33 protein-coding genes are annotated in these 47,130 nt (G+C 70.1%); 19 read left to right on the plus strand and 14 right to left on the minus strand.

All coding sequences use genetic code 11. The features are described 5' to 3' along the window. Positions 1–252: 252 nt before the first annotated feature. Positions 253–1,191 (plus strand): hypothetical protein, encoded by a 939-nt coding sequence (locus tag FJV41_RS18185; protein WP_141643773.1) that lies wholly within the window; start codon positions 253–255, stop codon positions 1,189–1,191. A 67-nt stretch (positions 1,192–1,258) separates the two neighbouring features. On the opposite strand, the gene FJV41_RS18190 is transcribed toward FJV41_RS18185, so the two are convergent. From FJV41_RS18190 to FJV41_RS52330, 9 genes are read right to left on the minus strand one after another with little or no spacing between them, the layout of a single operon-like run. Then, entirely contained in the window at positions 1,259–2,305 is a 1,047-nt protein-coding gene (locus FJV41_RS18190; RefSeq protein WP_141643774.1) for an AAA family ATPase, read from the minus strand. Beyond that, complete coding sequence (locus tag FJV41_RS18195; protein WP_141643775.1) at positions 2,302–5,574, minus strand: DUF8586 domain-containing protein; 3,273 nt, start codon at positions 5,572–5,574, stop codon at positions 2,302–2,304. Before FJV41_RS18195 ends, FJV41_RS18190 begins: the two co-directional genes overlap by 4 nt. Then, complete coding sequence (locus tag FJV41_RS18200; protein ID WP_141643776.1) at positions 5,574–5,840, minus strand: hypothetical protein; 267 nt, start codon at positions 5,838–5,840, stop codon at positions 5,574–5,576. The genes FJV41_RS18195 and FJV41_RS18200 overlap by 1 nt, the downstream gene beginning before the upstream one ends. Further along, complete coding sequence (locus tag FJV41_RS18205; protein WP_141643777.1) at positions 5,833–7,950, minus strand: AAA family ATPase; 2,118 nt, start codon at positions 7,948–7,950, stop codon at positions 5,833–5,835. Before FJV41_RS18205 ends, FJV41_RS18200 begins: the two co-directional genes overlap by 8 nt. Beyond that, positions 7,947–8,513: a hypothetical protein gene (locus FJV41_RS18210; RefSeq protein WP_141643778.1), complete on the minus strand. Its 567-nt coding sequence runs from the start codon at positions 8,511–8,513 to the stop codon at positions 7,947–7,949. Before FJV41_RS18210 ends, FJV41_RS18205 begins: the two co-directional genes overlap by 4 nt. Then, positions 8,510–9,595 (minus strand): hypothetical protein, encoded by a 1,086-nt coding sequence (locus FJV41_RS18215; RefSeq protein WP_141643779.1) that lies wholly within the window; start codon positions 9,593–9,595, stop codon positions 8,510–8,512. The genes FJV41_RS18210 and FJV41_RS18215 overlap by 4 nt, the downstream gene beginning before the upstream one ends. Next, the gene (locus FJV41_RS18220) at positions 9,592–10,200 is read right to left on the minus strand and encodes a 4Fe-4S single cluster domain-containing protein (protein ID WP_141643780.1); all 609 of its coding nucleotides are present in this window, start codon (positions 10,198–10,200) and stop codon (positions 9,592–9,594) included. The genes FJV41_RS18215 and FJV41_RS18220 overlap by 4 nt, the downstream gene beginning before the upstream one ends. 42 nt (positions 10,201–10,242) lie before the next feature. Then, positions 10,243–11,037 (minus strand): DUF4126 domain-containing protein, encoded by a 795-nt coding sequence (locus tag FJV41_RS18225; protein ID WP_141643781.1) that lies wholly within the window; start codon positions 11,035–11,037, stop codon positions 10,243–10,245. Positions 11,038–11,040: 3 nt separating this feature from the next. After that, positions 11,041–11,757 (minus strand): hypothetical protein, encoded by a 717-nt coding sequence (locus FJV41_RS52330; RefSeq protein ID WP_174455157.1) that lies wholly within the window; start codon positions 11,755–11,757, stop codon positions 11,041–11,043. A 109-nt stretch (positions 11,758–11,866) separates the two neighbouring features. Here FJV41_RS52330 and FJV41_RS52335 point away from each other — a divergent pair, with 109 nt between their 5' ends. Both FJV41_RS52335 and FJV41_RS18240 read left to right on the plus strand, forming a co-directional pair. Then, a complete protein-coding gene (locus FJV41_RS52335; RefSeq protein WP_181790741.1) occupies positions 11,867–12,457 on the plus strand; it encodes a GNAT family N-acetyltransferase in 591 nt (196 codons plus the stop codon). A gap of 128 nt (positions 12,458–12,585) precedes the next feature. After that, the gene (locus FJV41_RS18240) at positions 12,586–14,373 is read left to right on the plus strand and encodes a sigma 54-interacting transcriptional regulator (RefSeq protein ID WP_181790743.1); all 1,788 of its coding nucleotides are present in this window, start codon (positions 12,586–12,588) and stop codon (positions 14,371–14,373) included. Positions 14,374–14,385: 12 nt separating this feature from the next. On the opposite strand, the gene FJV41_RS18245 is transcribed toward FJV41_RS18240, so the two are convergent. Next, positions 14,386–15,789: a hypothetical protein gene (locus tag FJV41_RS18245; protein WP_141643784.1), complete on the minus strand. Its 1,404-nt coding sequence runs from the start codon at positions 15,787–15,789 to the stop codon at positions 14,386–14,388. A gap of 480 nt (positions 15,790–16,269) precedes the next feature. Between FJV41_RS18245 and FJV41_RS18250 the strand changes: the two genes are divergently transcribed. Continuing rightward, positions 16,270–17,088 (plus strand): ThiF family adenylyltransferase, encoded by an 819-nt coding sequence (locus tag FJV41_RS18250; protein WP_141643785.1) that lies wholly within the window; start codon positions 16,270–16,272, stop codon positions 17,086–17,088. A gap of 30 nt (positions 17,089–17,118) precedes the next feature. On the opposite strand, the gene FJV41_RS18255 is transcribed toward FJV41_RS18250, so the two are convergent. Both FJV41_RS18255 and FJV41_RS18260 read right to left on the minus strand, forming a co-directional pair. Further along, positions 17,119–17,565: a DofA protein gene (locus tag FJV41_RS18255; RefSeq protein WP_141643786.1), complete on the minus strand. Its 447-nt coding sequence runs from the start codon at positions 17,563–17,565 to the stop codon at positions 17,119–17,121. A gap of 265 nt (positions 17,566–17,830) precedes the next feature. Continuing rightward, positions 17,831–20,215 (minus strand): penicillin acylase family protein, encoded by a 2,385-nt coding sequence (locus FJV41_RS18260; protein WP_306440890.1) that lies wholly within the window; start codon positions 20,213–20,215, stop codon positions 17,831–17,833. Positions 20,216–20,507: 292 nt separating this feature from the next. Between FJV41_RS18260 and pssA the strand changes: the two genes are divergently transcribed. The 13 genes from pssA (at position 20,508) to FJV41_RS18325 (ending at position 40,861) form a co-directional block, all read left to right on the plus strand. Further along, entirely contained in the window at positions 20,508–21,152 is a 645-nt protein-coding gene (gene pssA, locus FJV41_RS18265) for a CDP-diacylglycerol--serine O-phosphatidyltransferase (protein ID WP_141643788.1), read from the plus strand. A 158-nt stretch (positions 21,153–21,310) separates the two neighbouring features. Beyond that, positions 21,311–24,265 (plus strand): choice-of-anchor D domain-containing protein, encoded by a 2,955-nt coding sequence (locus FJV41_RS18270; protein WP_141643789.1) that lies wholly within the window; start codon positions 21,311–21,313, stop codon positions 24,263–24,265. Positions 24,266–24,447: 182 nt separating this feature from the next. Then, positions 24,448–24,792 carry a hypothetical protein gene (locus tag FJV41_RS18275; protein WP_217440163.1) on the plus strand — a complete coding sequence of 115 codons (345 nt, stop codon included), beginning with the start codon at positions 24,448–24,450 and terminating at the stop codon, positions 24,790–24,792. A 139-nt stretch (positions 24,793–24,931) separates the two neighbouring features. Continuing rightward, positions 24,932–27,433, plus strand: a complete 2,502-nt coding sequence (locus FJV41_RS18280) for a serine/threonine-protein kinase (RefSeq protein WP_141643791.1) — start codon at positions 24,932–24,934, stop codon at positions 27,431–27,433. Positions 27,434–27,453: 20 nt separating this feature from the next. Next, positions 27,454–30,228 (plus strand): serine/threonine protein kinase, encoded by a 2,775-nt coding sequence (locus FJV41_RS53730; protein ID WP_246137269.1) that lies wholly within the window; start codon positions 27,454–27,456, stop codon positions 30,226–30,228. 273 nt (positions 30,229–30,501) lie between these two features. Continuing rightward, positions 30,502–31,026 carry a MerR family transcriptional regulator gene (locus tag FJV41_RS18290; RefSeq protein ID WP_141643792.1) on the plus strand — a complete coding sequence of 175 codons (525 nt, stop codon included), beginning with the start codon at positions 30,502–30,504 and terminating at the stop codon, positions 31,024–31,026. A gap of 55 nt (positions 31,027–31,081) precedes the next feature. Continuing rightward, entirely contained in the window at positions 31,082–31,576 is a 495-nt protein-coding gene (locus FJV41_RS18295) for a sigma factor-like helix-turn-helix DNA-binding protein (protein ID WP_141643793.1), read from the plus strand. Positions 31,577–31,675: 99 nt separating this feature from the next. Further along, a complete protein-coding gene (gene purH, locus FJV41_RS18300; protein WP_141643794.1) occupies positions 31,676–33,220 on the plus strand; it encodes a bifunctional phosphoribosylaminoimidazolecarboxamide formyltransferase/IMP cyclohydrolase in 1,545 nt (514 codons plus the stop codon). 3 nt (positions 33,221–33,223) lie between these two features. Continuing rightward, entirely contained in the window at positions 33,224–36,088 is a 2,865-nt protein-coding gene (locus tag FJV41_RS18305) for a tetratricopeptide repeat protein (protein ID WP_141643795.1), read from the plus strand. 1 nt (position 36,089) lies between these two features. Further along, positions 36,090–37,355, plus strand: a complete 1,266-nt coding sequence (gene purD / locus FJV41_RS18310; RefSeq protein WP_141643796.1) for a phosphoribosylamine--glycine ligase — start codon at positions 36,090–36,092, stop codon at positions 37,353–37,355. Next, a complete protein-coding gene (lptF, locus tag FJV41_RS18315) occupies positions 37,352–38,458 on the plus strand; it encodes an LPS export ABC transporter permease LptF (protein ID WP_141643797.1) in 1,107 nt (368 codons plus the stop codon). The genes purD and lptF overlap by 4 nt, the downstream gene beginning before the upstream one ends. Then, a complete protein-coding gene (locus FJV41_RS18320; protein ID WP_141643798.1) occupies positions 38,455–39,573 on the plus strand; it encodes an LptF/LptG family permease in 1,119 nt (372 codons plus the stop codon). The genes lptF and FJV41_RS18320 overlap by 4 nt, the downstream gene beginning before the upstream one ends. A 13-nt stretch (positions 39,574–39,586) precedes the next feature. Further along, complete coding sequence (locus FJV41_RS18325; RefSeq protein ID WP_141643799.1) at positions 39,587–40,861, plus strand: O-antigen ligase family protein; 1,275 nt, start codon at positions 39,587–39,589, stop codon at positions 40,859–40,861. A gap of 27 nt (positions 40,862–40,888) precedes the next feature. Here the strand turns inward: FJV41_RS18325 and FJV41_RS18330 are convergent, their stop codons facing one another. Then, positions 40,889–42,004, minus strand: coding sequence for a glycosyltransferase family 4 protein (locus FJV41_RS18330; RefSeq protein WP_141643800.1), 1,116 nt, complete (start codon positions 42,002–42,004; stop codon positions 40,889–40,891). Positions 42,005–42,088: 84 nt separating this feature from the next. Between FJV41_RS18330 and FJV41_RS18335 the strand changes: the two genes are divergently transcribed. Beyond that, positions 42,089–43,231, plus strand: coding sequence for a glycosyltransferase (locus FJV41_RS18335; protein ID WP_141643801.1), 1,143 nt, complete (start codon positions 42,089–42,091; stop codon positions 43,229–43,231). Between the two features lie 218 nt (positions 43,232–43,449). Continuing rightward, positions 43,450–44,844: an undecaprenyl-phosphate glucose phosphotransferase gene (locus FJV41_RS18340; protein WP_141643802.1), complete on the plus strand. Its 1,395-nt coding sequence runs from the start codon at positions 43,450–43,452 to the stop codon at positions 44,842–44,844. A gap of 94 nt (positions 44,845–44,938) precedes the next feature. Here FJV41_RS18340 and FJV41_RS18345 read toward each other — a convergent pair whose 3' ends face one another. Then, positions 44,939–46,873: a serine protease gene (locus tag FJV41_RS18345; protein WP_141643803.1), complete on the minus strand. Its 1,935-nt coding sequence runs from the start codon at positions 46,871–46,873 to the stop codon at positions 44,939–44,941. Positions 46,874–47,130: the final 257 nt, after the last annotated feature.

Raw genomic sequence — 47,130 nt, forward strand, 5'->3', positions numbered from 1 at the left:
GTGGGGGTGTGGGGGTGTTCCGGAACTGGAGCCCTCTCCGCTGGAGTCGCAGCCGTTCCAGGTATCCACCCTGGCCTGTTCACCCGAGGGAGCGCGGCGGGTGAAGGTCGTCGTGCCGCCCGGGACGCCCCAGTCGCCGACGTTCACCTCCATGCCCACGGGCATCCGGGATGTGCAGGGTCCGCGGGCTCGGCTCTCTCCCAGTTCGCCTCCTACGGTACGTTCGTCACGTTCTTCCGCACCTGGCAGGTGATGGACCCGCCGAGGCTCCAGGTGGAGCTGTGGCGCACGGATGGCTCGGCCGAGGGGACGACGCAGCTCGTGAACCTCGGCGTCCTGAGTACCCTGTCGCCGAGCTACGTGCGGACCTCCAGCGCGCATCTGTTCTTCCTGTCCAGCCCGGAGCACGGCACCGCGCTGTGGCGCACGAATGGGACGTCCGGCGGTACGGTCTTCGTCAAGCGACTGGATGCCAACGTGGTACCCGTGGTCGATGTCGGAATCACCGAGGACGGGAGCACGGGACTCTTCACGCTCCGGGACGGGGTGAACACGGAGGTGTGGAAGTCGGACGGCACGGCCTCGGGCACGGTGCGGCTGGAGTCTTTCGGTCGTGAGATGCGGATGCTCGGCTCGCTGGGCGCGCACGTGTACCTGACGAACGCGGACCCGGTGACGCAGCGGATGGGGCTGTATCGCGTCGCGCAGGCGGGCGGAGGGAAGGCCACCGTCACCGTCCTGGAGAACCCCTACGCGGACCAGGAGGCTGCGTTCCCGTCTCTCCAGTCGTTCACCCGCTCGGGAGGAAAGCTGTACTTCGCCGTGGCCATCAGCACTCCGGGGCCCGCGTATCGCGTGGTGAAGTTGTGGGTGACGGATGGCACAGCCACGCAGACGCGCTCGATGCCTGGCTCGCTGAGCGTCTCCGACGAGTTCTCTTCGTCCGTCCATCCCATCGACGGCGGCGGGGTCATCTTCGCGGGAGCGGATTCGGCGGGCTCCTACACGAACCCCTGGGTGAGCTACGGCACCAACGCCACCACGGCGGAGGTGACGGCGACTCCGTCATTGGTGACGTCGTCGCCCGAACGCTTCGCTCGCGTCGGCGGCAGCATCTACTTCACCGCGATGGATGACACGGGCTGGTACCAGCTCTGGGCCGCGCCCGCCAACGTGTCCTGTACTCCGTAGCGACTGCTCGTGACACGGGGACCTGGACGCATGGCTCCAGGTCCTCGTGACGTTCAGCGGACGCGCATCACGTCAGGCCGAGCAGTCGAGGCACCTTCTCTTCGAGCAGGTCGATCTCCTCCCGCGTCTCTCCCAGGTAGGAGAGGAGCTGGAGGTCCTGCCGCTCCACCGCGCCGCCGTGGAAGATCCACGCGCGCGTGCGCAGCAGCCGGTAGAGCTTCACCAGCTTGCGGTCGCTGATGAACACGCCGTCCTCGCGCGTCAGCGTCTGCACCACGCGGCGGAACTCGCGCAGCAGCTCGTCGCGGAAGAACAGGTCACGGTCCTTCAGCTCTCTCCCGTCCGGCCCCATCTCCTTGCGCCCCATCATCAGCGTCAGGTAGCGGTGCGCCTTCAGGAGGTCTTCCAACGTCGCGTGTCCTTCCGCCCACGGCTTCTGGTTCAGCTCGCGGTGTGTCTGGGACTCCAGGCCGGAGTCGAGCAGCTCCAGGAAGTAGCGGTCCTGCACCGGGCGACACGCGGCCTTCAGGCAGAAGCGGTCCTTGAGCGCGCCCAGCTCCGCGTGCTCGGGCAGCTCGTTCGTCGCCGCGAAGAGCACCTTGAGCTTCACCGGCTGCGGCGCGCCGTCCTGATAGAACTTGCGCTCGTTGATGACCGTCAGCAGCGCATTGAGGATGGCCGAGCTCGCCTTGAACACCTCGTCCAGGAACACCAGCTTCGCGGTGGGCAGCTTGCCGCCCTCGCGCCGGATGTAGCGGCCCTGGCGCAGGAGGTTGATGTCGATGGGGCCCAGGACTTCGGACGGCTCGGTGAAGCGCGTCAGCAGGTATTCGAAGTAGTCCTCGTTGGGGATGCGCAGCGCTTCGCGGAACTTGAGGACCAGGTCCGACTTCGCCGTGCCCGGGGGGCCCACCAGGAGCAGCGGCTCCTGCGCCACCGCCGCCACGGTCATCAGGTCCACCAGCGTCTGCTTGCCCACGAAGTGTCGCCCCAGTCCCTGTCGGAACCGGTTGAGCCGCTCGCGCAGCCCCTGCGCCTCGCGTGACAGCGCGTCGAACGTCAGCGCGGAGATGGGGTCGGCGACGGGCTCCTCCCGTCGGGGAACACTGCTCATGTACGGTCCTCCAACTCCTGATGGATGCGTCGCCGCACCAAGAACTCATCCTCGTCCAACCAGCTTCGTGCCCGCTCGCTCGCGCCCTGCGCCACTTCCACATGACCCAGCACCAGCGCGTCCGCCAGCTCCACCACGGACAGACAGAAGTGGCTGTTGGTATTGAAGCTGTCCGTCACCGTGGCGAGCCCCTCCGACAGTCTCGCCAGTCCCGGCAGCGCGACGTTCGTCGGCGTATGCGCCAGTGCTCCCGCCAGACTTCGCGTCAGGGACATCCGCTCAGGGGGGGAGCCCTTCGCGGCGGCCAGCGCATCGAAGGCCATGTTGAACACCGGCAGCGCTTCGTCCACATGCCCGAGCATCGCCATTCCCGACGCGACACCCAGTCGCGCCGCCACGGGCGCCTTGGCCCGGGTGAGCAGACCTCGCGTCGCCGCCACCATCTCGCCCGTCTCGCGAGACAGGCCGACGCGACGCAGGCCGCGCAGGCTGGCCTCCAGGATGCCCGCGCCCCACGCGGGGGACTCCGGCGCAAGTCCGGCCAACACCAGCCGCAGCCGCCCCGCCAGTGACGTCGCGCGGTCCGCCCGGCCGAACAGCGCCGCCAGGGTAAGCGCGTCACCCAGGAGTTGGGCCTGGGACTCTCCCGGGAGCCCCTCCATCGCTGAGACGAGTTCATCCAGCAGCGGCAGCGCCCGCGCAGGGGCCAGCCGAGGCAACGTCTCCAGCAAGCCGCCGATGAGGCGCAGTCGCTCGGGTGCGGGCAGGCGGGCTCCCGTGGCGCGCCTCACCAACTGGACCACCTCGTGTGTCACCGTGGCCGCGTCGCGGATGTCTCGCAGCGCCGCGAACTCCTCGCCTCGCAGGTCGCGTGTCCCGCGTCCGAAGGCCCGGGCGGGGTCCAACCGTTCGCTGGGCTCCAACAGCGCGGAGGCCTGTCGCAGCCGGTCCACCTTGTAGCGCTGGAAGGTGGCCAGCGCGTTGAGCTCCGCGGAGATGTCCGTGGGCAGCGGAGTCTCCAGCGGCTCGCCCTCCAGCGCTTGCGCCACGCGTGCGCCATAGGCCCGCGACAGGAACCCATGGATGGGCTCCTTCGTGTCGAGCGCCGCCGTGGCCGAGGCCACCAGCGCCCGCGCGCGGTCCGCCTGTCCCAGCCTCGCGAGGCCACAGGCGAAGACGAGGCGGACATAGGCCTGGGTCAATTCGGCGGGCGCCTCCACGGAGGAGCGCCGACGCGCGGTGCGCTCGAAGCGGTCCAGCAGCGCGTCCAGTTGTGCCGCGAGCCGAGGCAGGGCCGACGCATCCGTGCCGCCCCGCAGGAAGCGCGGGACATCGCGCGAGAGGGAGAGCCCCCGCTGGAGCATCTCCAGCAGTCGGTCCCCCGTCCTCGCGAGGCTCAGCGGGTCGCCCCCCGCGAGCGTGTCCAGCGCGGCGCGCGAGAGCCACAGCGTGCGCACGTCGAGCGCGGTGTCGTGGCGATCCAACCAGCGCTGCAGCGCGGGCATATCCCCCGGTGGCGTCCGTGGAGACGTCAGCGCACCCAGGACGAGCCCGCTGGCGAAGCTGCGCACGTCGTCCTCGGAGGGCGTGGCGCGGGCCAGAAGTTCGGCCCGCGAGGCACCCGCGCGGGACTCCGCCTCCGCCCAGCGCACGGCCAGCTCCGTGGCTTCCGCGCCCGAGGTGTTCCAGAGCGCGCGTGTCCAGCACAGCGCCGCGTCGCGCCCTCGGCCGAGCTGACCATTCAGCTCCGCCATGTGAACCCAAAGCGCCTGTCGCTCGGGAGCATCGGCGGGAACATCCAGTTCGAGGAAGGACTTCTCCGCGACCGTGAGGGCTTCCTCGGCGGCACCGAGCTGCGCGGGTGTGAGTGGCTCCAGGAGGGTCCCCACGCCTCGGGACGACGAGCGCTTCGTCGTCGCTGGCTGCGCCGGCTCGACGGGCTCCGGCACGGGCGCCTGCCCTCGTCGCGTGCGGCGGGTGCTTCGTGTCGACGTGTTCGGGTCCTCGCTCTCCCCGGTGGGAGCGGGGCCCGCCGCACCGGGCATCCACTCGCCGTCCGCGGATTCGATGGCGCCGAAATCGAACGTGGCCCCCTTCACCCACGGCTCAAGGGCCGCGGCGGCGGTGTCCACCACGTAGTCCACCCAGGACTCGAGTGGCTGGAAGGCCTGCTCGGGGATTCGCTCCGCGCGGAAGCCGCCGGCGCCCGTGGGGTGCAACCAGGTGACGGTGTCCGGTACGGGTGCGAGGAGCGCGCGCAGCCGGTCTCTGCGCACGGGCGGCTCCAGCAGGCCGTCACAGGGCAGATAGAGGTCCGCGAGCTGGGGTAGCGGCGAATAGGCCATGGCGGACAGGCCCAGCTCCGGTGGCCGCTCGCGGCCATGCCGTGCTCGCAGGATGATGCACGGCGCGTCGGCGGGCCCGGTCACCGCGAAGCGAAGCTGCGCGAGCAAGGCTTCCGGCAACGTGTGGACCAGCGACTCGACCTGCGCCACGGCGTTCTCGCGCAGCACCCAGAGACTCGCGGCCTCCGTGCGCGCGGCCCGAGTGAGCCTCATGTGGACGGAGAGCCGGCCCGGCGCGGCCGAGGGCGTCCAGTCCTCCGCGGGCTCGGGGAGCCGCAGGTCCGTGAGCTGATACAGGTCCGTCCACGGCCCGTCCGGCGCCGTCAGCCACGGGCCTTCGCCGGGAATGAGCAGCACGGTGCCAGGCGCGGGCAGGAGCGTGCGCGCGAGCGGATGCACGTGGCCCAGCTCCACCCAGACGGAAGTCTGCCCAGGCACCGCGGGCACGAAGGCTCGCAGGCCCCCCGCGCGGTCCATCGCTCCGGTGAGCGTGAAGTAGGGCGGGGCGGAGGCGCGCAGCAGGGCGCGCTGACCCTTCTTCTTCTCGGCGAAGCAGACCTCCTGGCGGTCACACCCGAGGCGCAGCAGCTCGCCCGCGAGCGACAACAGCCCGTCGCCATCCACGGGCAGGAACAACACCGCGCCCAGGGGCGCGCTCTCGACGGGGACCCGACGCGGGGCCAGCAGCTCCGCCCAGCACAGCACGGAGTCCTCCGCGCGAGGTGCCTTCGCGTCGGCCTCGATGCCGAAAGTCGCCAGCTCCGCGAGCACGGCCTTCGACAAGGGCGCCTGGGACGTGACGTGGAGCACACCCTCGGCGGACCGACGGTAGCGGGCCGGCGTGGCCTGGACTTCGGGAGGGACGAGGCGGGAGGTCAGCGCGAGGTGGAGCGCTTCCTCGGTGGGAAACACGAGCGTGGACATCAGGCCTTCTGGCTCACCTTCTCGACGGTGCTCTCAGACGTGGACTCGGGCTGGGCGGCCTGACCGGACGGGGTGTCTCGCTGGACGATGATGCGGCCCACCTCAGAGGCCTTGAGCGCGCCCCCGGCGATGAGCTGGTCCACGAGGCGACGGTGCTCCTCCTCGTGCTCCATGGGAAGCGCGTCGGAGTCGCTCTCGTACTGGATGACGATGTCCTTGCGACCCGTCTGGGGATTCACCAGGAGACGGAGGATGAGACTAGCCATGGGCCGGCTCCTTCTGCGACGCCAGCGTGGGCGCCAGGTGGACGAATGCCTCGCGGTCCAGCACCTTGCGCTCGAGCAACAAGTCCCGAAGCGCGATGAGGCGAGTCTTCTCCCGGTGGAGGATGTCGCGGGCCCGGGCGCGCTGCACCTCCAGCACCTCCTGCACAGCGGCCTCCAGCGTGCCGCGTGTCGCATCGGAGAGCGCATGCCGTTCCGCGTCCCGTCCCGGGGCGTCGAACCGGCGCACGGGAATTCCGTCGCCACCCATGCCGAGCATCTCCACCAGCTCGCGGGCAATCTCGGTGGCGCGCTCCAGGTCATGGGCGCTGCCGATGGACAGGTCCTCCAGGAGCAACGCCTCCGCCTCGCGTCCGCCAAAAAGCATGCAGATGCTGTCCAGCAACTGGCTGCGCGTGACGACGTAGCGATGCGCGGGGTCCGCGTACTGCACGAAGCCGAGCATGCCGGCCAGGTCTCCGCGAATGCTGATGCGGTCGATGGCGGGAGCGCTGGGACAGAACAGCGCGCACACGGCGTGGCCGGCCTCGTGAGTGGCCACGACCTTCTCCTCGGCGGACGTGAGCTCCGGCCGGTCCAGGAAGTCCGTGAGGGCCTTCTCCACGTCCACCGGCTCGGTGGGGGTCTGCGTTGCATCCCTCAGCCGACGCCGGGCCAGGGCCCGACACAGCGCCTGGATGTGGTCACCGGAGAAGCGCGTGCCCGTGCCCTCGACGCGGTCTCCGGTGCGCTTCACCGCGTAGTCGAGCGCCCGCTCCGTCATGCCCAGGGCCAGCTTCTTGTCGTAGATGGACAGGATGGCCCGGCGGTCCGTGCTGTTGGGGTAGGGGATGCAGAGCTGGAACTCGAAGCGGCCCGGACGCAGCAGCGCGGGGTCCAGCGACTCCACGAAGTTGGTGGTGCCCACCACGAAGACGAGCTCCTCCTTGCGGAAGCCGTCCATCTCCGTGAGGAGCTGGTTCACCATGGAGTGTTCCACGCCGGAGCCCGTGTACGTGCCGCGCGCCGCAGCGAAGGAGTCCAGCTCGTCGAAGATGATGATGCTGGGCGCGGCCTGACGGGCGCGGATGAAGATCTGCCGGAGGTTCTCCTCGCTCTCGCCCACCCAGCGGCTCTTCAGCTCCGGGCCGCTCACCACCAGCACCGCGGCGCCCAGCGACGAGGCCATCGCCTTGGCGAAGAGCGTCTTGCCGGTGCCCGGCGGGCCCCAGAAAATCATCCCCCGGGGCAGCAGGCCCTCCACGCGCTTCACCGCCTCCGGGTCCGACAGCGTCTCCTTGTGCGCGAGCACGTCGAGAATCTCTCGCTGGAGGCGCTCCTTCACCTTCGCGTAGCCGCCAATCTCCGTGTGCAGGTCAATCTCCGGCACGTTGAGCGAGCCGCTCAGTGTGGCCGAGCGGAGCTGCGCGAAGGCGGGCCTCGCGTCGCTGGGATAGTCCTCGCCGGTGATGGCCCCGAGCAACCGCCGCAGTCGCACGGCATTCACGCCGGACACGTGCTTGTAGAGCGAGTAGGGCTGGAGGCCCCGGCCGAACTTGCGACACTCGCGCTGAGTGACGAGGTAGCGCAGCCGCTCGCGACTGACGCCGAGGATGCTCTCCTTGTGGGGGAACAGGTTCTCGATGACCCGTGGCAGCGGGAACGACGGGTCCTTGAAGCCCACCCAGAGCATCTCCGGGTTTTCATACAGCAGCGGAATCACCTCGCGCGCCTCGGACGTGAGGCCGCCGCTGCTGGTGGTGAGCAGGTCGAGATGGGGCAGCACGACGATGCGCTCGCGCACCGCGCCTCGCACCGCGTCGCGCAACTGGCCGATGAGCGTGGCCATCATGCTGGGCGCGGGCATTCCGGGTGGTGGCTCCGCGGCGGCGCGGCCATCCAGGTAGAGGAACTGCTTGCCGTCCTTCTTCAACCTGTCCCGCAGGCACTTGTAGAAGTACGGCGTCAGCTCCTTGTCCGCCTCCACCATCACCGGGAGGCCTCGCAGCAGCGCCTCGCACAGGCGTCCCAGCTCGGCGGGATACGCGGCCTCCACCGCGGCGAAGGGCGTCAGCTCCGTGGGGAGGGACTCCTCGGGGATGCGCTGACTCATACGCGAACCTTGATGGTGAGCGAGCCCGTGGCCGCGTCTTCGTGAATCTCCTCCACCGTGCCCAGCTGCGACGCGCGCACCTTGAGGGCCTCGCCCGTCACCTTGTTGGCGATGGAGTCCAGCTCCGACTTGAGGTCCCTGAGCCGTCCTTCAAGCCGCCGGGTGATATCCTCGCGCAGCGACTCGGTGGCGTCCTGGGTCTGGTCCTCCAGCTTCGCCCGCGCCTTCTCCCGCGCGAGCTTCTTCGTCGCCTCGGATCCGTCCGGGGTGTGGGAGAGGACCTCGCCCGTCGCCCTCAGCTCCACCGACGCTTCGTCCGACAACGTGACGCTCACCTCGCCGGTGGTGACGTCCACGGCCACGCGCACGCCGTCGGCCTCGACGCGCACCGCCACGTCGCCCTCTTGCGTGAAGCCTCGGTTCGCCAGCTCCGAGGCGAGCAGGCCCGCCGTCTCCTCGCGAGACAGCAAGGGCAACAGCTCCAGCTTGGAGCACACGCCGTCCTCGGCCTGGACGATGCGGTTGAGGGATTCGGAGACGGAGATTCGATAGGCGCGGCTCATGGGGCGCTCTCGGAGGAAGGGAGGGGAAGGGTATCCGGAATCGTTTCGACGGGAGCCGCCAGGTCCGTGGTCAGCTCACGCTCCCGGTCCGAGGCGAGGCGGAAGCCGGGCTCACCGAAGGACGCCCAGGCGGAGAGCAGCAACTGCGCGCCCTCGTAGCCGTCGTCGAAGAAGCGCACCGCGCGGTGCTCGGCATCCCAGCGCGCCATCCGTCCGAGTGCGCGCAGGCTCGCTCCCGCCGCCCGGCGTGCCTGGGCCTTCACGCTCAGCGATGCGCGAGGAGACAGGTTGGACACCCATCGCGACGCGGGCTGGTCGACCAGGGGCCGCAGCGCCTCCAGCACGAAGCCCGCCAGGTCCCTGCGGCCCGCGCGGTCCACCGCGTCGAGAAACCCGTCCAGCACCTGCTCCTGCGCGGTGCCCAGGTCGACCAATTGCTTGGGCTCGATGAGCCGCGCTTTGCTCTCTTCCAGTCGGCGCCAGCGAAGGGCGAGCTCGTCCTGGAGCGCCTCCAGCAGCCAGCCTCCCTCCGCGAGCAGCGGCGCGAAGCCTTCCGCGTCCACGCGTCCGAGCGAGGCGCCGAACAGGTCCGGAAACCCGAGCCGACAGAGGATGGAGCGCTGGAACTGGGGCTGCAGGGCGATCGACAGAGCGCAGGGTGTGCCCGCCACCAGTCGACAGCACAGGTAGAGGAACAGCTCGTCGGCGAGCGTCGGAGGCGCGTCTACATCCAGGGGCCTGTGGCCGAAAATCGCGAGCGGCTGTTCCACGAGCCAGCGCAGGGTGTGGAAGCAGAGGACGGAGAAGCGCAGCGCGGGAGGACCGTGTCGTTCCCACAGGCGCGAGGGGCTTGACTCGGAGGACAGGTGACGTCGCTGGCGTGCCCCACCGCAGCGGGCCAGCGCGAGGACGGTGCCCTTGGCCAACGTGTCACGCAGCGAGCGCAGGGCGCCGGGACTCAGTCGCGCGGGCGTGGTGTGGCGCGCACGAAGCAGGTCCTCGACGGGCGCGTACTGCCCCAGGCCCATGATGGCGCGCGCGAGCGTGAGCAGCGAGTGCTCGGAAGGCGAGACGCGGGTCATGGACGGAGGCGGTCCGCGAGGTCTGGCCAGCCGTTGATGATGAGCCGGCCTTCGACGAGGTGCAGCTCCGCCGTATTGGGCGCGGTGAACGTCGGGTCTTCCGGCGAGTAGCGCGGGGTGAGGAAGTGCATGACCTGGTTGCTGGAGCCAATCCACCGCCGGCGCGTCTCCGGCTGGTCCTTCTCGTAGCGCCCATCCACCAGCAGGTCCAGGCTGGCGAGCAACCGCTCGACGTCCGGGTTCGTCTGGGCCTTCAGCTCCGCGAGCGTGTAGCCGCTGAAGACCATGGTGCTGAGACCGCCCGCGCGCAGCCGCTCACAGAGGTCCGCGGCGGGGCCGGGCTGCGCGAAGGGCTCGCCCCCGAGCAGCGAGAAGCCCTCGATGCCGGGCGTCGCGAGCACCCGGGCCGCGAGCGACTCCACCGTCACGACGGTGCCACGCTCCATCGCGAACATCTCCGGGTTGCAGCACCCGGGGCAGCGCAGCGGACACCCCTGGAGCCAGAGTGCGAAGCGGCGCCCGGGGCCCTCCGCCTCGGTGCGGGGAACCTGCTGTGCGACCCGGAGCACCGGGCCAGGAGAAGACGCGTCCGCGGTCGAAGACATGGGAGCCGTCCGCAGCATGCCAGGAACGGCGGGGACCGCCCATCATCCCAGCCGGGAAGGGGCCTTGCCGCCGTCGCGCTGGATGCCTGGTTCCATGCGCGGAGCGCTGGAGTTCCCGGACCCGAGCGCCCCGCGAAGCGCGTCCCGCATCCGCCCCCCGAGCCGCAGGTCCACGGCCTTGGCCACGGGCACGTCCGCGCGGCACCTGGGGCAGCGCGAGGCCTCCTCGCGAATCTTCGCCCCGCACCCGGCGGGACACGCGCGGCGCGAGCGCGCTTCCAGTCGATAGGCGACCAGTCCCGCCGCGCCGCAGGCCAGGGTGAACAGGAGCACGAGCGCCAGCGACAGTGGCGCCCAGAGGATGGCCACCGCCGCCAGCCCCAGGCCGAAGACGTCCTCGGTGCGCAGGAGCCACCGCCGGGGATGCAGCACCTCCGTCTCGAGCTGGTCCACGCGCGTATGCACCCACTGGCGCACCGACAGCGTCGCGACGGCGACGAAGGCGCCCACCGCGCCCACGGCCCAGGGAGGAAGCTGCTCCGTCCCCACGCCCATTGATGCGAGCGCCACCGTGGCGCCGCTGCCCGCGCTCAACGCGAACTGCGCCAGGCCCAGCACCATGCGCAGGTCACTGTCGCGCTGCGTGTACATCTCGAACGCGAGCAGCGCGACGAAGGCCCCGAGCGCTTGCGGCGTCGCGAGCCACCCGAGCTCCGGCGGCAGCGACAGGTATTGGTAGTGCGCGGCGAGCGCGAGCAGCAGCAGGCTGCCTCCCGCGCGCGTTCCCGAGGCTCCACTCAGGCCGATGACTTGGGAGGCGAGGGCGAAGGAGAGCATGGCTCAGCTCCCTCCCATCGGCGCGGCGAGGAAGCCCTGCACGAGCCCCAGTGACTGGAGCACGTACAACACCAGCAGCACCGACGCGGCGGTGAAGGCCAGCAGCATCAACATCCAGCCCACCAGCAGGCCCATCTCCCAGAAGGCGACGGCGACACCGCGCGCCTCGCGCTCGGTCTGCCATGCGAGATAGCGGCGCGCGAAGAGGCCAGCGAGCGCGACTTCGCCCGCGCTCAGCGCGACCTTGACCAGCGCGCCGAAGCCGGGAATCAGCGTGAGGAGTTCGAGCACGAGGATGGACAGCGCCACGAAGCAGCCGGCGGCCAGGCGCAGCGTCCACCGGGAGACCAGCCGACGCTGGGGCGTGAGCAGTTGGAGCGCGGGAGTCACCAGCGTCACGCGCAGCCACACCAGCGCGGCGACCAGCAGCAGGGACGTGAGCAGGGGCACCCAACTGGCGACCAGCGCGGCGAGCGCCACCACCGCGACGGCGATGCCCAGCCGCACCGTGGCCCGCTCGGAGGCGAGTCGGTGGAGGACCTCTCGGTCCGTGGCGCTGGGCAGCGTCTGTTCGTCGCACCGGGGACAGGGGCGACCGCGCAGCGCCGTCCCTCCAGGAATCCGCTCGGCACACCGGCGACAGCGTCCGCTCAACAGCAGCGCGAGCTCATGCTCCTCGCTCCGAGCGCTCCGAGCATTCGCGGTCATCGTCAAAGGCATCGTCCCCCTCATCGAAGTGGCCACATCATGCCCCGAGCGTGCGGGCGAGTCAGGTACCGTCAGGCCCTGCGTCACGGGCTCCCACTCGTCGTTCGCGAAGGACCTTCTCATGCGATTCCAGCCGGTCCAGTTGATGCTACGTGACGGTCGCCCCGGCCTCGTCCGGGAGGCGGTGCGAGAGGATGGGCCGGCGCTGTTCGAGCTGGAGCGAGCGATTGTCCAGGCCCGTCAAGGCATCGTGAAGCACCCGGAGGAGCTGCCCGTGGACGCGGCCACCTTCACGGCCCAACGCGATGGCGCGGGGCTGCACCGGCAGGATGGCACCGCGTTCCCCCTGGTCGTGACGGACTCGCACGGAGCGCTGCTGGGGGAAGCCTCCATCCTGCGCCTCTCCTATCGGATGCTGCGTCACGTGGGCGTGCTGGGCATCGGCGTGCATCCTTCGGCACAGGGGATGGGCGTCGGCCGGGCCTTGATGGACCACCTGCTCACCTGGGTCCGCGCCCACCGCGACCCGGACGGTGGCGCCGTCACCCGAGTGGAACTCTGCGCTCGGGCCGACAACCCGAGGGCCCTCGCGCTCTATCTCTCCCAGGGCTTCGTCCTCGAGGGCACCCGTCGCGCCTTCCTCCGCCTCGATGACGGCTCCTACGTCGATGATGTCCTCATGGGCCTGTTGCTCCACGTCCCAGGGCCCTGAGTCGACTCAAACCCGCTGGTTTGCCCGTAGACAGATTTCGCCAGGGCCAAGGGGAGTGGACGGTGAAGGATCTTCTGGCGCCGCAATTTCCCAGCAAGGCTTCATTGGTGCAGTAGACTGCGAGGGTCATGACGCGGCCTGTGTCCGCCTACGCCCCTCGAAGCGAACGCAAGCCGTTGTACGTGAAGGTGGTGACGCAGCCCGCCCTTCCGGGGTGCTGGGCCGTCAACATCAGCGAGACGGGCATCGGCCTCATCGCCACGCCGCGAGGGCCCCAGGAGGGGCCGCGCGAGGGCGAGTCCGTGGAGCTGTCATTCTCCCTGCCGGACTCGAACGAGCACATCCGCGCGAGAGGCGACGTGCGCTGGCGGCACGAGTCGGGTGGCGCGGTGACGGCGCTCGGCGTCTTCTTCCACTCCTTCGAGGGCTCCGACGGGGTGAAGCTGGCGCGCTACCTGACGACGGCGCGGCTCCAGGTGGTGGTGGTGTTCGCGAGCGAAGAGGAGGCGCGGGATATCCGCGCGGCGCTGGAGGGGCAGGCCGTGCCGCACTTCGCCGCCAGCGCGGAGGAGGCGCATGCGCTGCTGGCGCGCGGTGACGCGGCGGCGCTGCTCGTCTGTGGCCAGGAGGAGGCGCGGGCCCTGACGCTGGTGGAGGGCCTGGCCACGGCGAGCACGGACGTGGAGCTGTCGGGCGCCGTGCCTCCTTCGGACCTGGCCTCGCGCATCATCTACTGCGCGCCCGCGGCGCCGGAGCGACTGGTGGCGCTGTTCAACGCGGGCCTCGTCTTCCGGGCGCTCGGGGAGTCACCCTCGCGCGAGGCCGTGAGGCAGGCGGTGCTCCAGGCCGGACGCGAGCGCGGCGTGCGCACCGAGCAGTGGCGGATGACGTTGGAGCTGGAGCGCAACCTGCTGCGCGAGCGGGCGCTGTCCCAGGCGCGGCCGACGGAGCCGGGCGGGCGGGGCGAGGAGGAAGTGGGCCTGCGCAGCGCGGCCATGCAGCGGGTGATGGAGATGGTGCGCCAGGTGGCGCCCCACCGCGTGGCGGTGCTGCTCCAGGGCGAGACGGGCACGGGCAAGGAGGTGCTGGCGCGCATCGTCCACCGCCTCAGTGGCCGGGGAGAGCTGCCGCTGGTGGTGCAGGACTGCGGCGCGCTCACGGAGACGCTGCTGGAGAGCGAGCTGTTCGGCCACGTGAAGGGCGCCTTCACCAACGCGGTGGCGGACCATCCGGGGCTGTTCGTCCTGGCCAACGGCGGCACCATCTTCCTGGACGAAATCGAGAACACGACGCCCAACCTCCAGGCGAAGCTCTTGCGCGTGCTGGAGACGGGCGATGTCCGTCCGGTGGGTGGCACCCAGGTGCGGCATGTGGACGTGCGCGTCCTGGCCGCGAGCAACAAGGACCTGGGAGAGGAGGTGCGCGCCGGACGCTTCCGCTCGGACCTCTTCTATCGCCTCAACAGCTTCACCATCGACATCCCCCCGCTGCGCGAGAGGCCCGAGGACGTGCCGGAGCTGGCGCGCTACTTCCTGCACGTGTTCAACCGGGTCTTGCGCCGCTCGGCCAGCGGCATGTCCCAGGACGTGGAGGACATGCTGCGCTCCTACCCGTGGCCGGGCAACGTGCGCGAACTGCGCAACGTGCTGGAGCGCGCCGTGCTGCTGTCGCGTCCGGGGGAGGTGGTGTCGCGCCGGTTGCTGCCGCCCTCGCTCGTGACAGTGTCCCCGGCGCGCAACGAGCTGGCGGGAGATGGCTCGCTGCGCGCGCGGCTGGAGCGGGTGGAGCGCGAGCTCATCCGCGAGGCCCTGGAGCGCCATGGCGGGGTGCTGCGGCGCGCGGCCGTGGCGCTGGGCATGGACCCCGTGACGCTGGGCCGCAGGGCCCGGCGCCACGGTCTCTGGAAGTCGGACTGAGTCCGGCTGTCGCTAGTGGGCGCGCACCCACTGGAGGATGGGTTGCCACACGCGCTGCGGGGCGGTGTCCGCGAGGAACAGGTCCGCGTGCCCGAAGTCGAGCGCGCGCGCGGCCGTCGGCAGGTCGCGAACGACGAGTGACGAGACGTCCTGGCTGCCGAGCAGCGTCGTGGAGTGAACGCCGTACTCACCCACGCCGCCGCCCGCGCCCACGTAGAGCACCGGCACCGTCACGCGCTGGAGGTGGTCGTCGTAGGGCACGTCCAGTCCACACGTCCACGCGTCCGACTCCACGACTTCGTTGAGGCTCTGGTAGGGCGCCGCGCGCTGGGCGTACTCGTAGAGGTAGGGCTCGGAGGTGTACGTCATGCTGCCCGGCAGGCCCGTCGCGTCGGGGATGCCCGCCATCAGGTGGTAGCCCGGGGTGAGGGCCGGCAGCGGCGCCAGCAGCGCGCCCGTGGCCGCCGCGGAGACGATGGCGGCACGGCGGTTGGTGGGCCGGCCGGTGCCAGGGCCGAAGACGTCATCCGGCAGCAGCGGGGAGGGCGCGTCCGGGGCCGTGGCCGCCAACAGGCCGATGTACTGGAGGGTGATGCCGGGCGCGGGGCCCAGGAGGCCACCCTCCGTGACGCCCGCGTCGCGCCGGGCCTTCAGCGCGGTGTGACGCTCACACGCCCATGCCTGCTGCTGCGCGAACTGGGGCGCGTGGCGCACCGCCATGTCCACGGGGATGAAGCCGTCCACCTGTCGCAGCAGCCGGGGCAGCCGCGCCTCCGAGTTGAGATAGGCGAAGGCGACCATCGCGCCCCGGCTCCACGCGAGCAGGTGCATCGAACCCACGTTGCCGCCCGCGAGCCGCAGCGTCCGCGCCAGCAGCAGGCCCGTGCCCACGTCCTTCGCGTGCGTGCCCAGGTTCCACCCCGCCATGAAGCCGAAGTCCTGCGTCCCCGCGGGCACCCCGACCCAGCGCATGTCGATGCCCCACACGTCCACGTTCTCCTGGGCCAGATAGGCCGCGATGGAGTGGTTCGCCGGCACATGCGCGGACCCCACGCTGGAGAGGAAGGCCGCGTCGAAACCCCACGCATCGCCATGCACCAGGAACACCGCCCGGTTCGCCCTGGCGGGCACCCACGGCGCGCGCTCCTTCACCACGCGGTGCACGGTGACGGTGTCATGCGCTCCGGGACCCACCTGGAGCTCGAACCGGTAGTGCGCGACGTCGCCGAACACCGGCTCGCGCGAAGCCCACCGGGTGGAGGCGCCGCTGGCGACACCTTCCAGCGAGGAGACGCCGGAGACCAGCGCCTCCGTCGCGCTGTCGCGTAAGTCTTCTGGGGTTGAGGGCGTCTCGGAAATTCCACAACCCAGCGACAGGAATGTCAGACAAACAGAAAGGCTGAACCACGAACGCATAGAGACCTCGAGTCGAAGAAGAAGGGTTCGGGGGACGCTGCGTGTTGACGGGTCGAAGCTCCCCCGTGCCGTGTCACCCGCAGAGCAGAATTCAAGCCAGGCAATGAACACGCGAAAGCCTTGGAGTGCCTTCTATCTCTGGACTTCACGCTTGCTGTCCACTGTGAAGCAACCGTCTGACATGCCCTGGTGGGTGTGGTTCCGGTGACCCGCTTCACGACTGAAGCAGGGGCATCACGGGTGTGGCTTCCAAGGGGCACGCGGCGGTGCGGGCTTGCCGGACCGAATCACGCGATGGAAGACGTCTGGAGTGCCCTGCGGCGGACAACGTCCTTCGGGGAGGGGGAGTGCTGAACACCTGGGTGTTCGCCACCCTCCCGGGTCCGAAAATCGAGGACCACATCCACAGCTCCCGGCGGGGCGGAGGACGGCGCGCGCGACGAGCACCTCGGCGCCTCGTGGGGAGAAAGTGGAGGCGTCATGGTGGAGCCCCGTTTCGAGCGCAACCTGGGCGTCATCGGTCCGGAGGTGATGGAGCGGCTGGCCCGCACGCACGTCCTGGTCGCGGGAGTGGGAGGCGCCGGAGGCCAGTGCGCGGTGGACCTGGCGCGGCTGGGGCTGGGGTGCCTGACGCTGGCGGACTTCGACACCTACGAGCGGCACAACATGAACCGGCAGGCGGGGTGCTTCGAGAGCACGCTCGGCCAGTCCAAGGTGGAGGTGGTGGGGCGCATGTGCCTGGACATCCACCCGGAGCTGCGGCTGCGGCGCGTGGGGGCGGGCATCACCGAGGCCAACGTGGAGGACGTGCTGTCGGGGGGCGAGGGCCTGCCGCCAGTGGACTACGTGGTGGAGGTCATCGACATCGCGGGCGCGGGGGCGAAGCAGGCACTGCACCGCGCATGTCGTGAGCGCGGCGTGCCGGCGATGACGGGGCTGATGCTGGGGTTTGGCGCCGCGTTGCATGTCTTCCAACCGGATGCGCCGCTGTACGAGCAGCTCTACATCCTCCCGGATGGCCGCGTGGACCTGCCGGCCATCATTCCCCACCTGGGGAGCTACCTGTCACAGGACGCGATGGACGCGTGCTTCGAGGGTCGAGGCCACGCCCCCACGTGCGTCGTCGGAGCGACGACGGCCGCGGGGATGATGGTGAGCGAGCTGATGCGCGGGGTGATGCTCGGCGCGCGCGCGATGGTGTCGTGGCCGGAGTACCTCTACGTGGACCTGTTCGACCACCACTACGTGCGGGCCGCCGTCAGGCCCACGAAGCTGCCGGCGCGTCAGCCCATGTCGTGAGGACGGCGGGCCGACGCGCCCTCGCCCGTCTCACACCACGCCGCGCTTGCGCGCCTCCTCGATGACCTTCGAGCCGTCCACGCCCAGACTGTCGGAGAGCAGCGGGGCCACCTGCTCGGCGCGCTGGTGGACGCGCTGGAGCGTCTCGTCGTGGGTGCGCGTGACGATGTTGATGCCGGCGATGATGACGCGCTGGAGGTTGTACTGGAGGTCGTTGCCCTCGACGATGGCGTGAATCTGGGTGAAGAGCGGTCGCGCGTCGGACTGGAAGGCGGAGAGGTTGTTGCGCTGCTCGCTGTTGGGCACCGCGGACCTGGACGACAGGCTCGCCACCAGCACGAGGGGCGGCTTGAGCCGCTCATGCGTTTCGCGCATCTGCTGGAACACCGCTTGGATGTCCTCCCGGTTGGGGGGAGCCTCCCAGCGCAGGAAGAAGACCCTGTCGATGATGGCTGTCTTGTAGACGGGTGTCGTCATGGCGAACCGCCGCTCCTTCGCAGAACCGTTGCCCCCGGGGCCGTTTCACCGCGTGACGCCATGCGGTGCCGGGCGGTCTGCCAGGGCATCCTGGGTTCGCATCGCCGGAGCGGTAGCCTCCCGACAGGGCGGGCATCGCCGGGCGGACAGAGGACTTCCCTTCCGGGGCCCCAAGTGTCCGCGCGAAAGCAAAAAGCCCCCGCCGGAGCAGGGGCTTGGGACTGCTCGGGGCTCCCCTTCGTGAGAGGGGGAGCCCCGGAGGACGTCAGTTGCCGGAGATCTTCTTCTCCTCCACCTTGGTGGCGGCGATGGCCTCCTCGGTGAAGACGATGGGCCGCCACTGCTTGTTGGAGAACAGCTCCGTCTGGTCGGAGAAGTACGGCGAGTTCTTGTCGCTGGACTCGCTGTAGGTCAGCACCGCGCGGCCATTCACGCCCGTGTCGGTGAACTCCATGGCCATGATGAAGCTGCTGCCGTTGTTGATGACGTAGCCGGTGTTGGTGAGGTTGGTGCGGGAGTTGAGCAGCTGCGTGCCGCGCACCGCGCTGAAGTCGGAGTCGGGCGTGGTGGACTTGAGCGTGCCCCACGAGACGACGTTCGCAGTGCCGTCGTAGGAGCCGCCGCCGTGGATGGGGATCTTCTTGCCGTCCACGCGGGTGGTGTACTGCGAGTCACCCAGCGGCGCGTCCACGGGGATGCCGGCGACCTGGAGGCGGTACACCGCCGCGGCCAGGGCGAGCATCGTCGGGTCGGTGCCCGCCGCCGGCTCGGCGGCCAGCGTGTTCGGCGTGGCGATGGGCTGGGCCACGTTGAACGGGTTGGCGAACAGCGTGCCCGTGCCGCCGTTGGACAGGGCGCCCATGCTGAAGTGGCCGCTGAACTCGCGCCACAGGGCCGCGCCCCTGCTGCCCACGTCGTAGCGCAGGTCCCACGTGGCCAGCGCCGCGCAGCCCTGGCGGATGTCCACGAGCGTGGTGTTGTACTGCACCGTCGTCTTGCCCGTGCAGCGCGCGACGAGCTGATCCCTCAGCAGCTCCGCCGTCATGCCGCGGTTGCCGAGGATGGCGTTCTCCAGCTCCGCCACGGTGAACTTGTAGTCGGAGCCGGACGCGCCGTTCTCCTCCGTGAGCAGGACGGCGTTCATGCGCGTGCGCGGCGTCTGGCCCACGCCTTCCAGGCCGTGCAGGGGCGAGAAGCCCGTGAGGGGCTGGCTCGGGTTGGCCAGCCAGTAGCTGTCGTTCGCGTTGAAGACGAAGTCGCGGCGGGCCAGCTTCGGAACCCCGCTGAAGGGCACGAGGCCCGGCCCGCGGGCGCCCGCGGCGTCACGCCACTCGTTCTCCGGGTTGCTGCCGTCGAGGAGCACCAGGCCCATGCTCTGCCAGATGGCGGTGGTCGCCGGGTCCAGGCCGCTGGAGGCCGCGCGCCACGTGCCGATGGCCGTGGCCGTGAGGTTGGGGGTGGGCGTCGCGTCCGTGTACCAGACGTTGCCGGCCCGGTCCGCCGCCATGGTGTTGACCCAGGGGATGCCCTGGACGTTGGCGTAGACGTTCTGGAACTCCTCCAGGCTCTTGGCCCGGTTCATTCCGACGAACTGGGTGACGAGCTGGGTGTTGTCCAGGTTGGTGTCGCGGAAGCTGAGCACCGACTGCGTGGTCCACGGGGCGGTGCCGGGGATGACGATGACCGGGCCGTAGTGGCTGCTGTAGAAGCGCTGGGTGATGTTGGTCAGCGAGCCCTCCGGCAGCCGCACCAGGATGGTGATGTCGCGGGCGGTCATGTCCCGCTCCTCGGTGCCGTACTTGTAGCGGGTGGGGTTGCCCGGCACGAGCTGGAGCCCGTAGAGCGTCATGCGCTGGCCCGAGGAGAACGTGTGCGTCCAGGCCACGTTGTCGTTGAAGCCGATGAGCACCGCGGGCACGCCCAGCAGGCCCACGCCGTACACGTTGAGCTGGCCGGGCACGGTGAGCTGGCTCTCCCAGAGCTTCAGCTCGCCTTCCCAGGGGAAGTGCGGGTTGGCCACCACCATGCCGTGGCCCGACGCGGAGCGGTCCGCGCCAATGGCCCAGCCGTTGCTGCCGACCTGGCTGAAGTCCGGACGCTCCACCTTGAAGCTGCCCGGCACCGGACGGCCCTCGGAGCCCGCGCCCGGGATGGGGGGCGAGGCCGCGGCGATGGCGAGGATGAGCTGGTAGGCGCTGCCCGCCAGGCCCACGCTGATGTCATAGGCCAGGAGGTCCACGCCCTGGATGGGCTTGACCCAGGGGGCGTTGGTGCAGGGCGCGGGGAGCTCCGCCGCCGGCGTCTCCGACAGGTACTTGTTGAAGCCCGCCGCGTAGCCGTTGAACATCTCCTGGATGTCCGCCGGCAGGGTGGGGAAGGCCGCCTGGGCCTTCTCCTGGAGCTGGAGGACGCGGTAGCCGAAGTCGCTGCCCGCGTAGGTGTTGCCGGGGCCCGCCCCCAGGTAGCGCGCGCGCTCACCGCGGACCTTGAGGATCTGGTCCGACAGGATGCAGACATGGTCCTTGGCGAACGCGTAGCCCTGTCCGTAGGACAGGCTGCCCATGTCATTGGCGATGATGTGAGGGATTCCGTGCGCCGTGCGCCGGATGGTGGCCTCGTACTTCGGAGGGCCTTCCACGGGTGGCGTCACCGGGCCTCCGTCATCATCCTCACCACATGCGGTGGCGAAGGCGAGACTCAGGCCGGCGAGAAGGGGGAGGTGCCAGCGGGAGCGCCCGGACTTCCAGGTCGCCCCCCGCGAAGAGGACACGGATTGGTTTGGAGGCATGGATGGGCGCGAGCGTAGGAAGGGGCTGATCCACACGTCAAAAGTTTTCTGAGGTTTGACTTTTCCTGGGAGCCTGGAGTCAGACGCACTGCGGCAAGAAACGCGGCAGTGAGGGACGGGCAGTGAGGATTCACTGTGCTAGGAGAACGCGGATATGACGACCGAGCAGCCGCGTGCCCGCCGCCCACGCCGCCACTTCTCGATGATTCGCACCTTCGTGCTCGCCGACTTCGTGACGCTCGGCAACGGCTTCGCGGGCGCGGGGACCATCCTCGCCGCGATGCAGTACCTGGCCACGTGGCGCGTGGGCTTCCTGTGGGTGGCCTTCGCGTTGATGCCGGTGGCGTTGGTGATGGACGTCCTGGACGGGCGCATCGCCCGGTGGCGCTACAAGAAGTCGCCGCTGGGGGCGGACCTGGACTCCCTGGCGGACGTCATCTCCTTCGGCATGGCGCCCGCCGCGCTGGCCTTCGCGGTGGGGATGCGGGGGGCGCTGGACGTGGCGGTGCTCCTGTACTTCGTGGCGTGTGGCATCAGCCGGCTGGCGCGCTTCAACGTCACGTCGGCGGAGCTGGCGGACGCGACGGGGAAGGTGAAGTACTTCGAGGGCACGCCCATCCCCACCAGCCTCGCGCTGGTGATGGTGCTGGCGGCGGCCACGTGGATGGGCCGCATTGGCGACACGCTGCTGGGGGGCGCGTGGGACGTGGGGCCGGTGGTGTTGCATCCGCTGGTGCTGCTGTACGCGGCCAGCGGCAGCGCGATGATCAGCAAGACGCTGCGAATCCCGAAGATTTGAAAGTGAACGGGGCGAGGCCCCCTGACACCGGGATTGTCCTTCGTGGGTGGTTGCCCGCCCATGGGTGGGTGCCTAGTTTCGCCAACTGATCCGCTCCAGCGCCTCGTTTGAGGCTGTGGACGGACCTGGGCGATGGGCGTGGGGAAGGGGTGGAGGCCATGACGGGGCGCTGGGGCATTTGGGCCCTCGCGGTGTTGGGGCTGGTGGCTGCGGGGTGTGCGGATCGCGAACGGTCGTCCCTCGCGGACGGGCGTCTGACGGCGACCCCGGGTGGGATGGACTTCGAGAAGGTCGCCCTCTTCGATGCGCGCGAGACGGAAATCTCGCTGCGCAACGTGGGGCGGGCCCCCGTCGATGTGAACGAGGTCTGGGTGGAGGGTCCTGAAGGGGCCTACCGGGCGGAGTTCACCCATGAGGGACCCCACAGCCTGGCGCCAGGCAGTGCGTGTGCCCTGCGCGTGCGCTTCGCGCCCATGATGGCGGGCGGCCAGGGGGCGATGCTGGTGGTGCGCTCCGACACGCGCATCGAACCGCTGTTGCGCATCCCCCTGACCGGCCTGGGCATCGACGCGTGGGCGCGGGTGTCGCCCCGGGTGCTGGACTTCGGGCGCATCGAGGCGGACTCGACGAAGACGCTGGCGCTGACGTTGGAGAACCCCACGGAGCTGCCGGTGGAGGTGACACCCCGCCTGGTCGGCGCGGACCGCGACGAGTTCGTGGCGGGGCCCATGGTCGTCGCCCCGGGCGGCCGCGCGGAGCTGTCCTTGACGTTCAACCCCGTGCGCGTGGGCCGCAAGCAGGTGGTGCTGGCGGTGACGCCGTGCCGGGGCTGCGCGGACGTGCCGGTGCAACTGATGGCGGAGGCGCTGGAGCAGGCGGTGGTGGCGGAGCCGCCGGTGTTGGACTTCGCGGCGGTGCCGGTGGACCGCGACGCCATCCGCGAGTCGCGCATCCGCAACATCAGCACCGAGCCGATGACGGTGACCTCGCTGACGCTCGACGGGCTGGACGCTTCCTACTCGCAGGCGAACGCGGGCTTCCCGCTGGTGCTCCAGCCGGGCGAGGTGCGCGGCTTCAACATTCGCTACAGCCCCGGCCACATGGGCCCCGCGGAGGACATGGCCCGCTATCACGTGGTGAGCAAGCGGCACCCCACCACGGACGTGAAGCTCAAGGGCTTCGGCGGCGCGGCGGAGCTGTGCGTGTCCCCGGTGACGTACGACTTCGGCAAGCAGCCGCTGGGCTCGAAGACGCGCGTCATCGTCAACGTGAAGAACTGCGGCTCCTCCAACGCGGGCGCGCTCACGCTGGAGACGCTGGCGTGGCAGCCGGACCCTTCCGGCGCGCCCCAGTTCAACCACACCCCGCTGGCCATGCCGTACACGCTGCAGCCGGGGCAGGAGGTCAACATCCCCGTCTTCTACGAGCCCACGCGTCCGGGCTCGTCCGCGGGTGTGCTGGTGATGACGACGAACGCGTACTCGGCGGCGACCGTGGAGCTGGACTTCCAGGGCGAGGCGGAGGAGCACGCGCCCTGCGACCTCACGGTGACGCCGCTCGCGGTGGACTTCGGCACGGTGCCTCCGGGCCGGGGCGCGGTGCTGGGCGTGAAGTTGGAGAACAAGGGCACGGACCTGTGCCCGGTGAAGAACATCCGGCTGCGCGACAATGGCGGCGGCAGCTTCCGCATGCCGGGCGGGGACCTCTTCGGCGTCATCATCTATCCGGGTGACTGGTTCAGCTTCCAGGTGGCCTTCCAGGCACCCCATGCGGGCGGAGACTTCACGGGCATGCTCCAGGTGGAGCAGATGGACCCGGCGAATCCCGTCATCCTCGTGCCGCTGCTGGCCCACTCGCAGGCGACGTGTCTGATGGCGTCGCCCTGGTACGTGGACTGGGGCGTGGCGCGGCGCGACTGTCCTCCCGAGCCGCGCGAGGTGAACTACCTCAACGCGTGCACCATGCCCGTGTCGGTTTCCAACGTGTGGATTGGCCCTGGCACCACGGATGGCGAGTTCACCGTGGGCGGCGTGCCCGCGCCCTTGCCCTTCACGCTGCAGCCGGGCGAGGCCTTCACGGTCGACCTGGACTACGCCGCGCAGGTGTACGGGATGAACCTGTCGCCGCTCTTCGTGAGCTCGTCCGATTTGCCGGCGCCGCTGCTGGTGCCGCTCATCGGCGAGTCCTCCAAGCGCGTGGACAAGACGGACACCTTCACCCAGCAGGACGTGAGCAAGGTGGACGTCCTCTTCGTCGTGGACAACACCGCGTCCATGGTGGAGGAGCACCCGCGTCTGGTGTCCGCCATCCCCTCGTTCGTGGACGCGGCGCTCGCCAAAAAGGTGGACATGCACGTGGCCGTCACCACGACGGGTATCACGGCGGTGTCGGGGACGTGCCCCGGCGGCGCGCAGGGCGGCGAGGCGGGACGCTTCTTCCCGGTCAACAACGCCCGGCCCCGCATCCTCACCAACGGCATGGCGAACCTGACGGCGCTGCTCCAGCAGAACGTGCAGGTGGGGCAGTGCGCCCAGGTGGAGCAGGGCTTCGAGGCGATGCGCCGCGCGCTGTCTCCGCCGCTGGTGAACACCGCGGATGACCCGCGCACGCCCGTGCCGCAGGACGGCAACCTGGGCTTCCTGCGCGACTCGGCGGCGCTGGTCGTCGTCTTCGTGGGTGACGAGGACGACCACTCGCCGGACGCGGTGGACACCTACGTGCAGTGGGCGCAGCAGCGAAAGGGGCAGAACCAGCCGCAGCGCGCGACGTTCTACGCCATTGCCCCCACGGCGACGGCGTGTGGCACCGCGGGCGGCTCCGGCACGCGCTACGCGGAGGCGACGGCGCGCACCGGCGGCGAGGTGATGAACGTGTGCGCGGCCAACTACGGGCCCCTCCTGGCCGCCGTGGCGAACAAGGCCTTCTCCGCGCAGGACCGCTTCCCGCTCAGCGACGCGCCGGAGCCGGGCAGCGTCACGGTGACGGTGGACGGCGCCCCGGTGACGACGGGCTGGCGCTACGACGCCCCCACCAACAGCGTCATCTTCGCCAACGTGCCGGCGCCGGGCGCCAAGGTGGCCATCTCCTACCGTCGCTCATGCGACGCGGGCTGAAGCGGGGGAGCAGGCTCGATGTGTGAGCCAGTCGAAGGGCCGGTCATCCGGCCCTCGACGTTCATGTCGGTCCCGGGTGCTACAGGTCTGCTTCCGCCTGTGCGGATGACCAGAAAATTGGAGGGCTCCTCACGGTGTGTACCCTGAGGTCGTACCCGCGCCCGCCGAGGAGGCACCCGGTGATGTCCCCAGACTCCGAAAACACGAAGACGACGAGCGCGGGTCGCGCTTCCCCGGCGCGCGCCCCGGGCCTGCGGGTCATCCAGGGTGAGGGCCGCCGACAGCAAGAGCCGCTCGCTTCCCGGGACGCCGTGGCCCGCGCGCTGATGGAGGCCGGCGCGGACATGCTGCTCCGCCGGATTACTCCGGCTCGAGCCCAGGAAATCGAGCGTAAGGTGGACCGGGTCCTGGACCTGTTCGACCGGGTGGACGCGGCGCCGGTGCTGATGCCGGTGCTCAAGCGGCACCTGGACGAGTTGGAGGCGCTGATGCGGGAGTCGCGCGAGGTCCGTGCCGCTCGGAGGTAATCGCGGCGCCGTCGGTTCCGCCGTGCCTACAAGGGTTTGACCCCCCTGTCCTGTGCGCTTACGCTCCGGGCTTCGCCGCGCCCGGATCCCGGAAGGCCACGGGCCGTGGGTTTTCCCCGTGGGGTGCGGTCAGGTCGCCGTGACCATTGAAACGTATGGCAGGTACCAGCTCCTGAAGCGACTCGCCATGGGCGGGATGGCGCAGCTGTATCTCGCGCGCCAGCCAGGTCCGGAGGGCTTCGAGAAGCTGGTGGTGGTGAAGCGAATTCTTCCGCACCTCGCGGAGAACGACGACTTCGTCAAGATGTTCCTGGACGAGGCGCGAATCGCCGCGCGGCTCAATCACGCCAACGTCGTGCAGATTTTCGACCTGGGCGCGCAGGACGACTCGTTCTTCATCGCCATGGAGTACATCCATGGCGAGGACATGCGGCGGGTGTGGAAGCAGTCGGAGGCCGTGGGGCAGCCGATACCGGTGCCGCTGGTGTGCCGCATCCTCATCGAGGCGTGCTCGGGCCTGGACTACGCGCACAAGCGCACGGACCCGACGTCGGGCCGGCCGCTGGACATCGTCCACCGCGACGTGTCCCCGCAGAACATCCTCGTCACGTTCGAAGGCGGCGTGAAGGTGGTGGACTTCGGCATCGCCAAGGCGGCGGACCAGGCCACCGTCACGCGCTCGGGCGTGCTGAAGGGGAAGTATTCGTACATGTCGCCGGAGCAGGCGGCGGGGCAGCGCGTGGATTGTCGCTCGGACATCTTCGCGCTGGGCGTGGTGCTGTACGAACTGCTCACGAGCACGCGCCTGTTCAAGCGCCCCAGCGACATCCAGACGCTGGCCGCCGTGGCCGAGTGCAAGGTGGCGCCGCCGTCGCAGGTGACGCCGCGCGTGCCGCAAGATCTGGACGCCATCGTCCTCAAGGCGCTCGCGAAGGACCCGGCGGAGCGCTACCAGGAAGCGGTCCACCTGCAGCTGGCGCTGGAGGACTGGCTGACGGAGCGTCGGTTGCCGTCGTCGACGGCCCATGTCGGCGCGTACATGAAGGAGATCTACGCGGAGCGGCTGGCGTCGGAGGCGCGCTCGGGCGAGCTGTTGATGGAGGACTCGGATCCGGCGTCGGGCTCCGGGCGTCAGGACGCGAGCTCGCGGCGTTCGGGGCTGCGGCCCGCGCTGTCTCGCGCCAGTGTGGCGCCGGAAGGGGAGACGGCGGCGCTGCGCCCTCGTGGCACGGGGAGGACGGGGCGCATCGAGCTGGAGTCGCCCAGCTCCCGGATGACCGGGCAGCGCCGCGCGGTGGAGTCCGCCCCCCCGGACAGGGCCTCGCGTTCGGGCCTGGGTGCGGTGCCGCCGGTGCATCGGGTGGAAGAGGACGCGCCGACGATGGATGGCCGTGCCGCCGCGCGCGCGACGCTGACGGATGTGAAGGCCGCCACCGAGCCGAAGCCCGTCGAGGGGCGTGCCGCTTCGCGCGTGTCGAACCCGCAGGCGCGGGAGCAGGAGTCGCAGGGGGCGGAGGGGCGCGCGGTCACGCGGCCCATGCCCGCCGTCGTGCATCACGTGGAGGAGGACGCGCCGACGCTGGCCATGCCGGAGATGGCGGGACCGCTGCCCAGGCCGTCACGACTGGCGCTGCCGCTGCCTCGGGGCGCCGCGGCCCTGGACGCGCTGGAGGAGCAGGAGGAGGACGCGCCCACGCTGTCGCTGGGGATGTCTCGGCCCGGGCGCAAGAAGGCCGCGGCGGGGCGTCAGGCGGAGACGCCGCCCCCGGCCTCGCGGCTGGGGTGGTGGATTCCCACGGTGGGGTTGGGGCTGGTGGTCCTGGTGCTGCTGTGGGGCTGGCTGAAGCCGGGGCCCGCCGCGCAGGCGCCCGCGCGCGTCGAGTCCGTGCCCACGGGGGCGCGGGTCATGTTCGATGGGCAGGAACTGGCGGAGCGCACGCCGGTGACGCTGCCCGCGATGCCCGAGGGGCGTTATTCGCTCGTGCTGTCACGCGAGGGCTACCAGGAGCTGCGGACGGAGCTGGAGGTCCAGGCCACGGGGCCGGTGCCGCTGGGCGTGCTGCGGCTGGTGCCGGTGGTGCAGCAGGCGCATGTGCAGGAGACGCCGCCCGTGGCCGTCGAGAACGCGCCGCCGGCCCAGGAGCCCGCGGCCGTGGCGAAGGTGCGGCTGCGGGTGGAGGCGCAGCCCGCGCAGGCCGTCGTCATCGTGGATGGGCGGCCGCAGGGCGCGGCGCCGGTGATGCTGGAGGCCGCGCCGGGCGTGGCGCTGGCAGTCCGGGTCGAGGCCGCGAAGCATCAGCCGAGTGAGCGCACGGTGACGGTGGGCTCGGGGCCGGAGCAGGTGGAGCGCTTCACGTTGCATCCGGAGGCTCGGGTGGCGCCTCCCGTGACGCCGCCGCGTCCTCCGAGGCAGGAGTCGCGGGCGGAGACGCGCACGGCCAAGGTCCGCTTCGCGGTGCGGCCGTGGGCGGAGGTGACGTGCGGAGGGAAGAAGCTGGGGGAGACGCCGTTCGAGGCGGTGGAGCTGCGCGTCGGCACCTATGACTGCAAATTCTTCAACCCCGACCTCAAGAAGACGCTCAGTCGACGTATCGAGGTGAAGGCCATCGACCTCAACGTGGTGAGTGTGAAGTTCGAATAGCGCATGTTCCGGAAGCCCTCTTGACGCTCGTCGCCGGCATGCAGATCGGCAAGTACGTCGTCCGCCGCAAGCTCGCGGAGGGCGGGATGGCGGAGATCTACCTGTGCACCGCGCGGGGCGCGGAGGGTTTCGAGAAGGAAGTCGTCATCAAGCGGGTGCGTGCCTTCCTCGCCAGCGACCCGGAGTTCGTGGGGATGTTCATCGCGGAGGCCCGGCTGGCCTCGCGGCTGAACCACGAGAACGTGGTGCAGATCTTCGACTTCGACAAGCACGAGGACACGTACTACCTGGCCATGGAGTACGTGCGTGGCTGCTCCTTGTGGGAGCTGCGGCGGCGGTCCAAGGAGATGATGGACCCGGTGCCTCCGATGCTGGTGGCGCACATTGGCGCGGAGGTGGCTCGGGGGCTGCACTACGCGCATCGGCTGAAGGTGAACGGGCAGCCGCTCGACCTGGTGCACCGGGACGTCACGCCGCACAACGTGCTGCTGTCATACGACGGCGCGGTGAAGCTGACGGACTTCGGCATCGCGAAGGCCGGCAAGAAGCTGACGCAGCCCGGAGTGCTCAAGGGCAAGTTCGCGTACATGTCCCCGGAGCAGGCGCGAGGGGAGGCGGTGGACTCCCGCACGGACCTCTTCGCGCTGGGCGTGGTGCTGTGGGAGATGCTGACGGGCGGGCGGTTGTTCGACGGGGACTCGGAGCTGGCGGTGCTGCGCGCGGTGCAGCACAGCGCCATTGCTCCGCCGGCCCGGCTCAACCCGGAGGTGCCTCCGGAGCTGGACGCGGTGGTGATGCGCGCGCTGGAGCGCGACCCGTCCGCGCGCTTCCAGACGGCGGGTGAGCTGGAGCGTGCCCTGGCCCAGTGCGTGTTGAAGCACGCGACGTCGGTGGACGACACGGACCTGGGCGCCTTCCTGCGGCGCCTGTTCCCCGGGAGCCTCACGCAGGCGATGCCCACGGTGCAGGAGCGCACGCACGTGGTCCAGGGGACGCCGGTTCCCGACGACGATGATGAAGATGTTCCAGCGCCGCGCAGGGAACCCACGGCGGTGATGGCGGCGGGACGCGTGGGTGTGGCGGTGCCGTCCTCGCCCGATGAGGACGTGGATGCGTCCACGTTCGTGCTTCCCCGTCGGAGTGAGGACGTGGAGGCGCTGTCCGTGCCGCTGCCGCCCATGGCCACGCCGATGATGCCGCTGCCCGCGGTGGCTTCGTCACCCGTGCCTCGCGCGAACGCGCCATTGCCGCCGCTGGCCGCGCCCATCGCCACGGTGCGCCCGAGCCGTCCCGAGGGGACGCCCGCCGTGGCTTCGTCGGAAGAGGGTGTCGGTGGAGGTCCGCGCTCCGACGTCACGCCGGCGCCTACGAAGACGCCGAGCCGTTCGAGTGGGCTGTCGCCCGTGGCGAGTGGTTCTCAGGGGGAAGGGCGTCACCCCGACAACACATCGGCACCCACGAAGGCGCCGAGCCGTTCGGGCGAGCTGGCGTCCGTGGCGATGAACTCATCGGGCACTGGCGATGGGCTTAGCGCCGAGAGCACGTCGGTGCCCACGAAGACACCGAGCCGTTCGGGTGGGCTGGCGCCGGTCGCCACGCAGGCACCCGCCGATGCGTCTCCGCGAGGCGCCGAGTCGGAGCGCTCCTCGCTGCGTGGCGACGAGGAGGCGCGCGGCGACGTCGAGCCCTCCGGACAAAACTCCGAGTCGGGGCAGGCCGTGCGGCCCTCGCGTGATGCCGACGCGATGAGCCCGGCGAAGCAGGGGAGTATCGGGGCTTCGTGGGAAGACTCCGAGGAAGACGGAACCTGGGAGGAGGATCTCCCGGTGAATCCTCGCGAGCGGGACTCCTCCGATGCGCTGACGCCCGCCTCGGAGATGGCCCTCCCGTCGAACTCCGGGCGTGCCGATGTCGTGTCTGCGTCCGTGGCTCCTGAGCTGTCGACCGCCTCTCACGAACAGCGTGACTCCAAGGAGCGCGGTGCTGGGGCAACCTCCAGTGGGCACGCGTCGAGCGCACCTTCGACCCGAGCGCCCGTGCTGGATGCGCGAGAGGGGGGGCCTCAGTCCCTCTCCGGCAGCGAGGTCCCCACTGTCACCGATACCTCGCCGGGAAGGCCGAAGCCCTCGGTGTGGCTCCGGCCTCGTCGCATGTTGGGTCTCACCATGAGCCTGGGGTTGCTGCTCATCGTGGGGGCCGGGGTGATGAATGGTCTCCGAGGAGACCCGTCGACGGAGACGGCCACCACTGGCAACGGCCCCTTGGCCGCCGCTCCGAAGGACGGCACGCCCACCGGAGCCACCCCACCGGAGCCCACCGATAGCGCGCCTCCTGGGGGCGAGCCTGGCGGAAGTGTCGTGAAGGAGACGAACGGCCCGGTGCCCGCCGCGACGCCGTCCCAGGCCGAGCCGGGCTCCGTCGCGTCAGGCACCACTCCGTCCGCCGCGAGCCCCGAGCCGGTGCCCTCCGAGTCGGATGTGGAAGTGGAAGGCCTGAAGCGAGAGGCCGTTCTTGGTACCGGCTCGAAGGCCGTCGACCCGGAGGTCCGCTCGGAATCCACGCCGCGAGCCGCGCCCAGCGCGACAGGCCTGCTCCAACTCCGGGCAACCCCGTACGCGACGGTGTTCCTGGACGGGCGACGCCTGGGCGAAGTCTCGGGACGCGCCTCCTACAAGCTGGCTCCCGGCACGTACACGCTGCTGTTCAAGCACCCCTTGGGCGAGAAGCGCTTCGACGTCACCATCACCGCCGGCGCCACGGTGACGCGCGAGTTCCGCTCGCCGCGCGGCCGCTGAGTCCGCGCCACCTCGGCGCATCCCGCATCCCCCTGTCGACCCCGCGCTGACGCGTGCGCGCCCGTCGAGCGCCGTCGTCTCGTGCGGTTCGAGGCGCTCCGGGTCTCCATCTACCCCCGTCGTGACACCGCGCCGTGACGCGCGGATGCGTCCTCGCGCCCTCTTTCTCGAAACGTGAACCGGCCGACACCGCAACGGACCTGTAGCGGTCTGCCTTGACACCGAAGGCCTGTTTCTGGCACTCAGTGTCCTCCTCTGAGTAGCTTATATTCAATGGAACCGATGGACCTGCTGGCTCCCGACGAGATTGCTCGGATTGAGCGCGACAACGCGGGAGGACTTCCCGCGAGCGCGATTCTGGAAATCTTTCGTCCGAGGGGCGTGCGTCTGTCGGAAGCGACCTTCCGCAAGTACGTCCAGGCGGGGTTGCTACCGAGGAGCCGTCGGGTGGGGCGGAAGGGCAAGCACCAGGGGAGTCTGGGGCTCTATCCGGTGGAAGCGGTGCGCCGCATCAACGTCATCAAGAAGATGATGGCGGAGGGGCACACCCTCGAGGACATCAAGAAGTCCTTCGTGTTCCACAGCAACCACATCGACCAGGTGGAGCGGGACCTCGGCGGTCTATTGGATGGGCTGCGGGACGAGTTGGGAGAGCGAGCCTTCGGGGGAGAGCACCGACGTTCGCTCGAGGCGGAGTTGGCAACGCTGCGGCAAAGAGCGCAGGATCTGGTCCGGGACGTGGCCCGGCTGGGCAGCGCAGTCACCGCACGCGAAGACGAAACGATGAGTTCGCAATAAGATGCCGGCCCTGGAGCCGGTGGACCCGGTTAGACTGGCCTCACGTGGAGGGGACATGTCGGAAGTGAAGCAAGTGGAGGAGGGCGGAGACCAGGCGCAAGAGGACCTGGCGCAGGAGCGCCGACGGTCCAAGACGATGTCGCGCAAGGAGATGGCGCGTGATTTGCGCCGTCGACGTCTCACGGGTCAGGTGGACCCGGAAGAAGCGGACCTGCTCAAGCAGATGGACGACACGCGTCCGCGCACCCGCGCCGACTGCGTCAACGGTCCGCGCCCGTGCATGTTCGTTTCCTGCAAGCACAACCTCTATCTGGATGTGAATCCGGAGACGGGGTCCATCAAGCTCAACTTCCCGGACAAGGAGATCTGGGAGCTGGAGCACACCTGCGCCCTGGACGTGGCGGAGAAGGGCGGCATCACGCTCGAGGAGGTGGGGGAAATCATGAACCTCACCCGTGAGCGCATCCGCCAGGTGGAGACGCGCGGGCTGATGAAGCTGCGCGAGGCCACCGAGGCCGAGCCTCCTGTCTCGGCCCGCAAGCCTATGTGACTGGCGGCTTGCTGCCGCCAACGTAGCGCCGACGTGTTGCGTTGACACCCCAGGGGGTGGTTGCTACTACCGCCGCTCCCCGCACACCGAGGCGCACACGTGCTGGCTCTCCTCAGCGTTTCCGATAAGCGAGGTCTGGTTCCCTTCGCCCAGGGGCTGGTTGGCCTGGGCTACCGTCTGCTGTCGACGGGTGGCACGTTGGAGGCGCTCAAGGGCGCCGGTATCGCCGCCACGCAGGTGTCCGAGCACACACACAGTCCGGAGATTCTCGGCGGACGTGTGAAGACGCTCCACCCGCGCATCCACGGTGGCATCCTCGGTCGGCTGGAACTCGAGGCGGACCGCGAGGAGATGAAGGCTCACGGCATCGAGCCCATCTCCCTGGTCGCGGTGAACCTCTATCCGTTCCGCCAGACGGTGGCGTCGGGCGCGGCCGAAGCGGAGGTCATCGAGCAGATTGATATCGGCGGGCCCGCGATGGTGCGCGCCTCCGCGAAGAACTTCCGTCACGTGACCATCGTCGTGGACCCGGACGACTACCCCGCCGTGCTCGCGGAGATGGAGCAGCAGAAGTCGGTGGGCGAGGCGACGCGCCGCAAGCTGATGCGCAAGGCGTTCGCGCACACGGCGGCCTACGACGCCTCCATCTCCGCGTGGTTGTCCGCCGAGGCGGGCGAGCCGTTCCCCGGAGAGCTGTCGCTGTCGTTCCGCAAGGCGCAGGACCTGCGCTACGGGGAGAACCCGCACCAGCGCGGCGCCTTCTACCGTGAGCACTCGGCGCCCTCGGAGCCGACGGTGGGCTTCGCCCGGGTGCTGCAGGGCAAGGAGCTTTCGTACAACAACATCCTGGACCTGGATGCCGCGCTGGGACTGGTGCTCGAGTTCCCCGAGCACCCCGCCGCCGTCATCATCAAGCACAACACGCCGTGTGGCGTGGCGGTGGATGACTCGCTGGTGAAGGCGTACCGCACGGCGCGGGCGGTGGATGAGATCTCCGCCTTCGGTGGCATCGTCGCGTTCAACCGCGAGGTGGACGAGGCCACGGCCCAGGCCATGGCGGAGACGTTCCTGGAGGCGGTCATCGCGCCCTCCTACTCGCAGGCGGCGCTCCAGGTGCTCGCGGCGAAGAAGAACCTGCGGCTCCTGGAGGCGGGGGCGGCGCTGGCTTCGCCGACCGCCCGGCCGAGGGCTCAGCTCGATGGCCGGAGCGTGTCCGGAGGGCTGCTCCTCATGGACCGGGACGCGGTGGAACCGGAATTGAGCTGGAAGGTGGTGTCCAAGCGGGCACCCACACCGGACGAGGAGCGGGCCCTTCGGTTCGCCTGGAAGGTCTGCAAGCACGTCAAGAGCAACGCCATCGTCTTCGCCTCTGGCAGCCAGCTGTTGGCCCAGGGCGGCGGACAGACGAATCGAGTGGATTCGGTCCGAATCGCGATGCAGCGCGGCGGACAGGCCCTCCAGGGGGCCGCCGTGGCCTCGGATGCCTTCTTCCCCTTCCGGGACGGCCTGGACGAGGCGGCCAGGGCCGGGGCGACGTGCGTCATCCAGCCAGGCGGCTCTGTTCGGGATGCGGAGGTCATTTCGGCCGCCGACGAACATGGGATGGCCATGGTGGTGACCGGAGTGCGACACTTCCGGCACTGACTCATGCGCATCGTCTGCCAGAAATGCGCGGCTGCCTATGCCATCGATGATCGACTGATCACGGCGAAGGGTGTCCGCGCGCAGTGTCCCCGTTGCCGGAACTTGCAGCTCGTCCGGCGCGATCCTTCGGCCGTGCCCTCAGGGGACGTGCCGGCCGCACCGCCGCGTCCCTCGGCGCCCACCCCTGCGTCGTCCGCGCCACCTCCGGCGGATGACCTGTTTGGCGACTTCGGCAATCCGCCCGCCGCCGTGGAGCCGCCCGCCCCACCACAGGCCCGGCCCGCGAAAGCCGCGGCTCCGGAAGCGGACCTGTTCGCGGACTTCGGCGCGCTGCCTGCGCCGTCTCCCGCGACGGCGCCCCCCGTGGATCCCTTCGCGGCCCTGGGGCCGGCTCCCGAGTCGTCGGGTGGAGGGGATCCGCTGCTCGACTTCCTCGGGCCCGCACCCACGGCTCCGCCCGCGCCTGTCGCGCGCATCTCGTCGGAGCCCGGCGCGGTGCCGGTCTCCGTGGCACCTCCGGCAGCCGCGGCGCCGCAGCGCACGGCGGCGGCTCCGGTCGCGGCCGCCGCGCCCAAGCCCGCGACCATGGGCTGCCGCACGTGCAACAAGCCGCTGCTGGATCCGTTCGACCAGGCGCTCGGCATCTGCGACGACTGTCGACAGCGTGAGCCCGCGGGAGGGGCGCCCAAGGCGGCGGCCCCGGTGCCCGTCGCCGCGCCCGGGACGGCGGACTTCCTGCCTCCGCTCACCGCGCCGGAGGAGGGTGGAGCCGATTCGCTGGAGCTGATGCCCCGGGAGGGCTCGCGTGCTGCGTCCGGTGTGCCTTCGCTGGGCTCCGAGCCCCGCAGCAATCCCCGCGCGGCGTCGGGTGCGGCCCGGAGTCAGTCCAACGTTCGCTCCGGCTCCGCGGAAATGCCGGGCTCGCGCGGCTCCTCCGGTGGAGGACGCTGGGCGCTCGTCGGTGGACTGACGCTGCTCGTCGTCGGCACGGGCGTGGGCGGCTACTTCTTCGTGCAGCACCAGGAGCAGGAGCGTCGTCGGACGGAGTCTCCTCCCGTGGCGGTGATTCCCGAGGCCGTGAAGGCGGTGCTGCCCCGGTGGAAGCTGAAGTACCTGATGTTGGAAGGCACGAGCGCGGAGCGGCTCGCGGAGGGGCAGCAGCAACTCGCCCGCGACGAGCGCTCCTCCTACTCGGAGGCCGAGGAGTCCTTCCAGCAGGCCCTGCTCCTGGATCCTCGCAGCGACGCGGCCATCGCGGGCTACGTCCAGGCGCTGGCGCTGGGGCGAGGCGCCGGGCTGGATGAGTCCACCTTCTCGGAGGCGAGCGCGCTCATCGAGGCGTCGGAGTCGCGCGCGGGGCGCACCCCGCTGCTGCTGCTGGCGCACGCCAACCTGCTCCTGACGCGCTCCCGACAGTCCGAGCCGCTCGATAGGGCGAAGGCCCTGGCGAACGAGTTGCTGGTGCAGGCGCAGGCGACGAACGAGCAGAAGGCCGAGGCCAATCTGGTGCTGGGTCGGGCGTACCTGTCGACGTCGGGCGGGCTGGCACGCAAGCACTTCGACTCCGCGCAGCAACTGGCGCCGGAGTTCAAGCGCATCCAGTACTACCGCGCGCTCGCGCACGAGTCGGACGGTGAGTATTCGCTCGCGCTGGAGACGCTGCGCAAGCGCCTGACGGTGGACCCGAGGGACTGGGACAGCCTGGCGGCGACCTCGCGCATCTATCAGGAGGTGGGTGAGGTGGGCGAGGCGCGCCGGCTGTACGAGGCGCGCGTGAAGGCCGACCCCGGTGAGCTGCGCGCCCTGCTGCCGCTCGCGGTGCTGCGCTACCAGATGGAAGGCAATCCCGCGACGGGTGTGCGCGAGTTGCGCGCGCTGCTGAAGAGCCGCGACAGCCATGGTGGCCGCGACGTGGCGGAGGTGCTCGTCCATCTGGCCGCCGCGGAGCGCGCGGCGGGCAACAGCGAGGCGGGAGTGAAGTCCGCCGAGGAGGCGCTCGGGTTGGTGAAGGAGCTGCCCGAGGCGCACCTGCAGGTCTTCCTTGTCGCCCTGGAACAGCGCGACGCGGCGAGGGCTCGCAAGCACCTGGACGGCATCAAGGGGCGGCTGGAAGACCGCGCGCTGGAGTTGGTGCTGGAAGGCCGGCTGTTGTTGCTGGAGAAGAAGCCCGCGGAGGCGCTGGAGCGCTTTCAGGATGCACTGACTCGGGATGAGCGTCGGCTGGACGCGCAGCTGCTGGCGGGCGTGGCGGCGGCGGGCGCGAAGCGGCGCGAGGACGCGTTCCGGGCGCTGAACCTGGCGCTGCGCGCGGACCCGCTGCGGCTGGAGCCCAGGCCCGTGGCGACGCGCTTCTGGATGCGGCCCTCGGAGACGGTGAGGGGCGTGGAGGACGTCATCCTCTCGCTGGCGGAGAACGCCGAGGACCCGGGGCCGTATCTCTACGAGGGCCTGCTGCGCTTCCACCAGGGAGACCTGGACGCGGCGGACCGGCACTTCCGCGACGTGCTGGAGTCGGACGCGAACAACGCGGGCGCGCTGTCGTACCGGGCGCTCATCGCGCTGCGGCGGGGGAACCTGGCGGAGGCGCGTGCGCTGTCGACGCGCGCGGTGTCCGCGGGGCGGCAGCTGCCGGTGGCGCATCTGGCGCAGGGGCTGGTGCTGGCGGAGAGCCGTCAGGTGGAACCGGCGAAGCGCTCGTTGCGCGAGGCGTTGGGGCTATCTCCCACGTTGCTGTCGGCCAAGGCGCGGCTCGCGGAGCTGGAAGCGGCGCAGCGGCGTGACGACGCGCGAACTCAGTTGGTGAAGGTGGTGGGGTTGGACCCCGCGTACCTCCCGGCCAAGCGGATGCTCTACCTGTTGGAACGGTGAGGTGGATGTGAAGGTCCTGTTGCTGGGTTCCGGAGGCCGTGAGCACGCGCTGGCGTGGAAGCTCTCCCAGAGTCCTCGGCTCACGCGGTTGTGGTGTGCTCCCGGCAACCCGGGCACGGCGAAGCTTGCGACCAACGTGCCCGTGAAGGCGGATGCGCCGGACGAGGTGGTCGCGCTCGCGCGCCGGGAGTCGGTGGACCTGGTGGTGGTGGGCCCGGAGGCGCCCCTGGTGGCGGGCGTGGCGGACGCGCTGGCGAAGGCGGGCATCCCCTGCTTCGGGCCCGTGGCGGGCGCGGCGCTCATCGAGGGCTCCAAGGCCTTCGCCAAGGAAATCATGGCCGAGGCGGGAGTCCCCACCGCGGCCTTCCGCACCTTCACGGATGCCGTCGAGGCGGAGGCCTACGCGGTGGCGCAAGGCCGCATCGTCGTGAAGGCGGATGGGCTGGCGGCGGGCAAGGGGGTCATCGTCGCGCACGACGTGGACTCCGCGCGACAGGCGGTGCGCGCGGTGGCGGCCCTGGGCACATCGGGGCAGCGCATGGTGCTTGAGGAACTGCTCGAGGGCGAGGAGGTCTCCGCCATGGCGCTGTGTGACGGCGAGCGCTACGTCATGCTGCCCCTGTCGCAGGACCACAAGCGCGTGGGCGATGGCGACACCGGCCCCAACACCGGCGGCATGGGGGCCTACAGTCCGGCGCCGTTCCTCGACGCGGAGCAACTGGCCGAGGTCGGGGAGAGCGTCATCGCTCCGACGCTGGCGGTGCTGCGCCGGCGCGGGCTGCCCTTCAAGGGGGTGCTGTACGCGGGGCTGATGCTCACGCGCAACGGACCCAAGGTGCTGGAGTTCAACGCGCGTTTCGGGGACCCCGAGACGCAGGTGTTGATGATGCAATTGGGTGAAGACCTGCTGCCGCTGGTGGACGCGTGCGCACGTGGACAGCTGCAGGCGCGCCCGCTGGTGGCGGCGCCTGGCGCGTCGGTGGGCGTGGTGATGGCGGCGGAGGGCTACCCGGAGGCGCCTCGCAAGGGGCAGCGCATCGACGGGCTGGACGCGGTCCCCGAGGACGCCACGGTGTTCGTCGCGGGCGCGGAGATGCGGGACGGCGCGCTGGTGACGAGCGGCGGACGGGTGCTGACGGTGTGCGCCCGCGGCGATGACCTGGCGCGAGCGCGAGAGCGGGCCTATGCGGCGGTGGCGGCGGTGCGCTTCGAGGGCATGCACTTTCGTCATGACATCGGCGTGAAGGGGCTGAAGGCGGCACCGTGACGCGCCTCTCCCGCTATCTCCTCCAGGAGCTGCTGGTCCCGCTCGGCGTGTGGGTGGCCTTCATGTTCCTGCTGCTGTTCGTGATGCAGTTCCTGCGGGGCACGGACGTGCTGCTGGGCTCGTCGGTGACGATTACGGACCTGGGCCGGCTGGTGGCCTACTACACGCCGCACTTCCTGATGTCGGCGCTGCCCATCGCCTTCCTGCTGGCCATCCTGCTGGGGATGGGGCGACTGGGGGAGGACCGCGAGTTGACTGCGCTCCAGGCGCTGGGCGTGAGCCCCACGCGCCTGCTGTTCGCGCCGATGGGCGTGGCGGTGGCGGTCAGCGTGCTGATGCTGCTCATCACCTCCACCGCGCAGCCGTGGGGGCTCACGCGTGTGAGGGAGCTGGTGAGCGAGGTCATCCGGAAGAACGCGGTGGGCGACGTGAAGTCCGGCACCTTCTACGAGGACCTGAGCGACCTGACGCTGTACGCGGAGCAGGTGTCGTCCTCGGAGGGCAAGTGGACCAACGTGTTGCTGCACGATGAGCGAGAGCAGAACTCGCCCTTGCTGGTGCTGGCACACCGAGGACAGGTGGGGACGTCCAGCGGTGGCGAGGTGCTCAGCTTCGCCTTGGAGGACGGCGAGGTGCACCGCTCCGGCCGCGCCAGCGAGGACTACAGCGTCATCCACTTCGACCGGGCGGAGATCCGCGTGGGCGTGGGCGCGTCCATGGGCAAGGGGGGCCGCTTGACCTACTCGAAAGAAGAGCTGACGCCGTCGGAGTTGATCCAGGCCGCGAGCGAGACGAGCGAAGAGAAGGCGCGCGGCTTCAGGATGGCGCTGCACAGTCGCCTCGGGGGCGCGCTGGCGCCCATTGCCTTCGCTCTATTGGGCACACCGCTGGCCATTGGTCGGCGACAGGCGGGCCGGGCGTGGGGCTATCTCCTGACGATGGGGGGCTACGTCCTCTACTACCTGCTGAGCCGGGTCTTCGAGCAGTTGGGTCAGCAGGGGAAACTGCCGGCGGCGCTCGCGGGGCAACTGGCCAACGTCATCTTCATGCTGGTGGGGGCGATGGCTCTCTACCGGGTGAGCCGCTCAGGGACGGTTCGGTGAGACTGACTCTCTTCGGATACGTGCTTCGGACGTACGTTCGCTTCGCGCTGGGAATCCTCGGTGGGCTGGTGCTCGTCTTCGTGGTCGTGGACTTCGTGGATCGCGCGAAGACGTACACGGGGCCGGGTTGGGCGACGGACGCGGCGAAGCTCTACGGGTACAAGGCGCTGATGGCAGTGCAGTTGCTCGGTCCAGCGGCGTTGCTGCTGGCCGCGGGCACCACGGTGTCGGCTCTGCGCAAGCAAGGCGAGGTGACGGCCATCCGGGCGCTGACCTTCGGGCCCACGGCGCTGTACGCACCGGTGTTGGCCTTTGGATTGCTGGCGTGTTCGGGCTTGATTGCCTTCGATGAGGTCGTGGCGACGCACTCGGGGCGCCGCGTTGACGAAATCACCACCCAGCGCTTCAACCGCAGCAGGAGTGACTGGACTTTCTACTACACGCCGAAGCAGTGGTTCCGACGAGGCGACCACATCTTCTTCCTCCGCGCGGGCAGCGCGCAGGAGGGCTTCCAGGACGTGTCCATCTTCACGCTGTCGCGGGAGTTCAAGCTGCAGCGTCGGCTGGACGCGGCGCGGATGGAGTGGCTGGACGGGACGCGCTGGCGGCTGACGGGGGTGGTGGAGCGCGCCTTTACCGGCGAGAAGCACACGTCGGTGAAGAGCATGGAGAGCGCCGAATACGAGCTGGGCATCGCCGCCTCGGCCCTGCGCATTCAGCCAGGGCGTCCGGAGCAGATGCGGGTACGGGTGCTACGAGAGCAGATTGTCGCCCGTCGTGAAGCGGGGCTCGCGACGAAGCAGTTCGAACTCGCGCTGCACAACCGCTTCGCCTATCCGCTGGCGGCACTTCCCGCGGCGCTGCTGGGGGTGGGACTGGCGCTGCGCACGAATCGCCGAGGGCACCTCACCGCCGCCATCGTCGAGGGCCTGCTCGTCGCGGTGGCGATGTGGGGCCTGATGATGGTGTGCCGCACGATGGTGCTCACCGAGCGGTTGACGCCGCTGGTGGCCGCGTGGACCCCCCCCGTCCTGCTCGTGCTGGCGGCCGGGGCGCTGTGGCTGCGACGCGAGGGCTTTCTTCACATGCCCCGCCGTTGGCTCGCGGTGAGGTAGCGTGAGTCCATCCATGGACCTTCTCGCCCAGCCCCGGCTGGACACATTCCTTCGTCGCGCCGTGGCTGGAGTGCTGCTCGCCTGGGCGGTGGGCCTGGTGCTGGCGGAGGTCGTTCTTCAAGTGGCCGCGTCCGCGGCGGTGCTGCTGGCGCTGGTGCTGGCCGCGCGGCGCCACTTGAAGCTCGCCCCCGACGTGCGCGCCTATGTGCTGGCCAGCGTGGCGCTGTGCGCGTGGCAGGTGGTGTCTCCCGGGCTGGCGCTGCTGACGGGCGCGGCGAGTGGGTGGCCGCGAAGCTCGCGCTATGGACAGGTGCTGGACTCGGTGGCGGGCGCGGCCGTGGCGTGCGTGGGCACGGTGGGCGTGCCGTGGCTGGCGCTCGCGGGCACGGTGGCGGCGGGGTGGTTGTTCGCCGCGGCGCTGGGCATGTTCCAGAACCGGGTGCGCTGGCCCTGGGAGCCCTTCGCGTTTCTCAAGCTGAACCCGGGCCGGCTTCACGAGAACTTCGGCACGGAGACGTCTCCGCGCTACGCGGCCGGGGGCATCTTCTTCCACCGGCTGCGCTTCGCCCATGGCGCGATTGCCGCGCTGGGCCCCGCGCTGGCGATACTGGGCAGCTCCGAGGTTGCGCGGCGGCGGGTGCTGGCGGGCGCGGTGGTGCTCGGCATGCTGGTGTCCATCTACAACGCCTTCGCTCGCGCGGCGCTGGGCGCGGCGTTGCTGGTCAGCGTGGTGGCGCTGCTGTTGTTGGTCAGCGGAGTCGCACGCAAGGCGGGCCTGGGGCTCATCGTGGTGCTGGTGGTGGTCGTCCTGGCTTCACCCGCCTGGCGCGCCCGCATGGAGAAGGCCGTGGGCAACATCTACGGCGGTGAGCGTGAGCTGGCCATGACGGTGGGCTGGGGCCTCGTGCGCGAGCACCCGCTGGTGGGCGTGGGCTTCGGCAACCACAAGTCCGCGGTGCTCGCGCGGCAGGGGGAGTCGGGAATCACGGACCTGCTGGCCACCGACTCGCACAACCTCTGGCTGACGGTGTGGGCCGAGACGGGGCTGGTGGGCCTCCTGCTGACGCTGGCCATGCACGGCTTGCTGGGGCTGGCGCTCATCCGGCGCTATCGCGCGGGCTCACTGGCCGCCACGGGCGCGCTCCTGTCCTTCGTGGGTTTCCACATCCTCGCGCTGGTGCACTACCTGCCATTCCACTCCAGCGTGCACCTCTCCTTCGCCCTCGTCTGGGGCCTGGGGCTGTGCGAGGGCAGCGACGTGCTGCGCACGCGTCCGGCGTCCCGCTAGCTGTCGCGGGCGTGGGCCCCGCCTCCGTCAACGAGGAGTGGGAGGGTGGCTTTCGAGCACGCGCCGGTACACGGCGACCGTCTTGCGCGCGCACTCGTCCCAGGTGAAGCGCGCGGCGCGCTCGCGGCCCAGGTCCGTCAACTCCGTGCGCAGGGCCTCGTCACGAAGCACGCGCAGCGTCGCCTCGCGCCAGGCCACCGGGTCCTCCGGGGAGAGCCGCAGCGCGGCGCCGCCCACGACTTCCGGGAGCGCCGTCGCGTCGGAGGCGAGCACCGGACAGCCCGTCGCCATCGCCTCCAGCGCGGGCAGGCCGAAGCCCTCGTACTTCGATGGCAGCAGCAGCGCCGCCGCCGCGCCATAGAAGAGCGGCATCTCCGATTCGGGCAGCTCCTCCAGGTCAATCACGTTCTCGTACAGCCCCAGCTCGTGCGCCACCGCGCCCTTGCCCGCGAGCAGGACGATGGGCACCGGCAGGTCCGCCGCGAAGTGCTTCAAGAGCGCCAGGTTCTTGAAGGGCTTCGCGTTGCCCACCGCCGCCACGTAGCGCGCTGGCAGCTCGTTGCGCTCCCTGAACTCGCGGGCCTCCGCCGCGGAGGGCGGCTGGAAGCGCGCGTCCACGCCATTGGGAATCACCTGCAACCGGTAGGGCGACAGCTTGAGGTGCCGCGCCAGCTCCTCGCGCGAGAACTCGGACACCGTCACCAGGGCGGCGGCCCGCTTCGCGCGAGGCCCCACCACCACGCGGTAGTACAAGCTCTGCGCCGGCGAATACTGATGGGCAAGCGCCACGTGGTTGGCGTCGTGCAGCGTGGCCACCAGCGGGCCGCTCCAGAACAGGGGCAGGGCGAACGACGTGGCGTGGAAGACGTCGGGCGACAGCCGGGCCAGGTCCGCCGCCAGCGCGGGCTGTTCCAAGGGGGACAGGAACCCCGCGAACGAGCGATGCATGGGCACGCGCGGCGCGAGCGCTCCCAGGTCCGAGGGCAGGCCCTCGGGGGGCACCAGCGCGGTGAAGCGCAGGTCCGGGGCAAGCGAGGGGACGCGCCGCGCCAGCTCGAGCGCATAGCGGGCAATCCCGTGCAGCCGGCCGCGCACCATGCGCAGGTCGAGGAGGACATGAGCCACGTGCTTGGCGTACCACACGCGCGGCCCTCATGGGGGGCGGGCAGGCGCCCGCTTCGCGTTGCTGTCGGCACGCGGCACGCCCGGTGCTAGAAGGCCCGCATCGTGAAGGTCGCCCTGGTCCACGACTGGCTCGTCACCCACCGCGGGGGGGAGCGTGTGCTTGATGCGCTCTGCGAAGTGCTGCCCGACGCGGATATCTACACCCTCATCCACCGGCCCGGCAGCCAGTCCCCGGCCATTGAAGGCCGCCGCATCTTCACGTCCTTCCTCCAGCGGATTCCGGGCATCCACGAGCGCTACCGGCACTTCCTGCCCCTGATGCCCCGGGCCATCGAATCGCTGCGCCTCCAGGACGACTACGACGTCGTCCTCTCCTCCAGCCACTGCGTCGCCAAGGGGCTGCGCGTGCCGGCAGGGCTGCCGCACCTGAGCTACGTGCACGCGCCCATGCGGTACATGTGGGACTTGTTCGACGACTACTTTGGCCCGGGGCGCACCCGCCTGCCGGTGCGCGTGGCGGCCCATGCCGTGCGTCCCTGGCTCCAGCGGTGGGACCGGGCCTCGGCCGAGCGCGTGGACCACTTCGTCGCCAACAGCCACCACGTCGCCGGCAAGCTCCAGCGCTTCTGGGGGCGCGGCGCCACCGTGGTCCATCCTCCCGTGGACCTGGAGCGCTTCACCCGGCTTCCCCTGGAGGGCGGCGGCCAGGGTGGCTACTTCCTGTGGCTCGGCGCCTTCGCGCCCTACAAGCGGCTGGACATCGCGCTGGAGGCCTTCCGCGCGCTGGGCGCTCCGCTGTGGGTTGTCGGCACCGGGCAGGAGGCCTCGCGCCTGGGGTCGACGGCGTCGTCGCCGCACATCCGCTTCCTCGGCAACGTCTCCGACGACGCGCTGCCGTCTCTGTACCGGGATGCTCGCGCGCTCATCTTCACGCCCGAGGAGGACTTCGGCATCACCCCGCTGGAGGCCCAGGCCACCGGTCGTCCCGTCATCGCTTTCGGCAAGGGCGGGGCGCTGGAGACGGTAAACAGCCGCACGGGACTCTTCTTCTCCGAGCAGACACCCGCCTCGCTCGCGGACGCCGTGCGGCGCTTCGAGACGTGGGAGGTCGGCTTCCGCGCGGAGGATGCCCGCTCACAGGCCGAGCGCTTTGGGCGTGCTGTCTTCCAGCGCGCCATGTTGTCCGAGGTGGAGTCCGTCCTCAGGGTGTCGAGGAAATCCCCACGTCGCGTGGCGGCGGTGTGACGCCGCTGTCATCCCAGGCTCCGTCTTTCATCAGCGAGTCGTGTCCACCTCTTGTCACTGTCCACCCGGGGCAGGGGTAACTCGTTGGTTTCACGGGATTTTCCGTGCTACGACGCCAGCCTGTCAGAGGGAGTCGGGCAGGGCACGTGCTCGTTGTACCGGGGTGCGAGTCTTGCAAAGGGGTGGCGCCCCGTTGACCAGGTTACAGGAGTCCAGGCGTGTTCAGTCGTCTCCAGCGCTTCTACACGTCCATCAAGGTTGTCGCGGACATGGTGATGCTCGCGGTGGCGTTCGCCTTGGCGTACGCCACGCGGTTCTCCGGCATCGTCCCCGTCACGGAAGGAATCCCACCCTGGGAGGATTCGCTCGTCTCGCTGCTGATGGTGCTCGTCATCTTCCCGGCGGCCTTCAAGCAGTCGAGGCTCTACGCGACGAACCGCTCCCGGACGAACACGGGTGAGGTGTTCGAGGTCTTCAAGTCCACCATCACCGCGACGCTCATCCTGGTGGCCGCGACGTACTTCGCGCGGGAGCGTTACTCGCGCCTGACGCTGGTCATCTTCGTCGTCTACGCCTTCGTGCTGGTGACGTGCATCCGGCTGGCGTTCCGCTACGTGTTGAGCGAGGTGCGTCGCCGGGGCCACAACCTCAAGTCCATCCTCGTCATCGGCGCGGGGGAGTTGGGCCAGCGTGTCGTGGAGACGGTGGAAGGTCACCGCGAACTGGGCTTCCGCGTGACGGGCCTTTTGTCGCTGCGGCCGGAGAAGGTGGGCCAATACGTCAACGGGGTGCGCATCATCGGCCACGTGGACGACGTGGAGCGCGTGCTGGATGCGCAGCCGGTGGACCAGGTCATCCTCGCGCTGCCGCTGGAGGACCAGGCGCACGTGAAGCGGCTGATGGAGCAACTGGCGCTGCGCACCGTGGACGTCAGGGTGGTGCCGGACCTCTACCAGTACATCACCCTGTACGGCGGGCTGGAGGAGTTCGGCGGCCTGCCCATCATCCGGCTCCAGGGTGACCCGATGGAGGGCTGGAGCCGCGTCTCCAAGCGCGCCTTCGATATCCTCTTCTCGCTGCTGGCCATCCTCGTCACCGCGCCGCTCATGGCGGCCACCGCGCTGGCGGTGCGGCTGACCAGCCGCGGTCCCATGCTCTACCGACAGGAGCGCATGGGGATGGATGGCCGCACCTTCCACATCCTCAAGTTCCGCACCATGCGCGTGGACGCGGAGCATTCCGGGGCGATGATGGCGGCCAAGGACGACCCGCGCCGCACCGTCATCGGCACCGTCCTGCGCAAGTACTCCCTGGATGAGCTGCCGCAGTTCTTCAACGTGCTGACGGGGGACATGAGCCTGGTCGGCCCGCGCCCCGAGCGCCCCGTCTTCATCGAGGAGTTCAAGCGGCAGATTCCGCGCTACCACCTGCGGCACAAGGTGAAGGCGGGCATCACCGGCTGGGCGCAGATCAACGGCCTGCGCGGTCAGACGTGCATCGAGAAGCGCATCGAGTACGACCTGTACTACATCGAGAACTGGTCGCTCTTGATGGACCTGAAGATTCTCGTGCGCACCGCGCTGGGCGGCTTCCTCTCGAAGAACGCCTACTGAGCAGGCAGGCGTGCCCAGGCCACGGAAATCCGTGGCCTGGGCCCCGCGTCGGACACGGATTTCCGTGAGCGCGACGCGCGGTGGACGGCGGTCGCTACTGGATGTTCCAGACCACGGTGCCGCTGCACGTCGTATTGCTGTAGCAGCCGGCGCGAATCTGGAGCGTGCCGGACGTGGTGGCGGTGAAGCTCAAGCTGGAGCCTCGGCCGCCGCACGCGTCGTCATTGGCCGCGGACTGGGTGGCGCCGCTGAAGAGGCGCAGGTACGTGTCCCCGGTGAAGGACGCGCCCGTCGCTCCGCAGGTGGCCACGGTGAGGACCTGGCCGGCGGTGACGGTGAGGTCGCGGTTGGTGGTCGCCTGCTGGGCGCTGTTGGTGTTGCTCCCGCTGAAGGCGAACGAGCCGGACGTGGCCGGCGGGGGATTGCCCCCGGAAATCTCCCAGACGACGGTGCCGCCACAGCTTCCGGTTGAATAGCAGCCGGCGCGCACCTCGTACTCGCCCGCGGTGGTGGCGGTGAAGGTGATGCTGGAGCCCCGGCCGCCGCACGCGTCGTCGTTGGTGGCGACGGAAGTGCCCGCGGGGTTGAAGAGCCGCATGTACGTGTCACCCGTGGTCTTCGCGCCCGTCAGCCCACAGGTGGCCACGGTGAGCTGCTGGCCGGCGGTGAGGGCCAGCTTCTTGTTGGTGGTGTTCTGCTGCGCGTTGTTGGTGTTGGTGGCCGTGTACGTGAAGGAGTTGGCCGGCGGAGGCGGCTCCTCCGGGGGCGGCTCGCCGTTGCCGTTGGGGTCTGGGCAGCCGGCGGTGGGCAGCGCGCACTGGGGGAGGTTTGCGCCCAGGTGGCTGACGACGGCCTGGATGGGCACGCCCCGGTTGGGGCAGTTCGCGCAGTGGTGCAGGGAGACGACCAGGTGGTCCGAGTAGCCCACCACGGGCGAGCCGGACGAGCCTCCCTGCGTGTCCGCGAAGTAGCCCACGTCATTGGGGCCGCCGGATTGGCAGGACGCCTCGTTCAGGCTGTAGACCTCCGCGAAGCCAGACTCGTCGGTGGAGTCCGTGGAGGTGACGGCGATCTTCTTGCCGTACCCCGCCGGGTGCTGGGGAATGTAGATGCGCTCGTTCACCACCGCGCCCGCGCCGCGCATCTGGAGGTAGCCGAAGCTGTTGGTGGGATTCACCGCGAGCCGCACCAGCGCGTAGTCGCGAGGCGCGTCCGCCTGCACCAGCGTGCCGCCGGAAATGACGTGGCCCGGACAGCCGAACCAGCTCCCGCAGCTCGTCGCACAGGTGGCGCCCTCGGCCATGAACTCGAAGTCGGTGTTCTGCGCATCGCTGGCGGTGCCGATGCAGTGCTGGTTCGTGAGGATGTGGCCCTGGCTGCCCACGAGCCAGCCGGTGCAGGCGCTGGAGCCACCGATGAGCAGGCGCGCCACGGGACGGGCGCGGCCATAGAGGGTCGGCTCGCTGGTGGCGTAGCAGGGAGCCCACCCCGAGTCGTCCACGCCGCACAGGGCCTTGTTCAGCTCGGACGTGAAGCCCTGCTCCGCGTTGGTGTAGCCGCGCGCGAAGCGGTCGATGGAGTAGCCGTGCTGGTTGAGGATGCCTCGGCGCCCTGGGGAGTCGGTGCCGTGCAGCTCGACGATGGCGGTGTCGCCGGGGATGTGCATGGCCCAGAAGCCGTCGCGCGCCCCCGGGTGCGAGCCGTCATACCGCCGCGAGCGCGTGCCGTCCGGCGAACGCACCACGACGAAGTCTCCCTCCTCCAGCTCCAGCCGCTCGAAGTGCGCGGCGATGTACGCGGCCCCCGGGTGGGTGATGACGTCGGTGTGCAGCGGACCGCTCTGCCTGCGCAGCTCCGCGGTGGCGTAGGGATGTGCCGACTCGAAGCGTCGGTACACGTCCTCGCCGACCTTCGTGGCGCGCTGGGAAGCGGGGGAGGCCGCCGCCTTGCACACGGGGGCCGAGGCCAGCGCGGCCGGCGCGCTGAGTGTCAGCGCGGCGACGAGACCTGCGAGCTGGATTCGTTTCATCTGCTCTCCTGTGGGGATGGGACTTCGCAGCTCAGGCTGCACAACCGGTTATAGCGGTTATCACTGACAGAGCCGCCTCCCTGTTGATGATTGAGTTGCAAGAGCAGGAGGATGTGTGGGGCCGGTGGCGTTTGTGCGGGGGAAGGGTTCTGGATGCAGAAAGGACACCGCCTCGCGGGGAGGGCGGTCGGCGGAGCCCCGTCTGATTTCACACGGAGCGCGATTGTTGCGGCCGGGTTGTGTGCGAGGTGCCGGGG

Source organism: Myxococcus llanfairpwllgwyngyllgogerychwyrndrobwllllantysiliogogogochensis (genome assembly GCF_006636215.1).
Taxonomy (GTDB): domain Bacteria; phylum Myxococcota; class Myxococcia; order Myxococcales; family Myxococcaceae; genus Myxococcus; species Myxococcus llanfairpwllgwyngyllgogerychwyrndrobwllllantysiliogogogochensis.

Bases quoted from the DNA above. Each gene is read 5' to 3' on its own strand.
- FJV41_RS18185 (WP_141643773.1), top strand. From the start codon at position 253: ATGGACCCGCCGAGGCTCCAGGTGGAGCTGTGGCGCACGGATGGCTCG.
- FJV41_RS18190 (WP_141643774.1), bottom strand. From the start codon at position 2,305: ATGAGCAGTGTTCCCCGACGGGAGGAGCCCGTCGCCGACCCCATCTCC.
- FJV41_RS18195 (WP_141643775.1), bottom strand. From the start codon at position 5,574: ATGTCCACGCTCGTGTTTCCCACCGAGGAAGCGCTCCACCTCGCGCTG.
- FJV41_RS18200 (WP_141643776.1), bottom strand. From the start codon at position 5,840: ATGGCTAGTCTCATCCTCCGTCTCCTGGTGAATCCCCAGACGGGTCGC.
- FJV41_RS18205 (WP_141643777.1), bottom strand. From the start codon at position 7,950: ATGAGTCAGCGCATCCCCGAGGAGTCCCTCCCCACGGAGCTGACGCCC.
- FJV41_RS18210 (WP_141643778.1), bottom strand. From the start codon at position 8,513: ATGAGCCGCGCCTATCGAATCTCCGTCTCCGAATCCCTCAACCGCATC.
- FJV41_RS18215 (WP_141643779.1), bottom strand. From the start codon at position 9,595: ATGACCCGCGTCTCGCCTTCCGAGCACTCGCTGCTCACGCTCGCGCGC.
- FJV41_RS18220 (WP_141643780.1), bottom strand. From the start codon at position 10,200: ATGTCTTCGACCGCGGACGCGTCTTCTCCTGGCCCGGTGCTCCGGGTC.
- FJV41_RS18225 (WP_141643781.1), bottom strand. From the start codon at position 11,037: ATGCTCTCCTTCGCCCTCGCCTCCCAAGTCATCGGCCTGAGTGGAGCC.
- FJV41_RS52330 (WP_174455157.1), bottom strand. From the start codon at position 11,757: ATGCCTTTGACGATGACCGCGAATGCTCGGAGCGCTCGGAGCGAGGAG.
- FJV41_RS52335 (WP_181790741.1), top strand. From the start codon at position 11,867: ATGCGATTCCAGCCGGTCCAGTTGATGCTACGTGACGGTCGCCCCGGC.
- FJV41_RS18240 (WP_181790743.1), top strand. From the start codon at position 12,586: ATGACGCGGCCTGTGTCCGCCTACGCCCCTCGAAGCGAACGCAAGCCG.
- FJV41_RS18245 (WP_141643784.1), bottom strand. From the start codon at position 15,789: ATGCGTTCGTGGTTCAGCCTTTCTGTTTGTCTGACATTCCTGTCGCTG.
- FJV41_RS18250 (WP_141643785.1), top strand. From the start codon at position 16,270: ATGGTGGAGCCCCGTTTCGAGCGCAACCTGGGCGTCATCGGTCCGGAG.
- FJV41_RS18255 (WP_141643786.1), bottom strand. From the start codon at position 17,565: ATGACGACACCCGTCTACAAGACAGCCATCATCGACAGGGTCTTCTTC.
- pssA (WP_141643788.1), top strand. From the start codon at position 20,508: ATGACGACCGAGCAGCCGCGTGCCCGCCGCCCACGCCGCCACTTCTCG.
- FJV41_RS18270 (WP_141643789.1), top strand. From the start codon at position 21,311: ATGACGGGGCGCTGGGGCATTTGGGCCCTCGCGGTGTTGGGGCTGGTG.
- FJV41_RS18275 (WP_217440163.1), top strand. From the start codon at position 24,448: ATGTCCCCAGACTCCGAAAACACGAAGACGACGAGCGCGGGTCGCGCT.
- FJV41_RS18290 (WP_141643792.1), top strand. From the start codon at position 30,502: ATGGAACCGATGGACCTGCTGGCTCCCGACGAGATTGCTCGGATTGAG.
- FJV41_RS18295 (WP_141643793.1), top strand. From the start codon at position 31,082: ATGTCGGAAGTGAAGCAAGTGGAGGAGGGCGGAGACCAGGCGCAAGAG.
- FJV41_RS18305 (WP_141643795.1), top strand. From the start codon at position 33,224: ATGCGCATCGTCTGCCAGAAATGCGCGGCTGCCTATGCCATCGATGAT.
- FJV41_RS18325 (WP_141643799.1), top strand. From the start codon at position 39,587: ATGGACCTTCTCGCCCAGCCCCGGCTGGACACATTCCTTCGTCGCGCC.
- FJV41_RS18345 (WP_141643803.1), bottom strand. From the start codon at position 46,873: ATGAAACGAATCCAGCTCGCAGGTCTCGTCGCCGCGCTGACACTCAGC.